This is a genomic window from Corynebacterium nasorum (assembly GCF_022345765.1).
Classification (GTDB): Bacteria; Actinomycetota; Actinomycetes; order Mycobacteriales; family Mycobacteriaceae; genus Corynebacterium; species Corynebacterium kefirresidentii.
Genome location: NZ_JAKRDR010000001.1, coordinates 115,344 through 173,014, shown reverse-complemented (window position 1 = coordinate 173,014; position 57,671 = coordinate 115,344). Strand labels below are relative to the sequence as shown.

At 57.4% G+C, this 57,671-nt stretch carries 52 protein-coding genes (2 of these 52 cut by a window edge); 8 read left to right on the top strand and 44 right to left on the bottom strand.

Annotated elements, in window-relative coordinates; genetic code table 11:
- Nucleotides 1-55, top strand: partial view of a hypothetical protein gene (locus tag MHK04_RS00810; RefSeq protein WP_239207576.1) — the end only. Its footprint begins 344 nt before the window's first position; the window shows 55 of its 399 coding nt (coding positions 345-399); its start codon lies beyond the left edge, outside the window; it ends in the stop codon at nt 53-55.
- Nucleotides 56-246: 191 nt separating this feature from the next.
- Here the strand turns inward: MHK04_RS00810 and map are convergent, their stop codons facing one another.
- The 5 genes from map to dxr form a co-directional block, all read right to left on the bottom strand.
- Nucleotides 247-1,116, bottom strand: a complete 870-nt coding sequence (map, locus tag MHK04_RS00805) for a type I methionyl aminopeptidase (protein ID WP_239207575.1) — start codon at nt 1,114-1,116, stop codon at nt 247-249.
- 79 nt (nt 1,117-1,195) lie between these two features.
- Entirely contained in the window at nt 1,196-3,049 is a 1,854-nt protein-coding gene (locus tag MHK04_RS00800) for a penicillin-binding transpeptidase domain-containing protein (RefSeq protein ID WP_239207574.1), read from the bottom strand.
- 81 nt (nt 3,050-3,130) lie between these two features.
- The gene (gene ispG / locus MHK04_RS00795) at nt 3,131-4,294 is read right to left on the bottom strand and encodes a flavodoxin-dependent (E)-4-hydroxy-3-methylbut-2-enyl-diphosphate synthase (protein WP_023021310.1); all 1,164 of its coding nucleotides are present in this window, start codon (nt 4,292-4,294) and stop codon (nt 3,131-3,133) included.
- A gap of 106 nt (nt 4,295-4,400) precedes the next feature.
- Nucleotides 4,401-5,609: a M50 family metallopeptidase gene (locus MHK04_RS00790; protein WP_239207573.1), complete on the bottom strand. Its 1,209-nt coding sequence runs from the start codon at nt 5,607-5,609 to the stop codon at nt 4,401-4,403.
- A 15-nt stretch (nt 5,610-5,624) separates the two neighbouring features.
- Nucleotides 5,625-6,785: a 1-deoxy-D-xylulose-5-phosphate reductoisomerase gene (dxr, locus tag MHK04_RS00785; RefSeq protein ID WP_239207572.1), complete on the bottom strand. Its 1,161-nt coding sequence runs from the start codon at nt 6,783-6,785 to the stop codon at nt 5,625-5,627.
- A gap of 177 nt (nt 6,786-6,962) precedes the next feature.
- Here dxr and MHK04_RS00780 point away from each other — a divergent pair, with 177 nt between their 5' ends.
- Nucleotides 6,963-7,424 carry a DUF2631 domain-containing protein gene (locus MHK04_RS00780; RefSeq protein ID WP_023021307.1) on the top strand — a complete coding sequence of 154 codons (462 nt, stop codon included), beginning with the start codon at nt 6,963-6,965 and terminating at the stop codon, nt 7,422-7,424.
- Nucleotides 7,425-7,604: 180 nt separating this feature from the next.
- On the opposite strand, the gene MHK04_RS00775 is transcribed toward MHK04_RS00780, so the two are convergent.
- From MHK04_RS00775 to rlmN, 3 genes are read right to left on the bottom strand one after another with little or no spacing between them, the layout of a single operon-like run.
- Complete coding sequence (locus tag MHK04_RS00775) at nt 7,605-9,197, bottom strand: hypothetical protein (protein ID WP_200288926.1); 1,593 nt, start codon at nt 9,195-9,197, stop codon at nt 7,605-7,607.
- 5 nt (nt 9,198-9,202) lie between these two features.
- On the bottom strand, nt 9,203-10,033 hold the full coding sequence (locus MHK04_RS00770) for an ABC transporter ATP-binding protein (protein WP_239207571.1): 831 nt from the start codon (nt 10,031-10,033) through the stop codon (nt 9,203-9,205).
- Nucleotides 10,034-10,051: 18 nt separating this feature from the next.
- Nucleotides 10,052-11,164 carry a dual-specificity RNA methyltransferase RlmN gene (gene rlmN / locus MHK04_RS00765; RefSeq protein WP_023021304.1) on the bottom strand — a complete coding sequence of 371 codons (1,113 nt, stop codon included), beginning with the start codon at nt 11,162-11,164 and terminating at the stop codon, nt 10,052-10,054.
- A gap of 94 nt (nt 11,165-11,258) precedes the next feature.
- Here rlmN and MHK04_RS00760 point away from each other — a divergent pair, with 94 nt between their 5' ends.
- Nucleotides 11,259-11,666, top strand: coding sequence for a LapA family protein (locus tag MHK04_RS00760; protein ID WP_200288924.1), 408 nt, complete (start codon nt 11,259-11,261; stop codon nt 11,664-11,666).
- Between the two features lie 87 nt (nt 11,667-11,753).
- Here MHK04_RS00760 and MHK04_RS00755 read toward each other — a convergent pair whose 3' ends face one another.
- The 5 genes from MHK04_RS00755 to rpsB form a co-directional block, all read right to left on the bottom strand.
- Complete coding sequence (locus MHK04_RS00755; protein WP_023021302.1) at nt 11,754-12,632, bottom strand: phosphatidate cytidylyltransferase; 879 nt, start codon at nt 12,630-12,632, stop codon at nt 11,754-11,756.
- A 151-nt stretch (nt 12,633-12,783) separates the two neighbouring features.
- Nucleotides 12,784-13,341: a ribosome recycling factor gene (gene frr / locus MHK04_RS00750; protein WP_023021301.1), complete on the bottom strand. Its 558-nt coding sequence runs from the start codon at nt 13,339-13,341 to the stop codon at nt 12,784-12,786.
- 71 nt (nt 13,342-13,412) lie between these two features.
- Nucleotides 13,413-14,099, bottom strand: a complete 687-nt coding sequence (gene pyrH, locus MHK04_RS00745) for a UMP kinase (protein ID WP_023027755.1) — start codon at nt 14,097-14,099, stop codon at nt 13,413-13,415.
- A gap of 268 nt (nt 14,100-14,367) precedes the next feature.
- On the bottom strand, nt 14,368-15,180 hold the full coding sequence (gene tsf / locus MHK04_RS00740) for a translation elongation factor Ts (RefSeq protein ID WP_023021300.1): 813 nt from the start codon (nt 15,178-15,180) through the stop codon (nt 14,368-14,370).
- Between the two features lie 300 nt (nt 15,181-15,480).
- The gene (gene rpsB, locus MHK04_RS00735; RefSeq protein WP_239207570.1) at nt 15,481-16,314 is read right to left on the bottom strand and encodes a 30S ribosomal protein S2; all 834 of its coding nucleotides are present in this window, start codon (nt 16,312-16,314) and stop codon (nt 15,481-15,483) included.
- A gap of 378 nt (nt 16,315-16,692) precedes the next feature.
- On the opposite strand from rpsB, the gene MHK04_RS00730 reads away from it, so the two are divergent.
- Nucleotides 16,693-17,214, top strand: a complete 522-nt coding sequence (locus MHK04_RS00730) for a M23 family metallopeptidase (protein WP_023021299.1) — start codon at nt 16,693-16,695, stop codon at nt 17,212-17,214.
- Here the strand turns inward: MHK04_RS00730 and MHK04_RS00725 are convergent.
- From MHK04_RS00725 to rimM, 14 genes are all read right to left on the bottom strand, one after another.
- Nucleotides 17,211-18,128 (bottom strand): tyrosine recombinase XerC, encoded by a 918-nt coding sequence (locus tag MHK04_RS00725; protein WP_239207569.1) that lies wholly within the window; start codon nt 18,126-18,128, stop codon nt 17,211-17,213. The genes MHK04_RS00730 and MHK04_RS00725 overlap by 4 nt on opposite strands.
- Before the next feature lie 35 nt (nt 18,129-18,163).
- Complete coding sequence (gene dprA, locus MHK04_RS00720; protein ID WP_239207568.1) at nt 18,164-19,345, bottom strand: DNA-processing protein DprA; 1,182 nt, start codon at nt 19,343-19,345, stop codon at nt 18,164-18,166.
- Entirely contained in the window at nt 19,342-20,904 is a 1,563-nt protein-coding gene (locus MHK04_RS00715; protein ID WP_239207567.1) for a YifB family Mg chelatase-like AAA ATPase, read from the bottom strand. Before MHK04_RS00715 ends, dprA begins: the two co-directional genes overlap by 4 nt.
- Nucleotides 20,891-21,289: a YraN family protein gene (locus tag MHK04_RS00710; RefSeq protein ID WP_086587468.1), complete on the bottom strand. Its 399-nt coding sequence runs from the start codon at nt 21,287-21,289 to the stop codon at nt 20,891-20,893. Before MHK04_RS00710 ends, MHK04_RS00715 begins: the two co-directional genes overlap by 14 nt.
- 172 nt (nt 21,290-21,461) lie before the next feature.
- Nucleotides 21,462-21,767 (bottom strand): DUF2469 domain-containing protein, encoded by a 306-nt coding sequence (locus MHK04_RS00705; RefSeq protein ID WP_005325239.1) that lies wholly within the window; start codon nt 21,765-21,767, stop codon nt 21,462-21,464.
- 62 nt (nt 21,768-21,829) lie between these two features.
- Nucleotides 21,830-22,471 carry a ribonuclease HII gene (locus MHK04_RS00700; protein WP_239207566.1) on the bottom strand — a complete coding sequence of 214 codons (642 nt, stop codon included), beginning with the start codon at nt 22,469-22,471 and terminating at the stop codon, nt 21,830-21,832.
- Nucleotides 22,458-23,195: a signal peptidase I gene (lepB, locus tag MHK04_RS00695; protein WP_200288918.1), complete on the bottom strand. Its 738-nt coding sequence runs from the start codon at nt 23,193-23,195 to the stop codon at nt 22,458-22,460. Before lepB (MHK04_RS00695) ends, MHK04_RS00700 begins: the two co-directional genes overlap by 14 nt.
- Entirely contained in the window at nt 23,173-23,976 is an 804-nt protein-coding gene (gene lepB, locus MHK04_RS00690) for a signal peptidase I (protein ID WP_023021292.1), read from the bottom strand. Before lepB (MHK04_RS00690) ends, lepB (MHK04_RS00695) begins: the two co-directional genes overlap by 23 nt.
- Before the next feature lie 185 nt (nt 23,977-24,161).
- Nucleotides 24,162-24,506 carry a 50S ribosomal protein L19 gene (gene rplS, locus MHK04_RS00685; RefSeq protein ID WP_005325245.1) on the bottom strand — a complete coding sequence of 115 codons (345 nt, stop codon included), beginning with the start codon at nt 24,504-24,506 and terminating at the stop codon, nt 24,162-24,164.
- 152 nt (nt 24,507-24,658) lie between these two features.
- Nucleotides 24,659-26,773, bottom strand: a complete 2,115-nt coding sequence (locus MHK04_RS00680; RefSeq protein ID WP_239207565.1) for a YhgE/Pip domain-containing protein — start codon at nt 26,771-26,773, stop codon at nt 24,659-24,661.
- 195 nt (nt 26,774-26,968) lie between these two features.
- Nucleotides 26,969-29,302, bottom strand: coding sequence for a Tex family protein (locus tag MHK04_RS00675; RefSeq protein ID WP_239207564.1), 2,334 nt, complete (start codon nt 29,300-29,302; stop codon nt 26,969-26,971).
- A gap of 144 nt (nt 29,303-29,446) precedes the next feature.
- A complete protein-coding gene (locus MHK04_RS00670) occupies nt 29,447-30,076 on the bottom strand; it encodes a hypothetical protein (RefSeq protein ID WP_239204258.1) in 630 nt (209 codons plus the stop codon).
- 495 nt (nt 30,077-30,571) lie between these two features.
- Nucleotides 30,572-31,444 (bottom strand): tRNA (guanosine(37)-N1)-methyltransferase TrmD, encoded by an 873-nt coding sequence (gene trmD / locus MHK04_RS00665; RefSeq protein WP_239207563.1) that lies wholly within the window; start codon nt 31,442-31,444, stop codon nt 30,572-30,574.
- Nucleotides 31,441-31,938 (bottom strand): ribosome maturation factor RimM, encoded by a 498-nt coding sequence (rimM, locus tag MHK04_RS00660; RefSeq protein WP_239207562.1) that lies wholly within the window; start codon nt 31,936-31,938, stop codon nt 31,441-31,443. Before rimM ends, trmD begins: the two co-directional genes overlap by 4 nt.
- A gap of 104 nt (nt 31,939-32,042) precedes the next feature.
- On the opposite strand from rimM, the gene MHK04_RS00655 reads away from it, so the two are divergent.
- Both MHK04_RS00655 and MHK04_RS00650 read left to right on the top strand, forming a co-directional pair.
- Nucleotides 32,043-32,447, top strand: coding sequence for a cupin domain-containing protein (locus tag MHK04_RS00655; protein WP_239207561.1), 405 nt, complete (start codon nt 32,043-32,045; stop codon nt 32,445-32,447).
- Nucleotides 32,448-32,485: 38 nt separating this feature from the next.
- Complete coding sequence (locus MHK04_RS00650; protein WP_232212596.1) at nt 32,486-33,172, top strand: TetR/AcrR family transcriptional regulator; 687 nt, start codon at nt 32,486-32,488, stop codon at nt 33,170-33,172.
- A 226-nt stretch (nt 33,173-33,398) separates the two neighbouring features.
- On the opposite strand, the gene rpsP is transcribed toward MHK04_RS00650, so the two are convergent.
- Nucleotides 33,399-33,914: a 30S ribosomal protein S16 gene (gene rpsP / locus MHK04_RS00645; protein ID WP_005325261.1), complete on the bottom strand. Its 516-nt coding sequence runs from the start codon at nt 33,912-33,914 to the stop codon at nt 33,399-33,401.
- A 352-nt stretch (nt 33,915-34,266) separates the two neighbouring features.
- Here rpsP and MHK04_RS00640 point away from each other — a divergent pair, with 352 nt between their 5' ends.
- A complete protein-coding gene (locus MHK04_RS00640) occupies nt 34,267-36,534 on the top strand; it encodes an acyltransferase family protein (RefSeq protein ID WP_239204266.1) in 2,268 nt (755 codons plus the stop codon).
- 137 nt (nt 36,535-36,671) lie between these two features.
- On the opposite strand, the gene ffh is transcribed toward MHK04_RS00640, so the two are convergent.
- From ffh to MHK04_RS00560, 16 genes are all read right to left on the bottom strand, one after another.
- Nucleotides 36,672-38,321, bottom strand: coding sequence for a signal recognition particle protein (ffh, locus tag MHK04_RS00635; RefSeq protein ID WP_239207560.1), 1,650 nt, complete (start codon nt 38,319-38,321; stop codon nt 36,672-36,674).
- 51 nt (nt 38,322-38,372) lie between these two features.
- On the bottom strand, nt 38,373-40,496 hold the full coding sequence (locus MHK04_RS00630) for a [protein-PII] uridylyltransferase (RefSeq protein ID WP_239207559.1): 2,124 nt from the start codon (nt 40,494-40,496) through the stop codon (nt 38,373-38,375).
- A gap of 7 nt (nt 40,497-40,503) precedes the next feature.
- Complete coding sequence (locus tag MHK04_RS00625; RefSeq protein WP_086587453.1) at nt 40,504-40,842, bottom strand: P-II family nitrogen regulator; 339 nt, start codon at nt 40,840-40,842, stop codon at nt 40,504-40,506.
- Between the two features lie 222 nt (nt 40,843-41,064).
- Nucleotides 41,065-41,433: a Na+/H+ antiporter subunit G gene (locus MHK04_RS00620; protein ID WP_023021279.1), complete on the bottom strand. Its 369-nt coding sequence runs from the start codon at nt 41,431-41,433 to the stop codon at nt 41,065-41,067.
- A gap of 1 nt (nt 41,434) precedes the next feature.
- Complete coding sequence (locus tag MHK04_RS00615; protein WP_023021278.1) at nt 41,435-41,725, bottom strand: hypothetical protein; 291 nt, start codon at nt 41,723-41,725, stop codon at nt 41,435-41,437.
- On the bottom strand, nt 41,722-42,255 hold the full coding sequence (locus MHK04_RS00610; RefSeq protein WP_023021277.1) for a monovalent cation/H+ antiporter subunit E: 534 nt from the start codon (nt 42,253-42,255) through the stop codon (nt 41,722-41,724). The genes MHK04_RS00615 and MHK04_RS00610 overlap by 4 nt, the downstream gene beginning before the upstream one ends.
- On the bottom strand, nt 42,256-43,797 hold the full coding sequence (locus MHK04_RS00605) for a monovalent cation/H+ antiporter subunit D family protein (protein WP_023021276.1): 1,542 nt from the start codon (nt 43,795-43,797) through the stop codon (nt 42,256-42,258). It abuts the gene before it with no gap.
- Nucleotides 43,797-44,273, bottom strand: coding sequence for a sodium:proton antiporter (locus MHK04_RS00600; protein ID WP_023021275.1), 477 nt, complete (start codon nt 44,271-44,273; stop codon nt 43,797-43,799). The genes MHK04_RS00605 and MHK04_RS00600 overlap by 1 nt, the downstream gene beginning before the upstream one ends.
- Nucleotides 44,273-47,251, bottom strand: coding sequence for a DUF4040 family protein (locus tag MHK04_RS00595; RefSeq protein WP_239207558.1), 2,979 nt, complete (start codon nt 47,249-47,251; stop codon nt 44,273-44,275). Before MHK04_RS00595 ends, MHK04_RS00600 begins: the two co-directional genes overlap by 1 nt.
- Before the next feature lie 371 nt (nt 47,252-47,622).
- Entirely contained in the window at nt 47,623-49,587 is a 1,965-nt protein-coding gene (ftsY, locus tag MHK04_RS00590) for a signal recognition particle-docking protein FtsY (protein ID WP_239207557.1), read from the bottom strand.
- 102 nt (nt 49,588-49,689) lie between these two features.
- Complete coding sequence (smc, locus tag MHK04_RS00585) at nt 49,690-53,199, bottom strand: chromosome segregation protein SMC (RefSeq protein ID WP_239207556.1); 3,510 nt, start codon at nt 53,197-53,199, stop codon at nt 49,690-49,692.
- Between the two features lie 78 nt (nt 53,200-53,277).
- Nucleotides 53,278-53,556 carry an acylphosphatase gene (locus MHK04_RS00580; RefSeq protein ID WP_023021271.1) on the bottom strand — a complete coding sequence of 93 codons (279 nt, stop codon included), beginning with the start codon at nt 53,554-53,556 and terminating at the stop codon, nt 53,278-53,280.
- 22 nt (nt 53,557-53,578) lie between these two features.
- Nucleotides 53,579-55,078 (bottom strand): alanine/glycine:cation symporter family protein, encoded by a 1,500-nt coding sequence (locus MHK04_RS00575; protein ID WP_239207555.1) that lies wholly within the window; start codon nt 55,076-55,078, stop codon nt 53,579-53,581.
- 53 nt (nt 55,079-55,131) lie between these two features.
- On the bottom strand, nt 55,132-55,947 hold the full coding sequence (gene mutM / locus MHK04_RS00570) for a bifunctional DNA-formamidopyrimidine glycosylase/DNA-(apurinic or apyrimidinic site) lyase (RefSeq protein WP_239207554.1): 816 nt from the start codon (nt 55,945-55,947) through the stop codon (nt 55,132-55,134).
- Between the two features lie 2 nt (nt 55,948-55,949).
- A complete protein-coding gene (gene rnc / locus MHK04_RS00565) occupies nt 55,950-56,720 on the bottom strand; it encodes a ribonuclease III (RefSeq protein WP_023021268.1) in 771 nt (256 codons plus the stop codon).
- The gene (locus MHK04_RS00560) at nt 56,717-57,262 is read right to left on the bottom strand and encodes a YceD family protein (protein WP_239207553.1); all 546 of its coding nucleotides are present in this window, start codon (nt 57,260-57,262) and stop codon (nt 56,717-56,719) included. The genes rnc and MHK04_RS00560 overlap by 4 nt, the downstream gene beginning before the upstream one ends.
- A gap of 150 nt (nt 57,263-57,412) precedes the next feature.
- Here MHK04_RS00560 and MHK04_RS00555 point away from each other — a divergent pair, with 150 nt between their 5' ends.
- Nucleotides 57,413-57,671 carry the 5' end (the start) of a hypothetical protein gene (locus MHK04_RS00555; protein ID WP_239207552.1) on the top strand. The gene runs 389 nt beyond the window's last position, so the window shows 259 of its 648 coding nt (coding positions 1-259); it begins with the start codon at nt 57,413-57,415; the stop codon falls past the right edge of the window.

Below are 57,671 nucleotides of genomic sequence, written 5' to 3'. Positions count from 1 at the left end.
CGTTTACACCGGCATCGTCCCGCAGCACATCTTGGACCCAATCTTCCGCCGCTAATTATTAGCCGCAGATTGGCTCTAGATAGCTAGGGCTTGCAGGGGCCCCGTTTTAAGAACGGGGCCCCTTTGCTATGTGCAGCTACGTGCTGAGTGCTGATGCCCTGCGCGGGACGTCGGCAAGCAAAGTACGCAAAAGGCCGCCTCCACTTCCCCGCTTGGGGTCGTGGTGGCGGCCTTCGTTAGCGAAGCTTAGTCCTCATCGGGGATGGTAAGGATTTCGTTGCCGTCCTCAGTAATGACGAGGGTGTGCTCAAACTGGGCGGTGAACTTGCCGTCCGTGTTTTGGACAGTCCAGTCATCATCCCAGATCTCGTAATCCAGCGAGCCAAGATTAATCATCGGCTCGACGGTAAGCGTCATACCCGGCTCGAGGATATCGCGGTAGACGGTCGAGTCATGATGCAAGACAACTAGGCCGTTGTGGAAAGTCGGGCCGACGCCGTGGCCGGTAAAGTCGCGCACGACGTTATAACCAAAACGCTTGGCATAAGACTCGATAACTCGACCGATGACGTTAATCTCACGGCCAGGCTTGGCAGCCTTAATGCCGCGCATCGTGGCCTCTTTCGTGCGCTCTACCAGCAGGCGGTGCTCCTCGGAGACATTACCGGCAAGGAAGGTCGCGTTATTATCACCATGCACCCCGTTCTTATACGCGGTGGTATCAATATTGACGATGTCGCCATCTTCAATCACGGTGGTGTCTGGGATGCCGTGGCAGACAATCTCATTAAGGGATACGCAGCTGGACTTAGGGAAGCCACGGTACCCCAGCGTAGAAGGGTAAGCGCCGTGGTCACACATGTATTCGTGTGCCACGCGGTCTACATAATCAGTAGTTACCCCCGGCTTAACGGCCTTTCCAGCCTCCTTGAGGGCGTTGGCCGCAATCTTGCAGGCCTCGCGCATCTTCTCAATGACCTCTGGGGACTGGACATAGGGCTCGCCAATGCCCTCTTGTACCTCGTCCTTCCACACGTACTCTGGGCGCTCAATGCTTTCCGGAACGGTGAGGATCGGAGTGGGCTTGCCTGGCTTTAGCTTTCCTCGATTGCTCATAGTTTCCCATGGTAGTCCTCTCCACCGCAAAGGCGAGAGCCGGGGTCGGGAGCGCGACCATAGGGGTAGCGTGGCCGCGCTACCCCTCGGCCGGCGGCGCTGCCCCTTCGTGCGGACCGGAGCGGTAGGCATCGACCTTCTGCAAGAAATTGCTGGTGATATTGACCGAGGCATCGGAGCCGCCACCCAAAACCACGAGGGTGGCAAAGGCAATATCATCTTCTTCCCGGTAGCCGGTAAACCAGGCGTGCGAGCCTTCATTGATTTCCGCCTCACCGGTCTTGCCATAAATGGTGCCGCCAGCAGCCATGCTGCGCGCGGTACCGCTGGTGACCACTTGGCGCATCATGGCACGGACATTGTCCAACACGGGCTTGGGAATCTGCTGCGGTTTATCGGATGCTTTGGTCTTGTGCCCCTCGATAAGCGTCGGTGTAGGCGTCTTGCCGTTGGCAACCGTGGCAGAAACAAGGGCCATGCCAAAAGGACTTGCCAAGTCGTAGCCCTGACCATATCCGGATTCAGTGCGCTCCAATGGATCCTTTCCGTCTGGAATAGAGCCAGTGATGGTCGTCAACCCGGGGATGTCATACTCAACGCCGAAGCCGAATTTCTTGCCCATGTCCTTCAACTCACCAGGCTTGAGCTTGGTGGAGATATCCGCAAAGGTGGTGTTACAGGACTGCGCGAAGGCTTGGCTAAGCGGAACACTGCCCAAAGAAAAGGAATTGTAGTTGGTCACTACGCGGCCATAGATATCCATAGTGCCCGGGCACGGAACGATGGTATCGGTATTTAGGCCCTGTTTGTCCACGCCAGCCGCGGCGGTGAGAATTTTGAAAACAGAACCGGGTGGGTACTGGCCTTGGAGGGCGACGTCGCCGTCCTCATCAGCCTTCTCGGTTTGCGCTACGGCCAAAATATCGCCATTGGAAGGTCGGATGGCTACGAGCATTGCCTGCGAATCGGCACGCTCGTTTACCGCTTCTTGCGCGGCGCGCTGCACATCGTAATCGAGACCAACCTTGATCGATGGCGCAGCATTGGGATCATGCTTTTCGACGTCCGAGAGTGCCGCACCATTTTCATTGACCACGGAAATGGACCAGCCAGTTTGACCATCGACCTCGTCTTGGACCGCAGAACGCACGCGCGACATGAGATCGGGCGCAAGACCGCGGTTGCGGGTAACCAAGGCTGGCTCCTCGTTGAGGCGCACACCGTCCATGCCTTCCACCTTGGGACGCACAGCCTTGGCTTGGTCTTCTGTGAACATAGTTACGGAGAAAGAACCATCCGCATCCTCCAATTTCTTGGCCAAATCCTTGGCATCAATCTCTGCAATTGAATCATCCTGACGATGGGCAGCTGCCAACGCACCGCTAATCTTTGCCGCGGTAGGGCGCACATCCTCCAAGGAACTGGTATCTACCACCAGCCGGTAGTTCAGCCCTGGGCTCATCAATTCCACTCCATTGGAAGAGACCACGCTGGCACGCTTTGCCTCCAATGCGCGCAGTTCCAAGTGCTGGTTTGCGCCCAAGTCTGGGTGGATAAGGCTCGGCTTCCAGCGCACCGTCCACTCATCCTCGGTCTTAGTAAGCGTCATCTGCGTGTCATAGCTCAAGGTGCGTTCCTTGGGCAGATCCCAGGTGACCTTGTAGTTCGCCGTAGCGAGGTTCTCGTCTTGATCGACACCTTCTAGCTCAATATCGAGCCCCTCGGCCTGCAGGCCGGAGTAGGTGGCGTCCAGGGCGGCGGTGGCGTCAGAGGGGGAATCGGTAAGCGCGGCCAAACCGTCGTTATTGCGAGATTCCATCCCTTCGAGGAATTCCTCCGCAACCGGTTCTGCAGATACCGGCTTCGGGGTACAAGCAACCACGCTGGTGGAAGCGAGCGTGATAGTTGCAACCAGCGCGACCAACTTCTTCATGTCTTGGCACTCTAGCAGCGCAAGAGCTAAAAAAGACTGCCCCACACCGAAGTGCGGGGCAGTCTACTTAATGTGGGTGGATTACTGGGTTACGCGAACCTCAGCCTTAGCGCCTTCCACGGCCTCCATGCCCTGCTCATCGGCAATGCGCATGGCTTCTTCAATGAGGGTTTCTACAATCTTGTCTTCCGGCACGGTGCGAACGACCTCGCCCTTGACAAAGATCTGGCCCTTACCATTGCCGGAAGCAACGCCGAGGTCAGCATCGCGTGCCTCGCCCGGACCGTTGACAACGCAACCCATAACGGCAACGCGCAGCGGGAACTCCATGCCCTCCAAGCCAGCGGTAACTTCCTCTGCCAGCTTGTAGACGTCCACCTGAGCGCGGCCGCAGGAAGGGCAGGACACGATCTCCAACTTGCGCGGGCGCAAATTGAGCGACTGCAAGATCTGGTCGCCTACCTTGATCTCCTCTACTGGCGGCGCGGACAAGGACACGCGAATGGTATCGCCAATGCCCTCTGCCAGTAGCGCGCCGAAGGCAACCGAGGACTTGATGGTTCCCATGAACTTCGGGCCTGCCTCGGTCACACCCAAGTGCAACGGATAGTCAGTCTTTTCCGCCAGCTGGCGGTACGCCTCCACCATCAGGACAGGGTCGGAGTGCTTGACGGAAATAGCGATATCGCCGTAGCCGTGCTCCTCAAACAGGCCAGCTTCCCAAATGGCGGACTCGACGAGTGCCTCCGGGGTGGCTTTGCCGTACTTTTCCAGCAGGCGCTTATCCAAAGAACCACCATTAACGCCGATGCGGATAGGAATGCCGGCATCGCCTGCAGCCTTTGCAACTTCCTTCACGCGACCGTCGAACTCGCGGATATTGCCCGGGTTAACACGGATGGCGGCACAGCCGGCATCGATGGCTTGGAAGATGTACTTAGGCTGGAAGTGGATATCCGCAATCACCGGGATGGGCGACTTCTTAGCAATGGCCGGAAGTGCTTCCGCATCGATGGGCTTAGGACAAGCCACACGCACGATATCGCAGCCGGAAGCGGTCAGCTGCGCAATCTGCTGCAGTGTGCCATTGATGTCGTGCGTCTTCGTATTGGTCATCGACTGCACCGAAATTGGTGAGTCCGAGCCGACACCGACCGGGCCCACCTGCAACTGCCGAGTCTTACGGCGCGGGTGCAGTACTGGTGGCGGGCCGTCTGGGATTCCTAGACCGATGGGGGTCGACATGAATTCTCCTTGTTGAAGCACAGAAATTTATAAGGTGGGTGATTAACGCCCCCACTCTAGCACTGCTTGCTTTATGCCTGAAGTGCGCGCTGTGAGGACACGGCTGCTAACCAAATAGCCGGATAGGGTTAACTACATCGGCGACGATAACGATGATGCCGACGCCCATCAGCAGTGCGGCCATCACATAGGTCACCGGCATCAACTTGGTGTAATCGGCCGGGCCCAAGGCCGGCTTGCCCGCGAGCTTGCGGATACCATCGCGCAGCTTTTCATAGATGATGACGGCGATATGCCCGCCGTCGAAAGGCGGCAACGGAACTAGGTTAAATAGAGCGAGGAAGAAGTTCAGCGTTGCCAGCATCATAAAGAACATCGACCACAGGGAACGCTCCGCCAATTCGCCGCCCACACGGGAAGCGCCGACAACGGACATCGGGCCGTCAGCTTCGCGTTCGTGGCCAAAGATGGAGGCCACCACGCCCGGCACCTTGCCAGGAAATTGCTTGAGGCCATCTACCGTTGCTTCCAACGAGTAGGTACTAAACCGCCACGTTGCTGGTAGCGCGTCAACAGGGCCGTGCTTTTCGACGACGTCGATAAGCTGATTGCTCAACCCGATAGAACCGGCATCTATAAGTTCTCCGTCCTTATTGAGCCGCTTAACGGTATCCAGGTGGACTGGGATGTCTTTATCTTTTCCATCGCGCTCAACTGTCAGCGTGATGGTGTCACCAGGACGCTGCATTACCTCATCGCGCAGCTGGGTAAAAGAGTCTATCTTCTGGCCCTCGAAGGCGACGATGATATCGCCTTCCCGCACACCGGCCTTTCCGGCGGGGCCTGGACCCGTACACTTTTCCAGCTCTTGGTTCGGCTTCTGATTGGCCGAGCAGGTCACCTCGCCTACGCGGGGGCGCACATCGGCATCCGGGTTGGGCAGGCCAGCCGTCATCGCGACAAAATAGAGAATGACAAAGCCCAAAATCAGGTTGACGACAATACCGCCTGCCATCACAATGATGCGCTGCCACCATGGCTTTTTATACATGGCGTGGGGTTCTTCGTCCTCGGTGAGGAATTCATCCTGGGCAGTCATTCCGGCGATATCGCAAAAGCCGCCCACAGGGAAGGCCGCCAGCCCGTATTCCGTGTGCCCCTTCCGGAAGGAAAATACGCGCGGACCAAAGCCGATAAAGTAGCGGCGCACGCGCATACCAAAGGCACGCGCGCTAAGCATATGGCCTGCTTCATGCAGCGCTACGGTAAGCCCGATGCCAAGGGCGAAAAACACAATGCCCAGCAAATTTGCCATGGTGTGAAAAGCTTTCTAGTCAGCCAGCGAATCAATCAGCGCATTCGCGCGCCTGCGCGCCTCGCCTTCTACTGCGAGGATTTCATCGAGGCTAGAGACTACACCAGCAAACTCAGAAGCGGAATCAAGGACCTTGCCCACTACGTCCACGATTTCTGGGAAGTGGATACGCCCGGATAAAAATGCGGCCGCCGCTTCCTCATTGGCGGCGTTATAAATGACCCCCGTTCCCTCGGCCGCGGCACGGCGGGCGAGATCGACGGCGGGAAAGGCGGCATCGTCAAGCGGCTCAAAGCGCCACTCATGCGCCTGCGCAAAATCTAAGGAAGGCTGCGCACCTGGCACGCGGTGCGGCCAATTCAGCGCCAGCGAAATCGGCAGCTTCATCGACGGCGGCGAAACTTGGGCGATGGTGCAGCCATCTTTGAAAGTAGCCATAGAGTGAATAATGGACTGTGGATGCACGGTGACATCGATACGCTCAGGGTCGATGTCAAAGAGCAGCGTCGCCTCAATTAGCTCTAGACCTTTATTGATGAGCGTTGCTGAATTGAGGGTATTCATCTGGCCCATCGACCAGGTGGGGTGCTGGGCTGCCTGCCCGGGAGTCACATCCCACATCTCTTCGCGCGACCAACCACGGAAGGGACCGCCTGAGGCGGTAAGAACAAGCTTGTCCAGCTCCCCTTCCTCGCCGGCGCGCAGACACTGCGCCATGGCGGAATGTTCCGAATCGACGGGAATGATTTGACCAGGGCGCGCGGCCTGGGTGACGAGCGTGCCACCGGCAACGAGGGATTCCTTATTGGCCAAGGCCAAGTACTCCCCCATCTCCAGCGTCGCTAGAGTGGCTTTAAGGCCGAGGGATCCCACTAGAGCATTGAGCACAGTATCGGCCGGAGTCGAACGCACTAGGTTCTCTGCAGCATCGGCGCCACTTAATACCGAACCGCCTAAGGCAGCGGAAACCTCGGCAGCAGCATCCTCTTTAGCCACTGCAACGTGGTCAAACGAAAGGTTGAGGCGACGAGCCTGTTCAATGATGAGCTGCGGGTTGGAGCCGCCCGCCGCGATTCCCACTACCTCGAATTTATCGGGATTATCCGCAATAACTTCCAGAGCCTGCGTGCCGATTGAACCGGTGGAACCAAGAATGAGTATTCGCTGTGTAGTCACCCTTCCACCCTAGCGCCCATCACCACGGGGCGGGCATGGCAGGTAACCAGTACTGCGGCGGGGGTGTTTAATCGCCATCTAAGGCGCGATGATTTAGAATGTGTAGCAGACAAATGGCATTGGTGTGCCCGCACGCCCATCGCGCAGACGGGCATACGCAGAAGCGAAGGAGAGCAAGTGTCTTCCCACAAGCCGGTACCGCAGGTATATGACGGTGTTTCTACTGAGGACGTCCCATCCGCAGGATTCGGTTGGTCCCGCATCAGCCGCTCGGGCGTGCAGATCGCCGGTTGGATTTCCGTTCTCTTCTTGATCGCCTACCACTTTGGTAATCACAAGGGCCACGTTGAGACTGTCTGGCTCGTCGTACTGACTGTCCTGCTGGTAATCGGCCTGCTCATTCATGCTTTCCAGCCTAAGCTGCACCAGGTGCGCACCGTGACCGCCCGCAACCAGCCGGTGGGCCACCAGGAGCCAGACTGGGTCTACGATCAAAAGACCAACACCGGTGTGTACGCCGAGCTGAGCGATTCCCAGCTGCGCGCGCTGAATATCGAGCCTTCCCGCGTTTCTCACCTGCGCGTTGAGCCAGGCACTAACAACGCCACCCCGGTTTCCTCCAGCAAGCACGCGCTCTAAGCTTTCAGCACACTTTAGCTACCGCCGCCCTTCCCCGCGAAGGTCGGCGGTTTCTTTTTGCCTCCGCTTGCCGACGCCTCTCCCCTTACTCAGCGCTCACTCTGCTGGGTGCCGCCCTGCCCACACCCACCCTTAGCAAGAGCGCGGTGTGGGCGATACTTGCTAAGAAGCGCCCGAGTTTTAAGACACCCAGTGGCCCACCTTGGCGTAGATCTCGGGCAGGGTGTTATCGACGCGCTTGCCACTGACCCGCAGTGCGAGGACATAACACGCAACAGGCACGGCTATGACGAGTACAAACCCCAGCGCGACCAGCACCATGTTCGAGCCGTAGCCGATAGCCATTGGGATGACGCCTGGGATGATGGGCGTCCAGCCAATAAACAAACTCAAAATAGCGCTTAAGAAGGCGCTAGCCGAGTAGCCGGATTTATCCGCCCACATATTCCCGCCAGGCCGCGCGGTGGCAAAGGGATTAAAGGTGGTGAGCAGCAATGACAATCCGGCGGAAGAAATGAAGATTCCCAGGGCAGCAACCACCAAACAGGCAGTGAGAGCTTTATCCGCGCTTAGCGCAAAAAGCAGCATCGCCGTGAGCACAACAATTATGGCTGAAAGCACCACGTGCGCCCAGTGCCGCGCGTAGAGCAGCGTGCGCGGACGAACTGGGGCGGCCATCTTTACCCACAGGCTTGGACCGTCATAACCAAAATCATTGGTGGCGACGATTCCGCCTATCAGCCCGAGGAATAACAAACCTACTGAAGATAAATCGGAGTCAGTAGCAAAGCCCTGGATAATCAAGACGACTGCCAGAATTGGCTGCATGATAATGCTGCCAATAAGGCGGGAGTCACGGAAAATATAGCGCAGCGAGCGCGTAAATTCCATGGCAGCAGGGCTGCTATAGGAAAAGGAACCAAGGGAAAAGCGGCTTATCCCCTTGGACTTCTCACGGTGATTGCGTGCCGACGGGGAAACCGTACGGTGCTCGAATTGCCGCCGCAGCAATTGATGCCACGCCCACACAGCTACGCCCAGCGTTACTACGGCGATGAGAAATTGTGCGCAGGCTTCCACCATTTCGCCCTGAGCAAGCGCAAGCGCCCACCCCACCGGTGCTCCAACAGGCGTCCACGCTAATCCTTCACCTACCGTTCCCAAAGGGAAGTCAGAGCCCGCGAGGGAAGAAAGTTTAGTCGAGCCGAAGATAAGCACGAACACCGCCACCGAGCCCAAGGCCTTAAGCTTCGTGGAACTAAGCTCCGCGACAGTTGACCCGACATGAACCGCAAGATCCACCAGCACCAGCGTCAGTACAAGGGCGAAAAGCATTCCTAGACAGAAAGGCAAGATGAACAATGCCTTCCCGTTTGCCGCCAGGATCACGCTTCCGGCCACCGCATAAGCAATGGACAGCAAGACTGAGACCGGGGCACGCAGATTAAGCACCGAGGCGATAGCGAGTGCCGGTGTGATGTCTTTCAGCCGCAGCGGAAACGCGGAAAGCTCGCGGGCAGATAGCTGGTTCTCTCCGCTGGGCATGATGAGGGTGATAACGATGAAAGCCAGCGTGCCAAGACCAGGGGCCACGGTTAAGGCTTGCACGTTCCCAGTTCCGGTGGAAATATCTGCCGCAGCAAGAGCGGCGAGCGATGCTAGCCCGATGAGTCCATAGAGCAAAAGGCAGATCGGGATCATAACCGCTGCAGCATTCGCTTTAAGGCTTCGCACCCATAGTGTGCGGTGCAGCTTGAGAAGCGTCGAAGTCATTGCGTCTACAACTCCCCTTCCCCGCGCTGCGTTGTGCTGCCTTCGCTGCGCAACCACTCGAAAGAGTCCGCATCAAATTCACTTCCGCCGGCGAAGTGGATGAAGGCATCCGTCAGGCTGCCGCCTTGGCGCACTTCTTCCACGTGGCCGGCGGAGAGCACCTGGCCGCCGGCGATGATGGCCACGTGATCGCATAAGCCTTCCACTAATTGCATAACGTGTGAAGACAGGATTACTGTGCCTCCGCGGGCGACATAGGCGCGCAGGATCTCTTGAATAAGCTGCCCCGAAACGGGATCCACTGCCTCTAGGGGCTCATCTAGTATCACGACCTCTGGGTTATGCAGGAGCGCGCCCGCCAGAAGTATCTTTTTAGTCATGCCGGCGGAGTAGTCCGCGATGGGTTTATCGGCGGCGTCGGCAAGCTGCAAGGCATCCAAAAGCTGTGCGCTGCGGTGCTCGACTTCGGCTTGATTCATGCGGCGCAATGCGCCGAGATAGAACAAGTACTCTGGGCCCGATAAACGGTCGAAGACCGGAGCGCCGTCGACAAGCAGGCCCATGGCCGCCTTGGCTGGCAGTGGCTCCTGCCAGGTATTGTGCCCGGCGATAAAGGCCTCGCCGCTATTTGGGCGCAGGAGGCCACACGCCATAGTCAACATGGTGGTTTTGCCCGCGCCATTGGGGCCAACGATGCCATAAATAGAGCCCCGCGGGATGTCGAGGCTCAAATTCGACACCACGGGGCGTCCAGCGAAAATTTTGTTCAGACCGCGCACGGCAAAGGCCTGCGTGGTCGGATCATCTGCAAGTGGCGGATAATTCGGAACAATCATGTCCGCCAATCTTATCAGTTAGGCTGACTTATCTTCCCGCTCATCCGCTGCAAGCTGACCACAAGCCGCCGCAATCTCATCGCCCTTTGTATCGCGCACCGTGCAGGGAACGCCTTGGGCTTGCACGCGACGCACGAACTCGTCCTGGCGGTCTTGCGGGGCCGCATCCCACTCTGAGCCCGGCGTGGGGTTCAGCGGAATAACATTAACGTGGACCTTGGAGCCCAACTTCTGGTGCAGCTTGCGCCCCAGCATATCGGCGCGGAAATCCTGGTCATTCTTATCGCGAATCAGGGCGTACTCAATGGACACGCGGCGGGCGGACTTATCCGCATAGTAGCGCGCGGCATCCAGCACCTCATCAACAGACCACCGGTTGTTGACCGGCACTAGACCGTCACGCAGCTCATCGTCCGGAGTGTGCAAGGAAACGGCCAGAGTGCAGGCCAAGTCTTCGTCCGCAAGCTTGCGAATTGCCGGAGCCAAGCCCACGGTGGAGACGGTCACGTTGCGCTGGGAAAGGCCAAAACCCGTACCATCCTGGCCAGTAATCTGACGTACGGCCTGGACCACGCGCTTATAGTTGGCCAGCGGCTCACCCATGCCCATAAAGACAACGTTGGACAAACGCCCACCTTCTGCAGCCATGGCGGACGCAGCGTGGCGGAATTGCTCGACAATCTCGCCCGTGGACAAGTTACGATCAAGGCCGCCCTGGCCAGTAGCGCAGAACGGGCAGGCCATGCCGCACCCTGCCTGGGAAGAAATACACAAAGTAGCGCGACCTGGGTAGCGCATCAGCACTGATTCCAGTAGCGTGCCGTCGTGCAACCGCCACAGGGACTTAGTGGTCTCGCCGTCGTCCGTGGAGGTGGTCCGGATGGGTTTCATCAGCTCAGGGAAGAAGGCTTCCTTGACTGCTTCGCGCTTGCCGGCGGGGATATCGGTCATATCCTCGACGTTGTCGGTGTAGTGCTCGTAATAGTGCTTAGCCAGCTGCTTCGCACGGAATTTAGGTAGGCCAATTTCTGCGAGCTTGTCAATGCGCTCGTCTTCGGTCAGGTCCGCAAAATGCTTAGGAGGCAATCCGCGGCGCGGGGCGGAAAAGTTAAGTTTCACTGGTTGAGCCATAATATTGCCCATCTTTCCACGGTCTGCGTGGGATTTTCCAATTGGAGGCCGTGCCAAGTGGCATAATCGACAGGATTAAAGAAATAATGGATACATGACAAATCCAAATTATCCTGCAGATGATTTTTCTTCTTCCGACGCAGACCTCTCCTCGGCGGAGCTGAACGCTTCTGAACCGGAGACTAGTTCTGACCTAGAACCAGCCGTTTCTGACTCTACTTCTCACTCCACCCAGCCCTCTGGCAAGGCGAAGGGATCTTTCGCGGCCAGCACGTGGATGGCGCTTATCGTAGGATTCCTGCTGCTGATTGTCCTCATTGTGTTCATCATGCAAAACCAGCACGAGGTTCCTATGAACTTCCTGGGCTGGTCTGGCGAGTTCCCCGCCGGAATTGCTTTCCTCATTTTTGCTATCGGCGGCGCACTCATCATGGCGCTAGTCGGTGGCTGGCGCATGTTTGAGTTGCGTCGCCAGCTACGCAAGCAAGCGCAGCAGGTATAAATCTATATAAAAGCCGCCTCTCCCCTGTTCTGCCGTCTTTTTCGGGCAGTTTATACGGGAGAGGCGGCTTTTGTTTGTCTGATGTTCCTATGGTGTAAACGTAGACAGGAAGCTAATCGCTACCCAGGTGACCATGGCAGAAGGTAGCATGCCATCCAAACGGTCCATGAGGCCGCCGTGGCCGGGCAATAATGCCGACATGTCTTTAATACCCAGCTCGCGCTTAAATTGGGATTCCACCAAGTCTCCCAAGGTGGCACAGATAACTAGACCGAGCCCCATCAGGCCACCCACCCAGGCATCGTGATGGAGCAGAAATTTCACCGTGAGCGCACCGGTCACCACGCCGAAGATGATGGACCCACAAAACCCCTCCCACGATTTTTTAGGGCTCACCGCAGGTGCCATGGGGTGCGAACCAAACATCACGCCCGCAACATATCCGCCGGTATCGGAAGCCACAACGCACAGCATAAAGACGACGATGGAGGCAGCCCCACTGGAAAATGGAGTCGACACCAGCGACAACATGGCTGCGAAGGTGGCAAAAAGCGGAATCCACGTCAGCACAAAAATACCGACGGACATATCGCGCAAGTAGTTGATAGGCGGACGATGACGACCGTTATGGAAAAGGCGGCCAAACATAAGTGCCAGCACCGCGGTGACATAGACTGCTACCAAGCCCGGCGCCCCCAGGGGCCATGAGATCCACACCATAGCTTGGCCCAGAATGATAAGCAGCGTACGCGGAACATAGTAGGAATGCTCCCGCAGGCGGCTGAGGACCTCCCACATGGCAACGCCTACTGCAAGCGCTACGACCGCATACCAAGCCAGCGGACCAGCCCACACGGCAAGCACCACAAGAGCGCCGAGCCCCACGCCAACACCGATAGCGGCCGGCAAGTCGCGGCCTGCACCATTCTTTGGCTGTGGCAATCGGCGGTTTATGGCGTCACTCACCGTGACCGGCTCCTTTCGCTGTCTTGTATGATTCCCCGGCTAACTTGCTCAGTTCCGCCGGCTCTGCCCCGTTTGTGGGAGCGGCGGGCCTTGGAACAGAAAAAGCGCCGCCGGCCGGGGAGACAGGCACGGCGGCAACAAAGCGGAGGTCCTAGACCTCCATCAGCTCGTTTTCCTTATTCTCTACCAAGCTGTCTACCTGCTCGATGTAGCCGGAGGTAATCTTTTCCATTTCCTTTTCTGCTGCGATGACTTCGTCCTCGCCGGCATCGCCGTCCTTTTGCAGCTTCTTCAACTGCTCCATGGCCTTGCGGCGAATATTACGGATAGCGATCTTGCCATCCTCACCCTTGCTCTTAGCCAGCTTCACCATTTCTTTACGGCGTTCCTCCGTCAACTGCGGGACAGTCACGCGAAGAACCTGACCATCGTTGGTGGGATTGACGCCCAAATCCGAGTTGCGGATGGAATTTTCAATCTCATGGATCATGGACTGCTCATAAGGCTTGATGAGCAGCATGCGCGGCTCTGGTACGGAGATGGTAGCCATTTGGGTAATCGGGGTGGGAACACCGTAGTATTCGGCTACCAAGCCGTTGAACATGGCGGGGTTCGCGCGGCCGGTACGAATGGTCACCAGCTGCTCGCGGGTGTGCTCGACGGAAGCGGTCATGTGCTCTTCTGCTTCGAGCTGAATCTCATCGATCATGAGGCTAAATCATCCTTAAACGAATAGGGGTGGCTGTATAAAAAGGTAGCAGGTTCGCAGCCGCTACAGTATTAGGACTGCACCAGCGTGCCGATAACTTCACCGCCAGCTGCGCGGGCAATATTGCCCTCCTCCAGCAGGTTAAAGACCAAAATCGGCATATCATTGTCCATGCACAGGCTAAAGGCCGTTGCATCTGCCACCTTTAGGCCTTTTTCAATGACCTCACGCGGGGTAATTTCGGAGTACAACTCCGCATCCGGATTGGTGCGCGGGTCATCCGAATAGACTCCGTCGACTGCCTTGGCTAGGAAGAGAACCTCGGCGCCAATTTCCAAGGCGCGCTGCGCGGCGGTGGTATCCGTGGAGAAGTACGGCATACCCATGCCAGCGCCGAAGATAACTACGCGGCCCTTTTCCAAATGGCGGTCAGCACGCAGCGGCAGGTACGGCTCAGCAATCTGCGCCATGTTGATGGAGGTCTGTACGCGGCAATCAACACCTTGCTGCTTGAGGAAATCCTGCAGTGCGAGGGAATTCATTACCGTGCCGAGCATGCCCATGTAATCCGAGCGTGCCCGGTCCATACCGCGCTGGGATAGCTCCGCGCCGCGGAAGAAGTTTCCGCCGCCAATCACCACTGCAATCTCGATTCCTTGGCGGGAGACCTCGGCGATTTGGCGGGCAACGTTTTCAACCACATCCGGATCGATACCGACCTTACCGCCGCCGAACATCTCACCGCCCAGCTTCAGCATTACTCGCTTATATCCGGTTCGCTTAATATCTGCAGCAGTCACGCCTACTTCGTCTCCTTAACGCGGGGCAGTTTCAATCTCCGCCCCATCTTACCCATATATCTTTCGCATCCTCACACCACCTGCCGATGCAGCCCAGTGGGTTTAAGCTAGGCATCAAAAAGGCACCTAGAGAAGAGAGAACCTCGCGCCGGTCACCCCATTAGCGCACAACAAAGCCCACAAAGGACGGTCCTTTGTGGGCTAGGTTTTAAAAGCGAGAGCGTGCTTAAGCGCCAACCTCGTAGCGAACGAAGCCAGTGATGGTGGTACCAGCCTCTTCCGCAACCTGCTTTACGGTCTTCTTGTTATCAGACAAGGAAGCCTGCTCCAGCAGAACGATGGACTTGAAGAAGCCGTTCAGGCGGCCTTCCACGATCTTCGGCAGGGCTGCCTCCGGCTTGCCCTCCTCACGAGTAGTGGCCTCAGCGATCTCGCGCTCCTTTTCGACGATCTCTGCAGGAACGTCTTCGCGGGTGAGGTACTCAGCGTTCATTGCAGCAATCTGCAGGGCGGCAGCGTGAGCGCCTTCCTCGTTGCCCTCGTAGGAAACCAGAACGCCCACTGCCGGCGGCAGATCAGCGGAACGCTGGTGCAGGTAAACAGCAATGTTGTCACCCTCTACGGTAACTGCACGGCGTGCCTGCAGCTTCTCACCGGTCTTAGCGGACTCCTCGTCCACTACCTCGGAAACCTTCTTGCCGTCGATCTCAATGTTGTTGAGTTCGTCTGCGGAGTTTGCCTTGGCCTCAGCGGCAGCGTCAGCAATCTTGGCTGCGAAGGTCTTGAAAGCCTCGTTCTTAGCAACGAAGTCGGTCTCACAGTTGATCTCGACCATAGTGTTGCCAGAAACAGCAATCAGGCCTTCGGTTGCCTCGCGGTCAGCGCGCTTGGAGACGTTCTTAGCGCCCTTGATGCGCAGGTACTCAACGGCCTTATCGTAGTCGCCGTTGGACTCTTCCAGGGCCTTCTTGCAATCGAGCATGCCGGAGCCGGTAGCTTCGCGCAGTGCCTTGACGTCTGCAGCAGTGTAGTTCGCCATAGTTGGGGCGATCCTCCTTGAAAATCAAACAGTGTTCGTTCAAACAGCGTAGTCGACGCGGTGAAATCGCGCCGCTTTAGGGTGGCAGAAACCACCCCTTTTCTCACCTATGCATGAAGGTGGAGCTGGCTTCAGCAGCACCCAGCATAGATAAAACCAACCCCCGCCGCCGTTTGAGCACGGTGGCGGGGGTTGGTAAACAGCCTTGGGCAGGTATTACTCCCTTGCTGCCCCACACCAAAAGTGCGTGGGGTATTCAGTTAAACGCAGGTAAGGGAGGTTCCTACCAAGAAAGTACGATTACTTCTCGGCCTTGACTGCGGATGCTTCCTCAGACTTTTCTGCGGAAGCCGGATCGGAAGCTGCGGCAGCCGCCTCAGCGTCACGCTTTTCCTTTTCAGCAGAGTCGCCGGCAGCTTCCTTGGCTGCAGCCAGCTGACGCTCCTCACGAGCCTTCTTGCCTTCCTCTACAGCGGAAGCAACGATACCAGAAAGCAGCTTGGTGGAACGGATGGCGTCGTCGTTGCCCGGAATCGGGAAGTCAACGTCGTCCGGGTCGCAGTTGGTGTCCAAGATGGCAACAACTGGGATGTTCAGCTTGTGAGCTTCCTTGACCGCGATGTGCTCCTTGTTGGTATCAACAATCCACAGAGCGGACGGGGTCTTAGCCATATCGGAGATGCCGCCCAGAACGCGCTCGAGCTTGGCGCGCTCACGGTTGAGCATGAGAACTTCCTTCTTGGTGCGGCCCTTGTAGCCGTCCTCACGCTCGTCCATTGCCTGAAGCTCCTTCATGCGCTTCAGACGCTTGGACACGGTCTGGAAGTTGGTGAGCATGCCGCCCAACCAGCGGTGGTTTACGTAAGGCATACCGACGCGGGTTGCTTCCTCAGCAACTGCTTCCTGAGCCTGCTTCTTGGTACCAACGAACAGGATGGTGCCGCCGTGTGCAACGGTTTCCTTGACGAACTCATAAGCCTCGTCAATGTAGGTCAGCGTCTGCTGCAGGTCGATGATGTAGATGCCGTTACGGTCAGTGAAGATGAAACGACGCATCTTCGGATTCCAGCGACGGGTCTGGTGGCCAAAGTGCACACCAGCGTCGAGGAGCTCGCGCATGGTTACAACTGCCATGATTCGCTCGCTTTCTTTTATCTTGTCTTTCGGTTTTCCAATTGTGCGGTGTTTTATTCCGCACCCTAGCAACGAAGGCCCCGCTGACACCTTGTTTCCAAGGACCACGTCAGCCGCCAGGCTGTCTCTTCCTTCCAGCAGGAAGCGACAACTTCGCCGCGCGTAGTCAATGCCTCCACACGGTGGACACACTGCTGCCTCAAAGAATAATCCCTCTACGCTGGTTTTTCCAAACCGAATACAACTTATTCACACTAGGGTCGAAGCTGCTAAGCATCATGCGCCACATTCACCCCAATTGGACCATCCGCTACTCGTAATCCACAGCCCCACAGGCAAGGGCTTTCTGACAGCTCACCTCTGGTTAATGCTTTTCCCATGAGCCATTTTTCTGTGTCTTTTTCAAAGCCCGCTTTCCGACGCCCCACCTTCACCACCACTGCCTTCCTCGTCGTTTCTTCCCTCCTACTACTGTGCTGCCCGCCGGCCACGGCCTACGTTGATCCTGCCTCGGGTAAGCCAAACCCGGCGCGGGTTTTGCGCGGGTTTGAAGCTCCCGAACAAAAGTGGAGTCCCGGCCACCGCGGTGTAGACATGGCCCTTGCCGTGGGTTCTCCGGTGGTAGCCGCTGAAGATGGCGTTGTCGCGTTTGTCGGCACGGTGGCAGGAAAACCGGTCGTTTCCATCACCCATGCAGACGGGGTAAGGACGACTTATCAGCCCGTACACGGCACCGTAAAACAAGGCCAAGAAGTTCGCGAAGGACAAGTCATTGGCCGCTTGGGCAATCCCGTCGATGGCTATCCCGGCCTGCACTGGGGCGCCCTCATTGCAAAAGATACCTATATCGATCCTTTAACCTTGCTGGATATGCCAGTGATACGCCTCAAGCCACTTTAAGCTCGAGGATGCGCCTGGTTATATACGCGTTGCAATCTTTGCGCAGATACGTGGGTATAGATCTGCGTGGTATTAAGCGAGGAATGCCCCAATAGTTCTTGCACAACCCGCAAATCTGCCCCGCCTTCTAGGAGGTGGGTGGCAGCCGAGTGCCGCACTCCGTGCGGGGTAAGCCCTTGTGCACCGCTAACTTTGGCGGCCCTATCCACAATGCGCCGCACCTGGCGCTGGTCAATGCGCCCTCCCCTGCTGCCTACGAATACGGCTTTAGTTCCTTCCTCAGCGAGTTGTCCACGGCCCTTTTCTATCCACTGCCGCAAGGCGTCGTCCGCCGCATGACCAAAAGGCACCACGCGCTGCTTATCTCCCTTACCGGTTACGTGCAAGGTGCCGCGATGAAAATCAATATCGCTCAGGTCTAGGCGCACCAGCTCCGCCACGCGCATCCCGGAGGCATACAGCAACTCCAAGATGGCACTATCGCGCAGGAAGTGAGCTTCGTCTGCAGAAACCGCATTGCCCATGAGCTCACCGGCCCGCTCGGGGGATAGAACCGTCGGTAGGTGACGGCCCACCTTGGGCGTGACCAGCCGTGCGGCTACATCTCGCTCGAGGTGCCCTTCGCGCACTGCCCAAGTGGAAAATCCTTTGACCGCTGCGGTGCGCCGCGCCAAGGTGGAGCGCGACTTTCCTTCCGCCACGGCCTCTGCCAGCCATTGGCGCAGGTTGTTGAGGTTAAATTCCGCAAAGGTAGGAACGCTGCGAGCAAGGTCGCGCAGATCTGAGCGATACCCACGTACCGTTGCCTCCGCACGGCCTTTCACGTGCAGTTGGAAATCCACGAAATCCTCGATAGCCTCAGCCATCTGCCCTTGAATATCCGGCGCTTTCGCGGAAACTCCATCTTCACTCATGTCACAGCAGTGTACTCGCCTTTCACTGGGGTTATCTATTCCGTTTCCCTGCGCGCCCAGGTATTGCCGTGGCGGACAACGACACACATCTTCTCTAACGCCAATAAAAGGTGAACTGTCAACGGCAGACGAAATCCCGCGTCGCGGGCAATGTCCTCTGCCGTAGCTTTTTCTTGGCCTGGCGGCGGTGTTGCATCAAAGACTCGCAACTCATTGCGGGAGAGACGTTGTGTCATTGTTGCCGCAAAATTGATTTCATATTGTGCACCTGGATCTACTTCCCCGGCGCGGCTGACTAAGGCGCGAATTTCATCGGCGCTGGTGACCAACTGTGCACGGCCTTCCTGAATGCGCTGGTGACAGCCCAGCGAGCCGCTAGTGGTTATCGGCCCCGGTACAGCCATGGCCACACGTCCTAGCGCTTCTGCCCAGTTGAGAGTATTAAGTGCGCCGGATCGAAAAGCCGCCTCCATAACTACGGTGCCGTGACTGAGTGCTGCTACTAAACGATTGCGCGTTAGGAACCGGTGTCGCTTCGGTGCGGTTTCCGGTGCGAATTCAGAAATAACGCACCCGTTATCCGCGATCTTGGCAAATAGGTTGGCATTGCGAGCCGGATAGTCCCTATCGATGCCGCACGCTGCTATAGCTACCGTGTGCCCGTTGTTGTGCAAAGCAGTTTCATGCGCCACGGTATCAACGCCTAGGGCGCCGCCAGATATAGGAGTCCATTCGTGTTGAACCAATCCGGACACTACGTTTTGGGTTACCTGCCAGCCATAGCGAGAAATGGCGCGAGTGCCAACAATCGCTACAGCCTGAGCAACCTCCTGTTTCACAGGGGCGCCACGCACCCAGAGGCTGTGCGGCGGCAGTGCTTGGTCATCAAAGGTAGCTGGGGCTTCCCCGCTGTTTTGATAAAAGCCGAATGCGGAATCAAACTCCTCCGTTGGCCATTCTGGGCTTTCTGCCGTGATGAGCCGAGCCCCAACGCGTTCTGCTGCTGCCATATCCTCCGCTTGACGCAGCCAATCATAACGGGAGGCCGTGCGCGCAAGCAGCGGTCCTATCCATTCGGCACGATGGTAGATTCCATGGGCGATTTCCTCGGCCGGATACTGCGTAAGCAGGGCCTGCAAGGCAGCGGAAGGGCCTTCTACCACGCGGTTGAGGTATACCCAGGTGGCATAAGGGGTGGAGAGATCTAATTCGCTCATGCCGCGAGCCTTCCCACGTTGATGGAGCCACGCAGGTCGAGTGCGCGTCCCACCTCATCCAAGTCCGGCTGCATCTTTCCTGCTAAATCAGCTAAGGTCCACGAAAGCCTGAGCACACGGTCCACCCCGCGCTGGGAAATTTCGCCTTCCGCCAGGTAGGCGGACAACATGACCATTGCAGCATCTGCAGCCGGCCGCTTTCGGCGCAAGTAGGACGAAGGGACCTCGCCATTGGTCCGCGCGGAAATGCCATCCGCCCACCACCGCGCAGCGGCACGCTCGCGGGCAGCGGCAACTCGCTCGGCAATGACTGCGGAGTTTTCTTCGCCCTGCGCGTTAATCGTCGCCGCCTGCCCACTTAAGGTGACCACCATATCTAGACGGTCCCGGAGCGGACCGGAGAGGTTGGACAGATAGTTCATGCGCTCGTGCGGTTTACAACTGCACTGCGAAGGATCTTCTGCCGAGCACCTACACGGGTTTGCTGCCATGACCAATTGGAAGCGAGCGGGATAGATAACTTCTCGGCGCGAGCGCGCTAGCCGTACTTGTCCTTCTTCCAACGGGGCACGCAGGCCATCGAGTACCGGTGCGGCAACCTCGCTGACCTCGTCGAGGAAGAGCACACCATTGTGAGCCAGGCTTACCGCTCCTGGGCGCGGATACCCGGATCCGCCACCCAGCAGCGCGGCCCGAGTAACCGAGGCATGCGGGGCGATAAACGGAGCATGCTCAATGACCTCACCTGGCGTTCCGGTAAGCGAATGAATCGCGGTGGTCTCTACCTGCTGATCCGGGGTAAGTGTAGGCAGGATGGTGGGCAGACGGGAGGCAATCATGGACTTTCCCGCCCCGGGAGGGCCAATCATCATAAGGTGGTGTCCACCGGCCGCAGCAACCTCGGCGGCCCATTTTGCATTCGCTTGGCCCGCGATATCGCAAAAGTCCGGGCGCGCTGCAGCTGCAGGCGCGGGGTCGGGCGATCCGGGAAAACTCGCCGCCTGCGGTAACCCGCGGTTTCCGCACGCCCAGCTAAAAGCCTCTTTCAAAGATGCTGCGACGAGTACGTCCAAATCCGGCACCAAGGTTGCCTCGGCTGCGTTACCCGGCGGCACGATAAGAGTTGATATTCCCTGCTCCCTTGCGGCTAGGAGGGCCGGAATAATACCTGCGACGGGCCGAACGGATCCGTCGAGACCGAGCTCTCCCAAAACCAAGGTGCGCTGCAGCCGCCTCGCGGGCGAAGGCGAATTGCCAAAGCGCGGAAAGTCACCTTCTGCCTGCGCCGCCAGGATCGCGAGCGCTATGGGTAAGTCAAAGTGGGAACCGGATTTGGGAAGCGACGCTGGAGACATCGAGACGACCACCTTGGTCTTGGGCCAAGGAAGGTGGGAGTTAAAGGCTGCAGTCTTGATCCTATCCCGCGATTCAGAGATCGCGGTATCCGTCTGCCCCACAACATGTATCCCTGGCAGGCCGTGGCCAACGTTCGCTTCTACATCGACTAGCTGTGCTAGAACTCCGTTGAGGGACATCGTTAAGCAATTACCTAGAGCCATCTTCAACCCCCTTGAAGTGTTCTAGCGCAAATCCCTGCCCGCGCTCCAACAACGTTATAACGTCGAATCGCACCGAAGACAGTGGCTTTCCATCGAGCCACTGCGCTGCAGCCTTGCGAAGGCGCGCTAGCTTCTGCGGGGTTACGGCTTCTGCTACCCCGAAGCTGGGAGTAGCGCGCGTTTTAACCTCAACAAAGACGATGGTTCCGTCCGCCTCGCGCGCGATGAGGTCAATTTCTCCTACCCTATAAGAGACATTAGCGGCAATAATTTCGGCCCCGCGTTCACGGAGGTAGCGCGCGGCGAAGGCTTCTCCCCTTTTCCCTAAGACTTGCTTATGGCGAGGCTTCTTCGTGGCTAGGTGGTGTTCTGAACTAAATTGCATTGCAGTTTATCCTTGTGCGTCGTGAAATTCATCGGCCTGCACAGAACACCGCAGCTAGCATGGGGTGCACAAGGTGTACAAAACGGAAAGTGCCCAGGCTGTGGATAACTATGCTTCGAGGCACTGTTATCCACAGCCAAGGCACAACGCTTGTAGTGCCGAGTTGACAAAATTACTCCGGCATCATGAATTCAGGCTTATCCAGCTCTTCGATATTGACGTCCTTGTAGGTAATGACGCGAACATAGCGCACAAAGCGGGCGGAGCGGTACATATCCCATACCCAAGCATCGGACATGCGCACCTCGTAGTACACATCAGGTCCAGAGGTATGCGGAATGAGCTCTACCGCATTAGCCAGGTAAAAGCGCCGCTCAGTTTCAACGACATAGGAAAACTGACTGACAACGTCTCGGTACTCGCGGTAGAGGGACAGCTCTACCTCAGCCTCGTAGTTATCGAGTTCCTCTGCACTCACGATGGACCTCCAGGTTGTGGGTTAGCTCGCTTAAGCTTAGCGCGCAGGAGGCTAGATTCTAGCTAGGCACGCGCGGCGAACTCCGCATGAGCGCGACGGACATTGTCATAGCTCATCCGGTGTTCCGGGCACGCTCCCAGCGCCGAAATTGCGGCCTCGTGTGCCTTAGTCCCATAGCCTTTGTGCTTGGCTAATTCATAGCCGGGGTAGCGCGCATCAAGGTCGCGCATCAGGTGGTCGCGACTCACTTTTGCCAAGACACTTGCCGCGGCGATACACCGCGCGGCTGCATCGCCGCCGATGATGGGCAGCTGGGGTTGGGTAAGGCCGGGGATAAAGAGGGCGTCGCTAAGCACATAGCCTGGGCGGATATCCAGGCGTGCTACCGCCCTGCGCATCCCGGAAATATTAGCGTGCTGGATGCCGCGCTTATCGATGTCCCCCGCGCTAATGTGCACCACAGACCAGTCCACAGCCTTGTCCTTAATGAGTGGAAAGAGCCGCTCGCGCTGCCGGGGAGTCAGCTTTTTGGAATCGCTAAGCTCCGCCAGCTCCTTGATCGGGCGATCCGGCATAATGCAGGCCGCGATGGTGATCGGCCCGCAACACGCGCCACGCCCGGCCTCATCCACTCCAGCCACCGGCCCGAGCCCAGCCTTGCTCAAGGCCAGCTCATAGGTGCGTCGTTGCTTAAGCCGCCGCATGCGAAATCTCTGGGTGTTCCACCCCACCCCACCGCGATAGAGGCAAGATGACAGCCTCAACTCGGCCGCGAATATTATCCACTGGCACGGTGCCTTGTAGGTTATCGCCCAAGTGCGCACGCGAATCGAGGGAGTTGGTGCGATTGTCTCCCATTACCCAGAGATGCCCCTCCGGGACGGTGACGGGGCCGAAGTACTCGCCGCCACACTCCTGGGAGCCAACGCCGGGGTCTACGGGAATCTCCGGTGGATCAAGCACGAATGATTGATCAATCGGCTGACCATCCACCATCACCGAAGGATCACCAGCCTCACAGCTCACCGTTTGTCCGCCGGTAGCAATTACCCGCTTGACGAGGATATTTTCCCCGTTGGGCAAAAGCCCTACTGCCGCCAAAGCATTCTGCGCACCTCGCACAATAATATTGCGCGAGCGTGTGACCTGAAACTCGTTATTCCACGACTCCGGCCCTTCGAAGACAACCACCTCCCCAGGTTGTGGGTCTGTGAAGTAATAGCTGACCTTCTGCACTGCGATGCGATCATTTTCACAGCCGGGACAACCATGCAGGGTAGGTTCCATCGACGCAGAAGGAATGACATACATCCGTCCCACCAATGCTTGTAACAGCACCAGCAGGACAAAACCTGCCACCACGGGGAAGAAAAAATCCCGGGTGCGCAGGCGTTGGGAAGAAGGTTTATTCCTGGATGTCCGGGTCATCGATGCCACCGATGCGGGTAAACGGCCAGAAGACGAACTTCACCTTGCCGCGGACATTTTCCACCGGTACTGTGCCGTGGAATTTATCGGTCATGTGATAGCGAGAATCTGCCGAGGCCGTGCGATTATCACCCATGACCCAGATATTGCCCTCCGGTACTTCCACGGGACCAAAGTACGGGCCTCCACAAGCTTCCGAGCCTGTCGACTTATCTACCGGGTACGTTGGCGGGTCTTGCACGTAGTCTTGCTCGATGGGCTTGCCATCAACCATGACTGCAGGATCGCCCTCCTGGCAAGACACTGTCTGCCCACCGGTGGCAATCACGCGCTTAACCAGGGTATTTTCATCGGGCGGCGCCAAGGATACAAAGCTCAATGCATCCTGCACCCCGTGGATTACCGGGTTGGACGAGCGCGGCGAGACATAGCTGGAATTCCAGTCCTCGGTGCCTTTGAAGACGACAACATCGCCTGGTTCTGGCTCTCCATCGCCGTAATAGGAGATCTTTTCCGTAAAGATACGGTCATTCGTACAGCCCTCGCAGCCATGCAGTGTCGGCTCCATCGAGCCGGAAGGGATCACATACTGCCGTCCGATAAAGTTCTGGAAAAGGCCCACGATAACAAGGACCGTTGCCACGACCAGAAGGGTTTCCAGCAGCCACGGCATGTCTTTTTTCTTGGTTGCCCCTTCGCCTTGCGGGGAAGCGTTCCCCTCTACGGGGTTGGCCCCCTCACCTTCAGGCGACTGTTCCTGCGAGATGCTGTCTTTATTCACGCGCTAAATCCTAGCAACCCCACGTCCCGGTTCCCGCCTTATCCCCCTCGCGGCTGGAGAATTCACAGGCAACTATCCGGTTAAAGCCTGCCGGCTGACACCAGGAAATAGCTGGCAATAGGCACAAAAATCCCCCTTGCACCCACAAGGGTGCAAGGGGGATGGTGGCGCGCAGCGCACTAATACTAGCGACGCTCCTTGATGCGAGCCTTCTTACCGCGCAGATCGCGCAGGTAGTACAGCTTCGCACGGCGAACGCGGCCGCGGCGGGAGACCTTGATGGACTCCAGGTTCGGGGAGTGAACCGGGAAGGTACGCTCAACGCCGATACCGAAGGAGACCTTACGGACGGTGAAGGTCTCACGGATGCCGGAACCCTGACGACGGATGCAGATGCCCTTGAACAGCTGTGCACGCTCGTTGTTACCCTCGATAACCTTTACGTTAACGTCGAGGGTATCGCCTGGGCGAAAGGACGGGATATCGTCGCGCAGCTGTGCTGCATCGACCTTGTCAATAATGTTGGACATGCCAATATTCCTTTTCAGTTTGGGACAGAGGACCCTAGCGGCGTGAAGCCTAACCGGTTCGTGCCCGTTACATAGAACGGTGCACTATTTTTCCACATGCACTGGCAGGAACCAAATTTCCTTCCCGGCACTACTTTTCTTCCCTGCCTAAGTTACGCCGCCACAGCAGCCGGGGAGCGGACAAGGTGCTCATCGAGGATTTTCGCCGTACCCAAGTGACGCGCGCGGAAGACCATATATGAGGCGAAAAGCGCGATCAGGGTAAATCCGAGCAACGCTGCCATTCCAGTCCAGAAGGTCGCGTCATGAATCCCATCAGTGGCACGCGTGAAAGCATCTTTTGCGTAGGTCATCGGATGGAAAGAGTGCATAATGCTCAACGGGCGGGGAATCGCGGCCACCGGCCACACGCCGCCAAAGACCATCACGCCGAGGGCAAAGAGTCCCGCGGCGAAGATGCCACCAATCTTTCGGCCAAAAGTCACGTGGAAAAACTGGTAAGTCGCCGCGCCCACCGCCGCGATGGCCGCTACTACCCCGAGAATCATCGGCCAGCTAGCCGGTGACCACCCCAAAGTCGCTGACATCAGCGCCATAAAGGCAAGGACAATGAAGTTGAGCGCAGTCAGCGTGAAGAACGCAAGAAGTATCCTGCGCGCAGGATGCGTGACTGGAATTCCCTTACGTCCGAGGTAATAGGGGAACACCATAGCCACCAGCAGCATGACAAGGAAGCCGAAGACAAGCACTAAGAGCAAAGAGGCGCCGCCGGTGATGTCTTTGCGGGTAGGGTCCGCGGAGCTTATTACAGTTTGGACTGGGTGCACATTGGAAGCGGTGAAGTTGATGGGAACGGCCATGTTTTGAGCCGAGTCTTCCGGTTTGGAGATAGATGGCGCTTTGTCTGCACCATCTGCCAGCTTCTGCGAGAGCTCACCAGAACCAGCCTTTAGCTTATCCATGCCTCCCTTGAGCTCGGCACCGCCGGCCGCCAAGCGGTCTGTTCCTGCCTTCAGGGTGCCGGTTCCATCGTGGAGGCGGCTCGTTCCACCGTGCAGCTGAGCAGCGCCGTTGCTGAGTTCTCCAACGCCGCTGTGCAGCTCTTTGGTGCCATCAGCGAGACGGTGCGCCCCGCCATTGAGTTTGTTCATACCGCCCAGATATTCCGAGTTGGGATCTGAAAGGTTGTAGTACAGCTGGCCGGTACCATGAGAAAGCTGTTCTAGTTTCTCCACCATGTTTCCACTCGTCGCCGGATCTAGCTTGGATACGAGCGAGTGGAGCTGTTCAGCCTGTTGCCCCATACCCAAGTTACGCAGTACCTCTACCAGTTGCGAAAGGGCAGGAACCACGACTTGGGCCTGTTTGAGCACTGGGATGAGCATTCCCGTGAGCTGATTAACCCCACCATCGATCTGGCCTGCACCATCGGCGAGACGGCCAGTGCCAGCGAGCAGCTTATCGGAGCCTTCGGCAAGTTGCGTTGCACCATCATCCAGGCGAGCGGCACCATCATCGAGTCGCCCGACTCCCTCATTGAGGCGGGTTGTGCCACCAAGGAGCGCACCAGTTCCATCATGCAGCTTTCCTGCGCCGGCCCCCAGCTCACCTATGCCGGCGACCGCACGACCACCACCTTCTTGCAGCTTTCCGGCACCTTCATCAAGACGCCCAGCGCCATCGGCGGCAGTTCCCAATCCATCGCTTAGCTTATTGAGCCCTTCGATTACCTGGTCAGCATATTTTTTCGAGATTGCATTTTCCACGCTGGTTTGCACCTGCGGGATGAGGCTGGAAGAAATCACGGAGCCGTTCGTGCCGTAATAGTCATTGCTCGCGAAATGAATTTCAGGTTTGACGGGTTTATCGCTGATGATGGTCACCGCCTGTTTGGAAAAGTCCTGAGGGATGGTCACCACCAGCAGATATTTTCCCTTTATCAGCCCTTGGTCCCCGTCCTCCTTATTCACCTCTGCGAAATTTAGGTAATCGGTATCCAGCAGACCTTCTACCACCTGATCTCCGCAATTGGTATATGCGCCTTGCTTGTTGACGCCCGCGTCTTCATTCACCACCGCTAGGTCAATTTTGCGCATGTATTTGGACGGGTCCCACATAGCCCACATCATGGTTCCGGCAACAATAATGGGCGCAACCAGGAAGAACACGATGAGTACTCGTGCCAATGCACTGCGCGGACGCCAATCCAATACGCGGTGCCAACCCAATACTCCCCTGCCATGGCTGGATGTAGCCGCTTTGCTCATTTCCTTCTCCTTGCAATTGACATGGCACCACGCGCCTTTTACTTAGTTTTGCCAAACTTACCATTGTGAGACAATATGGGCACGCAATGGACTCCACGGCGTGGAGGAAATCTCTCTCCCCCAGGCATGCAAAAGCTCCCACCGTAGGCAACGATGGGAGCAAAAGCAGCAGTTAAAAAGGCTAGCCCACAGCGGCTAAAAGCCTGCTTTCTTCAGGGCATCGGCCATGGCACCACCACCGCCGGAGCCACCTCGTCCGCCAGTGCGGCCGCGCGAGCCGCCCCGGGAACCGCGCCCGGATTTGTGTCCGGAGCGCTTCCCTTCTCCCCTGGCGGCAGAGTTTGCGGCATGTTGCGCATCGCCACGGCGCTTGGGAGCCTGCTGCCCCGGTTCATCATCGAGGCGCAAAGACAAGCCGATGCGCTGCCGCTCGACGTCGACCTCCATGACTTTTACCTTGACCACTTGGCCAGAGCGCACGACCTCGTGCGGATCAGAGACGAACTTGTGGCTCATGGCAGAAACATGGACGAGGCCGTCCTGATGTACTCCAACGTCCACAAAAGCGCCAAAGGCCGCCACGTTGGTAACTGTGCCCTCAAGGATCATTCCCGGGGTGAGATCGGAGACCTTATGTACCCCCTCTTTGAAGGTTGCGGTCTTAAATTCCGGACGCGGGTCGCGGCCGGGTTTATCCAGCTCAGCGATGATATCGGTCACCGTAGGGATACCAAAGGTCTCATCTGCAAAATCTGCTGGCGCAAGCTTGGAAAGTACGCGGGTATTGCCAATAAGCTCGGAAATGCCCAGACCGGTCTTTTCCGCAATGCGGGAGACAACTGGATAAGCCTCAGGGTGCACGGCGGAGGCATCCAATGGATCGGTGCCGCCATTGATGCGAAGGAAGCCGGCTGACTGCTCAAACGCCTTAGGTCCGAGACGCGGCACCTTCTTCAGTTCCTTACGGGAAGCAAAGGAGCCGTTTTCATTGCGGTAAGCCACGATATTGGCAGCGATGGTGGAATTAACTCCAGCCACCCGCTCCAGCAGCGGGACGGAAGCAGTGTTGAGATCTACGCCCACGCCGTTCACGGCACTTTCCACCACACCATCAAGGGTGCGAGCGAGCGCGGTCTGGTTAACATCGTGCTGATACTGCCCCACCCCAATAGCCTTCGGATCGATCTTTACCAGCTCCGCCAGAGGATCCTGCAAACGACGAGCGATGGAGACTGCACCACGCAGCGAGACATCCATATCGGGGAATTCCGCCGCCGCCAGCTGCGAGGCAGAATACACCGAAGCGCCGGACTCTGAGACTACGACGGGCGTGGGACGCTGGCCTCCGGCCTGCTTGATGAGGTCCGCAATCTCCTGGGCGAGCTTCTCGGTCTCACGGGAGGCAGTACCATTTCCGATGGCCAAAAGGTCCACCGAATGCTTGGCGCACAAGGTAGACAAGGTCTGTAACGCCTGGCTCCACTGATTCTGCGGCTGGTGCGGGTAGACAATAGTGGTATCGAGCACTTTGCCGGTTTTGTCTACAACCGCACACTTGACGCCATTGCGGTATCCCGGATCCAGGCCAATGGTGGCACGCTGACCTGCCGGCGCAGCAAGTAGCACATCCCGCAAATTGGTGGCAAAAATCTTGAGCGCACCTTCCTCTGCCACTTCTTTCAGGCGCATACGTACATCCAGGCTGGAGGAAATATAAAGCTTGGTGCGCCAGCCCCAATGGACTGCGTCAGCAAGCCACTTGGAGGAGCGATCCAGTTCGAAACGGGAGGCAATAACGTCCTCATAGTCCGCGTCATCGCCAGCATCAAGCTGCAATTGCAATACGCCTTCATTCTCGCCCCGCAGGAGCGCCAAAATGCGGTGCGAGGGCAATGTGTGGAAAGGCTCGTTGAAGGAGAAGTAATCCTTAAACTTCGCCCCTTCTGCTTCCTTGCCCTCAATGACGTGCGCGCCCATAACACCCTTAGTAAACATGCGCTCTCGCGCCTCACCCACCAGGTCAGCGTCCAGTGCGAAGCGATCCACCAGGATGGCGCGGGCGCCGTCGAGGGCTTTCTTTGTATCTTCAAAGCCCTCGCAAAGGAAGGCCTGCGCTAGGTCTTCTGGGGTGGCGTGAGGATCCGCGATGAGCTTATCGGTCAGCTCTTCTAGGCCGGCCTCGCGGGCAATATCCGCCTTAGTTTTGCGGCGCTTCTTATACGGCAGGTACAGGTCCTCCAGGCGCGCCTTGGTTTCGCAGGCAAGGATTTGTTTCTTCAGGGCGTCGCTAAGCTTGCCCTGCTCCTCAATCGCCGCAAGGATGGTCTCCTTACGCTCCTGCAATTCCTTCAGGTAGTTCGCGCGCTCCTCAATAGTGCGCAGCTGGGAGTCATCCAGCCCGCCGGTGGCCTCCTTGCGGTAGCGGGCAATAAAAGGCACAGTATTGCCCTCCGCAAGCAGCTGCAACGCGGTGGAAATCTGCGTTTCCTTTACGTTGAGCTCGGCGGCGATGGTTGCCGCAATATTCACGTGGTCTCCTCACTCTTTTCTCGAGGTTTGGGATTAGACCCACCCAATTTACCGCACTGCCCCTTCACCGCCTTCGCTTGCCGACGCCCCCCTCAACGCAAAACCTCCTTTCCAGCAAGGAAAGGAGGAAGGTGCGGCGCGTGCCTAGTGGATAACCACGCGGGCGTTCTTGCCGCCGGTGCAAGTAACCCGGGCGGAGCTGCCGGAGCAGTACATGGTGTAGGTACGACCGGTGCTCGGCGAATAGACACTCAAGGTGACGTTGGTGCCGCCACCCGCAACCCAGTTATTCATAAAAGCGGTGTAGACGTTGCGAGCAAAAGGACTGGAAGTCGGGCCAGTCGCATAATAGTTAGGGTAATCACCCCAGGAATGTCCATTGCTGGAGCCAGCGGAACCAGCCTGTGCCGGTGCTGGTGCCGGGGCTTCCTTGGTCTCGGTCACCGTGACCGGGCTGGAGTCCTCATCCTCTGCAGAATCCTTGGAGGAACCGGACTTCTTGCCGGACCCCGACCCAGTTCCGGATCCGCTATTCGCATCCGCCTGCTGGAATTGGCTATCCCCTGCAGCGCTATCCGTAGAATCGCTCTGGTTATTGGTCACGAACATAATGACCATGGCAGCCACCGCGATTACCGCCACAATGGCTGCGATAATCGCAGCGATCGTGGCACCGCTGACGCCGCCATTGTTCTGCTGGGGATAATACTGTTGGTTGTACTGGGGCGGCTGCTGGTTAAATCCACCGTAATTATTGCCATTGGGAGCCGTCATGGTTTAGGGACCACCTTGGGAATAGAAAATTGGAGGGAATGTCCCCCTAACTATAACCCCAGACGGCCTAAGCGCTGCAGATTTAGCGTGAAAATGCGGCAATTAATTTCCTCGTCGGCGCCTATTACGCAGCTTCCGCTCGCCATACCGCTGGGGTACCAAGCCCCATCTCTGTAAAACCGATTTCCGCGCTCCCCAACCACAGCGCTTCCGGGGGCAAACATTCCGCCACAGTGGGGGCCACGGTGGCTAAGGGGTGTGCGGTCTCACCGTTAACTATAAGCCGCCACACCGGAATTCCCTGCGGTCGCTGACCAAACCTGAAACGGTATTCCTGCGCTAACGGGCTGCTCTCCGGGCATGATTCCGCTACCTGAATGACGAAAATGCTAGCTGGATGAAAGCCCTGAGCACGTAGCCTGTCAGGCAGTCCTGCGAGGCAATCCTCATTCTCTCGAGTTCCTAGAAGCAAGGAAAGATCAGCACTAACCTCCATTAGCCTTCACCCTTAGCCTTAGCTTCCTGCTCCAACTGCGCAATGAAAGCCCTATCATCCTTGTCTAGCTCTGCTACTTCCAGCAGCTCGGGACGGCGCTGCCAGGTGCGCAATAATGCTTGTTCGCGCCGCCACTTATCCACCAAGGCGTGGTTTCCCGAGGTCAAAACGTCCGGTACGGCCAGACCCCGCCACTCTCGCGGCTTGGTATAGCTCGGGCCCTCCAAGAGACCATCAGAAAAGGAATCCTCTTCATGGGAGCGCTTATTGCCCAGCACGCCTGGAATGAGTCGCACGACGGCCTCTGCAATTACCAACGTCGCTACTTCCCCACCGATCAACACATAATCACCGATGGATACCTCGCGGACGCGGTAGCGACGCGCGGCATCATCCACCACACGCTGATCGATTCCCTCATAACGCCCGCAAGCAAAGACGATATGCTCCTCAGTCGACCACGCACGCGCATCCGCTTGACTAAACGGCTGTCCCGTTGGGGTAGGCACAATGAGCAGTGGGAGGTCACTATCCTCCTCGGGCTGGGCGTCAACCGCATAGGCGTGCGCCTCTACTCCTTCAAGCTCATCGTGGCGGGGACGGTTCAAGTGCGGAAGGGCCGATTCTAGGTTCGGTGCACTTTCCTGAGCAGCAACACTATCGAGTGCCGGCCCCCATACTTCCGGCTTCATAACCATGCCAGGGCCACCGCCGACCGGCGAATCATCGACAGACTTATGCGCATCAGTCGCCCACTGCCGCAGATCATGTACGCCTACTTCAAGGCGACCTTGTTCAATGGCTTTTCCTAAAAGTGCATGCCGCAACGGCTCCAAGTACTCCGGAAAGATGGTGACAACATCAAGCCTCATAGGTCCAGCAATCCTTCCGGCGGGTCAATGGTGCACGTCCCTGCTGCAAGGTCCACGTCAGGAACAATGGCATGCACGAAAGGAATGAGTGCTTTCTTGCCAGTGTCGAGATTTACCTCTAGCAAATCTTGGCTTCCACCGTGGATGACCGACGTAACCTCACCAATGTTCTTGCCCGCCAGAAGTACGCGTAGTCCTTCCAGCTCATGGTCATAAAAACCGCCATCATCGTTATCGAGCGGCGCGGCGAAAAACTTCGTGCCGCGCAGGCTATCCGCCACATTGCGGTCTTTTACTTCTTCGAAGGTAACGAGCAGCCTTCCCTTGTGAGTGCGGACTGCCTTGATAGTTAGCGTGTGCTCTTTTTTGCCCTGCGTGCCATGGAGCGCTTCCCCCACCGCAAAGCGCACCTCCGGTTCGTCAGTAGTGGCCTCGATTACTACTTCACCCTTCACGCCGTGCGATTTAATCACGCGACCAATCATCAATTCCATAGCGGAAATTCTACAGCACGAGCCTTTTCCCTTGTCAGTGATGGGTTTTCAGCTACTTCGAAAAAGTTCCAGTTTCTGGGGCTCATTGTCGTTAAAGTAGGCACATGAGCGATTCACCTACCAATTCCCCGGATACTTTTGGCACGGCTTCCCATCTGGGCACTGCTTCCGCTATGACTACACTTAATTTGCTCGATATCGCACCGGATACGGATCCGCAGCGGCCCCGCCCAGGAGTACAGCGCGTCTTGAGCACCGATGGCGCTAATCTCATTCTCTTTAGCTTTGCACCAGGACAGTCCCTACCGGACCACAAGGCCGCTCATCCCATTATCGTGCAGACGCTCCGCGGGCAGCTCAACTTCACTTATGGTGAAGAAACCGTCACCCTTACGCCGGACACGATCGTGCATCTTCCTGCATATGAGGTGCATAAAGTCGAGGCTGCAGCTGCGGATTCCGGTACCTCTACCCCCGCAATTTTGTTGCTCACTATGCTGACAAAATAGTTTATAGGAACATAAGTTTCGGTGATAAAATGACTCTCATGGAATCGCATAATAAGCCTTACCATCATGGAAACCTCCACGATGAGCTGCTCCGCATCGCAGTCCAGCTAGGCAAGCGAAGCGGCCCCAATGCCATCACGGTCCGTGCCGTTACCCGCGAAGCCGGAGTATCCCCTACCTCCGCCTACCGCCACTTCAAGGATCAAGAAGAACTACACGATAAGGTAGCAGAGCTTGCCACCGACGAACTGGTCCGGCGCCTGCATGAGACTACTGAGGCTGCCGGGCACTTGGATTTTCCAGAGCACTTGGTGCAAATCGGTTACACTTACCTCGAGTTTGCCTTGGATGAGACCAATTTCTTCCGTTGCATGTTGGAATGGAAGGCGCTGCGCTTCATGCTCGGTGTGGATCCACACACCGAAGATGATCCGAAGATGGATCACCTTCAGCAGATTCGCGATTTCTTCGCCCTTCTCGCCCGCCACGCGCAAGCTTTGGACAATACTACTGACCCCACATATTTCATGCAGAACGCCCTTTTGGCATGGTCTACCATCCATGGCTTTACCGTTCTTGCCGTCAACGGCCCCATGTCACAGCTACCACGCGAGCAAATCCTAGAACTTTTTGCTCCGGTTGTTGCCGGCGGCCTGCGTGGCATGGACTTTAAAGATCCGTCTAATGTCTACAGTCGCTATGCCGACTACAAGCCACAGAGCTAAGGGAAACATTCACCCTCCCCCACCCGTTGTAGCTTGCAGGGTTTCAACGTACCTTTTCTAAAAATGACCGCGCACGCACCTCCACCAAGGAGATGCGTGCGCGGTCATCTCTTTGGGCCGGTTGATTTCATCCACACAACACAAAGGCCCCGCCTACACAACTTGCACAGTGGTGTAGGCAGGGCCCGAAGTTAGAAGCGCTGCGCGCTTAGCAAAGGAAGGAAGATTACTCTGCAGACTCCTCGGAAGCTTCCTCAGCCTTCTCCTCGGCCTCGGCATCAGCTTCGCCGGCAGCAGCAGCGGCAGCCTCTGCAGCAGCAGCTTCCTCAGCGGCCTTCTTCTCAGCCTCTTCCTTGGCCTTCTTCTTCTTTTCGGTGATGGCCTCGATGGTCGGGCCGTTGTTAGCCTCAGCCAGTGCCTCGTTGAAGATCTCCAGCTTGGACTTCTTCTCCTCAGCAACCTTCAGGGTGCCTTCTGCACCAGGCAGACCCTTGTGCTTCTGCCAGTCACCGGTGACCTTCAACAGAGCAAGAACCGGCTCGGTTGGCTGCGCGCCGACGGACAGCCAGTGCTGCGCACGCTCAGAATCGATCTGGATGAGGGAAGGCTCTTCCTTCGGGTGGTAAATACCAATGTTCTCGATTACCTTGCCGTTACGACGGGTGCGGGCATCAGCAATAACAACGCGGTACTCAGCAGCGCGGACCTTGCCCAAACGCTGCAGCTTAATCTTGACAGCCATGACGGCTCCTTTTCTAGTCACTGGGCAGTACAGACGCGCACCAGGTAGTGCGCCGGTTCAACCCTTGGATTTAATCTGCGCGTGACATACCGGCCGACCGTAGACGGGAACGGTGCTACGCAGAATATTACGTTCTGTGGATTACCTAGCCCGGAGTATCCGAGTAGATAACCTGAAGTATTTTAGCGCGAGTATCTGCAATTTTAAAATCACGACGCCACTCACGCAGGTTCGTTATGCCATCGATGCTAAAGCAGAGTAGCCTTAAGGGCCGAATATAGACATTTGGTTCCATATGTATGGCGCGCTTTCTGCCTCACTGTAAAGGCGTTGACGCACGAAAAGACAGTTTATGACTAAAGAATCACCGCGAAATTTCCGGTACCGCTATGACCTTGATGGTCTACGCGGTATTGCCATCGGCCTAGTAGTTATCTACCACGTCTTCGTTGGACGCGTTTCCGGCGGCGTGGACGTATTCTTGCTGCTATCCGGCTACTTCTTCTTGGGCTCCCAGCTGCGCTACGCCAGCAAGCCCAACGCTTCTTTAAACCCTTGGTGGCCCATCTGGCGCACCCTGCGACGTTTGGTACCCAGCTTAGTTTTGGTCATTGGCGTGACCTACATTCTGGTGCGCATTTTCACCCCGCAGCTCATGCGCACCGAGCTCACCCAGCAGATCACCGCCACCATGCTGTACTACCAAAACTGGGAGTTAGCGGAACAAAACGCCGACTACACGGCGGCCGCAGCGGATACCTCCCCGCTGCAGCACATGTGGTCCATGGCCGTACAGGGCCAGTTCTACATCATGGGCATTGCCTTTGCGATCATCTTGGCAGCCATCATGAAGTTCCGGCCGAAGCACCAACCACTGGGTAAGCGCAGCTTCCCCACAGTCAACCAGATTGCGGGCCCGATCCTCATTGTGGCCACCATTGCCTCCTTCGCCTATGCTTCACGCCACGGCCTCTACGGCACCCCGGAGAACTACTACTCCACCTGGTCACGCGCTTGGGAGTTGACCTTGGGTGCTGTCCTAGCCATCTACGGTTCCGCCTGGAAGATTCCGCCCCGCCTTTATGACCTCTTTACGGGTTTGGGCCTTGTGATGCTCATCTTTACCGGTGCCATCATCGCCGATACCACCGCGTATCCTGGCCCGCTTTCGCTCTTGCCGCTGGGCGGCGCCGTGCTCATCATCTTGGGTGGCGGTGGCAAGATTTCCAAGGCCATGGCCTCCAAACAGGCCCGCTGGCTGGGCGATGTAGCCTATCCGCTCTACCTATGGCACTGGCCTCTGCTTATCCTGTCCACCTCTTATTTGGGTCAAGAAACCCCATCGTGGTGGCTGGGCGTTATCATTATCGCCATTTCACTGGTGCTGGCGGACCTCACGCACCGCTTTTTGGAGCGGCCACTGCGCCAGCATCGCAAGCGCCCCACCGCCGAGGATCTGCCGGTACGCAAGGGCCTATCGACATTGCGGAAGCCGGCAGGCGCTGCTCGCGGCGTCGGTGGTGTCGTGGTTGCTGCGGCCGTTGTCGGCCTTCTGGCCATTCAGCCGCTGTGGATGCGCACGCTTGATGATGCCGACGCAGAACTTCTGAATCCTTCCCTCTACCCCGGTGCGACGACGTTCATCAATCACCTCACCCCACCGGATAATGTAGAGATTAAGCCTGACCCAATTCTGGCCGGCGGCATCCAGCCACCAGTGGCTGCTAATTGGTGCTTTGTTCCGGATAGCCAGCCCGCTGATTTCTTCTTCGAAACCCGCAAAGACGGCAAAACTCCGTGCATTTTCGGTGACACAAACGCAGAAAAGGAAGTCTATTTGGTAGGCGGCTCCCACGCGGAACAGTATTCTTCCGCGCTTGACCGCTTGGGCAAGGAAATGGGCTTTAAATTGGTTCCGCTGCTACGCCAAGGTTGCCCCATCGAGCTGGGTGACGATGTCACCGTGACCCCTGAGTGCGCCGAATGGGGCAAACTGGTGATGGATCGCATCGAAGAAGCAAACCCAGCCTTGGTGATTTCAAATACCACGCGCCCGCAAAATGAGTACGGCACGGGCCCCGATGCTGTTCCCGCTGGCTACCAGGCATTTTGGGATGAATTAGCCGAGCGCGATATCCCCTTCTTGGGCTTCCGCGATAACCCGTGGGGCTTCGATGAGGAAGGCCGTCCGCGCGAGTTCGATGAGTGCTATGTAGCCACCGAAGATGCCTATGGTTGCGGCATGCGCTTTGAGCAGGTCTACCAGCCCTATGACCCCGGTGCAGTAGTGCTCTCGAAGTACCAGAATATGCTCTCGGTAGATACCGCCCCGTGGTTCTGCGATGACAATGGTGACTGCCCAGTCATCATCGGCAATACGATGGTCTACCGCGACATGCACCACATCACCAATGCCTTCGCGGAATCGGCTATGCCCATGATTCGAGAGGCCCTGAAGCCATTCCTCAACGGGGAAAAGGTCCAACAGCAAGCCCCTGATATCCCCCCGGAGCAGGCCGCAGCAGCTGTGGAGCCGGCACCCGCCGCACCTACCGACGCCGGCAAGCCACATGCCAACCCAGTCCCCTACCCCAACACTGTGCACGACGACGCCGTCTAGGCCATAGCGCGCGAACACGCGCCAACGCCTACGAGCACGGGCGCTGGGGATAAGGCACCCAACTGCCTGCATAGAACGAAGGAGGCTCCCACAATAACGTGGGAGCCTCCTTTGCTATGCCTTAAGACTGGGGCACGCTACTTTTTGCCCTTGCCAAAGTCCAAGTTGTTGAGATCAATATTTTCCATTCCCTTCGGCATCTTTGGCATGCCCGGCATCCCCGGCATGCCGCCGCCGCCCATTTGCTGCTGGAGTTTTTGCAGTTCTTCCATGGACGGCATGCCGCCACCACCGGGCATACCTGGCATTCCGCCCATGCCCGGCATTCCGCCCGGCATCTTCGGGCCGCGGTTTCCGCCGCCGCCCTTGCCCTTCTTGCGCTTGCCGTTTTTACCCTTGCGGCCCTTCGGCTTCTTCTTGGTAGCAGAGCGGCCACCCATACCACCCATGCCGAATTGGCCAGCCATCTTAGACATCATCTTCTTAGCTTGGTTGAAGCGCTCGATGAGCTGGTTGACCTCAGAAACGCTCACGCCAGAGCCATTAGCAATACGCTTGCGGCGCGAAGCATTGAGGATCTTCGGATCCTCACGCTCCTGCGGAGTCATACCACGGATGATGGCCTGGATGCGGTCCAGCTGCTTTTCATCCACCATGGCGGCCATCTCATTCATCTGCTTGCCGCCGGGCATCATCTTCAGCAGGTTGCCGATGGGCCCCATCTTGCGGATCATCAGCATCTGCTCAAGGAAGTCATTCAGCGTCAGCTCGCCAGAACCAAGCTTGGAGGCGGCCTCCTCGGCTTTCTGATGATCCAAGGTGGCCTCGGCCTGCTCGATGAGGGAAAGCAAGTCACCCATGCCCAAAATGCGGCTGGACATGCGCTCGGGGTGGAAGACATCGAAATCATCGAGCTTCTCACCGGTAGAGGCATACATAATAGGCTTGCCGGTGACCTCACGAATAGACAGGGCCGCGCCACCGCGGGCATCACCGTCCAACTTGGTGAGAACCACACCGGTAAAGTCCACGCCATCGCGGAAAGCCTCGGCAGTCTGAACGGCATCTTGGCCGATCATGGAGTCGATGACAAAGAGGACTTCGTCTGGGTTCACGGCATCGCGGATATTGCGCGCCTGCGTCATCAGTGTCTCATCAATGCCCAAGCGGCCGGCGGTATCGATGATGACCACATCGTGCTGTTTCTGTTTGGCTTCAGCAATACCGCGCTTGGCGACGTCCACCGGATCACCGTGGGAGGTACCCATTTCATGCTCATTGGAGTCCAGGGAGGTACCCGGATCTGGCGCGAAGGTCGGCACCTCGGCGCGCTCGCCGACGATCTGTAGCTGCTGCACCGCACCTGGGCGCTGCAAGTCACAGGCCACCAGCATCGGGGTATGCCCTTGCTTGGCCAGGTGCTTGGCCAGCTTGCCGGCCAACGTGGTCTTACCGGCACCCTGCAAACCGGCGAGCATGATCACTGTCGGCGGGTTCTTCGCTAGGTTCAGGCGGCGAGTTTCGCCGCCGAGGATCTCAATGAGCTCTTCATTGACGATCTTAACTACCTGTTGGGCTGGGTTGAGCGCCTCAGAGACTTCCGCGCCACGGGCACGTTCCTTGATGCGCTTGATAAAGCCACGGACGACGGTCAAAGACACGTCAGCTTCCAGCAGCGCGAGGCGGATCTCGCGGGCGGTGGCATTAATGTCAGCCTCGGTCAGTTTGCCCTTACCGCGCAGGCCCGCCAGGGCTGACTGTAGGCGGTCTGATAGTGAGTCAAACACTACGGATGCGCTCCCTTAATTTAGATCGATCTAAAGTTCAACTATTTAATCTTAGTCCCTTGCCAGGGCCCTGGTCACATTCCCCACCACCGTAGCGCGGGAAGCCTCCCCGGCAAGGAAGACATTGACGATCATTGTCGCGCCCATAATCTCATGGCGCAGCCACACAAAGTCTGGCAATGCCTCTATCAAGTGCCCCAAAGCACCAATGCGCTCGACGGTACGGATCACCAAGATGCCGCCCACATCAAAAGCCGCGGTGGTTACTTCTCCCTCGATATCTGGCAGCTCCGTATAGGTACGGGAGTTATAAGACTGGATAAACCTTATCTCCTGGGCCGCTTCCTTGAGGGTCTGTTGTACGGTGCGGATGAAAAACTCCGCCTTATAAGTACCGTCATCCTCTTTGACGATATTGGCCCGCACGATGGTCCACCCCAAAGCGGACAGCAAGGCAAAAATGCGCTTGAGCTCCCCTTTGGAGGAGCCACACCAGGACACAGTAACTTCTTGGTCTTCCCAATCCACCGTAAGCGCAACGCCCTCAGTAGATAGCGGCACGTGCACCGCGGGGCGCTGAAGGACGCCTGGTTTGAGTGCTTCCAGAGCGCGCGAGACGATAAGCTTCTGCGCTTGCTCTACCCGCGGTGTCCAGACGCTAGGCCCTGTCGATTGTGCATCAGCCTTAGCCAATACCGCCAGCAGCGAAATAATCAGCGGATCGTAATGCGCTGCGGCCAACAATGCGTCGCGAGCGGCATCGGAGAACGGGTCCATTGTCGCAGCTAGCCGCGCTAAGGTGGTATGCTCTGCCACCAGAATTTGAGCACGCGACCTATCGGCCACGCTCAACCGCATGCGGGCTGCCTGGCGAGCTATCATTTCCGCGCCTACCTGAGCGTGGGGGCGCTCGTAGCCCTTACCAATGTCATGGTAAAGCGCGGCCAGCAATAATAGATCAGGGCGAGCTACCGAGGTGCGCACCTCCGCGCACCGAGTAACCGTCGCAATGAGATGATGGTCCACCGCTCTGACGTGGCTGCGCTCGCGCGGCAACAAACCGCGCACATGCCCCCATTCCGGCACTAGACGTTCCCACAAGCCATAGCGGTCCAAATCCTGAATAACCCGCGGCGTATATTGCGGGGACGACAAAATGGCGAAGAAATCATCCACCGCTGCTCGCGGCCAGCGTGGCGGCAGATTCGGCAATTTTTGGAGCTGGTGCCAGGTGGTCTCGGCGATGGTATATCCCGTGCGCGCCGCGGCAGCTGCCACGCGCGTAAGCAACCACGGATCCTCCACATTCGGTTTGCGCGAAAGGTAGATAACGCCGCCCTCTGCCACCACGTCCACATCGAGTGGACGGCGCTGCCCGCGGCCCGCCGCCAGCGCATTTCTCCCCAGCACCCCTCGGGCGGTGGCCAGGCCGCGTTCTACGGCCTTATTAACAGTGGCTGCAGCGCCTACCAAAGCGGCGGTTAAGGCATATCGGTTTTCAAAGCCCAAATCCGCAGCCACGTCCGCGGCGAACTCGGGGTCTAAGATATCGCGGTGGCGTCGGGCTTTGACATGCAGGAGTGTGCGGACGTCGAGAAGCAGCTGCTTTTCGACGTCTAGATCAGGAAAGTCGCACAGGTTACCCAAAGCCATCGCGCGCAGAAGCTGAATATCGCGCAGTCCCCCACGGCCATTTTTCAAGTCTGGATTCGTCATTGCTGCTACCGCGCCCGAGCGCTTCCAGCGAATAATCGCGGTATCCACAAAGTCATCAAAGCCGCGCTGCAGCTGGCGCCGCCACGCTGCGAGCAGCTGTGCCCGCGCCTCATCCACTAATATCTTGCGCCCTGCGACAAAGGCCAAGTCCAACTGTGCAAAGCCAGCAGAAGCATCCTCTGCAGCTATTGCCGCACACTCCCGCGGGGTGCGCAAAGCATAATCTAGGCGATACTTGGCATCCCATACGGGCAACCACAACTTCTCCACCAGCGCTGGGTCTGGATCGTGGCCTTCCGGATAGATAAGGATGACGTCAATATCCGATTGCGGGGTCATCTCATTGCGGGCGAAGGACCCGGTGGCAGCGAGCGCAGTCCCCACTGGGAGCTCGAGGCTGCGCAATACACGAAGCGCCGAGGCATGGGCCTCGGCGCGAATCTGTGCGGCGGTAAGCATACTGGTTTTACAATGCCGCCTCGCCGCGCTCCCCGGTGCGTACACGAATGGCATCTTCTACTGGGGTTACCCACAGCTTGCCATCGCCGATTTTGCCAGTGTAGGCAGCATCCACAATGGCATTGATGATGTCTTCAGCGTGGTCATCCGCCGCTACTACTTCCAGCTTGACCTTAGGCACAAAATCGGTGGCGTATTCTGCTCCGCGATATACCTCGCTATGCCCTCGCTGCTGCCCAAAGCCCTGGCTTTCAGTAACAGTGAGACCGCGTACTTCCTGCTGCTCTAGCGCCTGACGGATTTCCGGCAGGGTAAAGGGCTTAACGATGGCCGTGATGAGTTTCATTGTTACTCCTTGTTTTCTCTTCGGGGCGGGCTAGAAGCACCGAATAGTGTGCATCCATTCTAGCCCGAGCACGGCAGTTGCTGTGCACTATTTTCGCGTCATGAATCTAGGGTCCGGTGAATGCCACAATCCAGTAAAACCAAAAGGCGGCGAGCTCGTCTGCATTTCCGCCATTGAGCGCTATTGCAGATAAGACTCGCCGCCAGAAGGCGCTGAGGGTGACTAGATATCGTCTTCCTTGGCTTGCACGGTTTGGACTTTTTTGTGGTTATGCTTGGCGTGTTTGACGTCAGTAACTGTTACGCCGTAGATGGAACGTCCCAGGTAGAAGGAACCTACTGAACTGATAATCCACACGCCGAAGCAGGCGATCAGTGCTTGAATGAGTAGCCACAGGGAAAAGCCATCGCGGCCAAAATCTACAACTAGTTTGGCCACGATAATCAGCGGTACCGCAAGACCCACGGTGGGCCCCAGCAGGTTAGCGCGCGTCAATGCGTCGGGCGCCCGCCACAGGGATATAACCGTCGCGACCACCAAAATGGTGGCGATAATAAGTAGCACCGAGGCGATAATCTCAGAAATAGCCATTTTATCGCCTGCCCTTCGAGATAATGCGGGCCATAGATAGCGTGGGCAGCACGCCTGCGGCAATGGCGCCGAGGAGTGCAATGTAGTAGGCCATCGGGGCGTTATTGGTCATCGACCATGCCAAGTACATGCAGATCATGCCGTAGAACACGATGTCAGACGTAATTGCGCGAGTGAGCTCATCGCGTGTGCGCAGTGCAAGCAGCACGCCGCACCATGTGGCGATGCCAATGATGAATACGCATACAAATACGACCCAGCCGAACGGGGACAGTGTGGCAAAATCAATCATCGCTCGGTCTCCTTCCTGCGTTTTATGTTCCGGGCATGACGCTTCGGCTTTTCGACGTCCGCTTCGCTTTCTGAAAGCGGAGTGTCCTCCGCCCGCGCCAAGTCAGGCGAGCGCATAAAGCGACCGACAGATTCGAGGGGATACTCGTAGAAAGCCTCATCCAATTCCGTCGTCTCTCCTTGGCCTGGGACGCCGTAGTCGATGTCTTTCACCCGTGGGGCAAGGCGCTGCTCCATATCAGCCAAGTCAGCCACGATTGCCGCCGGGTCAGATCCCTGAACGGCCTGCACCAGCACGATGCGCGGCAGCCCCTTGCGGGGTGGCTCGCGCAAACCCAACGAAAGCGTTCCCGGCGTTGCGGTAATAGAAGAAGTAAACCAGAAGATCTCCCATGCGCCAGTCACACGCAGTGGATAACGAATGATAACCGGGTGGTATTCGTTATCTGGCTTAAAGGCCGCCATCGCCAGGCTAATGCCGGCCACAAAGATTTCCTTAATGAGCCACAATGCATACACCACTGCGTTCATTTAACGGCCCTCCTGAATTTCATCGATATTGGGAACGGCAATCGGCTCGTCTCCCAAGACGGTTTCAGTATAAGCGGTGGTATCAAGCAGCTGCTCCGAGGCGCTATCCACAACGTCCAGAACGATTCCAGAGAAAATGAACATGCACAGCGAACCAAGGATGAGTGCGGCAGAGGGGGCCATGAGCTTTTTGCGGATGATCAGTTCATCCGGAACCTTATCTTCCGGCAAGCCCTTGCCCCAGAAAACCTTGCGCCATACGCGCAGCATGGCCAAGAAGGCGGCAAAGGAGGCAATGATGATAGCCGCGATAGCGATCCACGCCCACGCGCCTCCTACCCGGGCAATCTCGAAGACGATCATCAGCTTGCCCCACATGCCGGAGAACGGCGGGAAGCCTACGACGGAGAATGCACCGGCAGCGAAAATCCACGCGATAATGGGGTCCCGACGAGCGAGACCGGACAGCTTGGTTAGCAGGCCCGTGCCGTAGGTTTCCTCAATGGCGCCAGAAGCCAAGATCAGCGAACCAACAGTCAACATGTGGTGAATCGTGTACATAATGCCGGCTGCTAGTGCGCGGCGTGGGTCATCAGAGGTAAAAGCAAGCATTACCAAGATGAAAGGCATGCCGTTGAGCATCTGATAGCCGAGCACGCGGCGAATGGAGTTCTCCGCTAGGCCGCCAAAGGCACCGATCATCATGGAGATGATCATGATCACGATGATCAACACATTCCAGCGCTGATCCAGACCGAATAGCTGCACGTAGAGGCGATAGAGCATGTACACGGCCACCTTGGTGTGCAGGCCGGAAAACAGGCCCATCACCGCAGCTGAGGTCCCCGGGTAAGTGCGAGGCAACCACGACTGCACAGGGAATACGCCGGCCTTGGCGGTGATTGCAATGAGAATCAAACCCGCGGCGACGGTGACGGGCCCGTTACCTGCTGCCGCACCCTTCAATGCGCCAAGGTTAACCGCGCCGGTAACCGAATACATATAACCCACGCCAACGACCAGCAAGGTGGAGGCGAAAAGGTTCACCAAGACGAAGGCACGTCCGGCTGCCAGACGCGACCAAGTACCAGACATGGTGATAAGGCCATAAGACGGCAGAAGCATAACCTCAATAAAGACGAAGAAGTTAAAGAGGTCAGCAGTAAGCAACGCACCGCAGACACCGGTAATCAAAATCAAGGTGAGCGATGGATAAAAGCGAGACTTGGTCTCCCCGCCCGCAATGGCAAACCAGTTGGCACCAAAAGCGACAATCATCGTGGTGATGATCATCAACGCGGAGAAAGCATCCGCAGCAAACGGGATACCCACATTGCCTTGGTATAGGCCCACTGTGTGGGCAACTACCCCGTTATTCATGGTGTACATCAGCAGCCCCAGGCCAGCGAAGATTCCCATGCCCGGGATGATCAACATGATGGAATCGCGCACCGCACGCCACGGTGCTAGCAGTGCAAAGGCTGCTGCAATCAGCGGGACCGCTGGGAATAGCGGAAGGAGTTGAGCTACAGCGTCAGTCATTATTTATCATCCTCCTTCTGTTCAGCTGCCCCGCGCTCTGCTACGGGAGTGTCGTGGTCCACCTGACCGATACGGTCAAGTTGGTTGGTGGATTCTTCCAGAATCTGGCGATTTTGGGCGTCACGGCCCAAGGTTGAAAAGGCATGGTCGATGGTGTTGTCATCAACCGGCTCCACCACATCGGTGTCGTCGTTCTTGCCCATTGCCGCCATCGTCAACAGGATGGTCGAGGTTGCCATGGAAATAACCACCGCGGTCAACACGAAGGCCTGCGGCAGCGGATCTGCCATCTGGTCGTGTGGAACCTGGGAGGGGAAGGACTCGCCGCGGTAGGAGTACACGCCCGTCGCCAGCAGCATTAGGTTTGCTCCGTGTCCGAAGGCCATCATGCCCAACACGATGCGCACCAAACCGCGCTGCTGGATGAGGTAGACGGCACTGCCTATGAGCAAAGCAATAGTCAATGCAAGGATCATTACTTCTCTCCTCCCCGTTTAGGCATGGACCGTTTATTTTTCCTCTTCGTCCTTGCTTCCGATGGCGTCAGCAAAGCCAGAGGATCGGTCGAGGGGTTAATCGGGTCCGGATACGGATCGTCGACATCCTCAAGCGAAATGCGCGGCGTGGTTGGCAGCGCGGAATTATCATCATGAATCCACGGTAGGAAGTCACGCTCCGTGCCAGGGCGCAGGTAACCGCCCAGGGCATTAATCGCCATGGTCAACATGCCCAACACCGCGAGGTAGATGCCCAAATCGAAGATGAGCGAGGTAGTCCAGTGCTGACCAAAGGCCTCGGCGTGGATGGCCGCGAGGAAGCCACCGTTGCCAAGGCCGTGGTGCAAGTAGCCCACGAAGCCTGCAGCCAAGGCTGTGATAATACCGATACCAGTCAAGTGAATCGGAGTCATGCGGCCAAAGACGATTTCATCAGATCCTCGGGACAGGTAGATAAGCCCGATTGCTGCGCCCATAATCAATGCTGCCGGGAAGCCACCACCAGTGGCATTATGGCCGCGGAAGAAAACGATGACAGACATGATTACTAGCAACGGGATCACCGCGTTTACGCCCTTGCGCAATGGCACAGAGTTCAGCTGTGACTGGCCAAATGGCGCGGGACGTGTACCTGACTTGAATGGGAACCGCGGCAACGTTGTAGTAATGGCTGCGATAACCACTGCAGCCATGCCCAGCACGGAAAGCTCGCCCAATGTATCGAGCGCACGGAATTCCACGATGATGGTAGCCACGACGTTATCGCCGCCGGTAATATCCGGCGCATTATCGAGATACCACATGGCCAGATCCGAACGCTCGTGTCGGCCCATGAGGCCCCACACGCCCAAGAATGCAGCAACACCGGCCAAAACTGCGATGATAATAGAGCCGGTCTTGCGGGATTTATTCTTCACCGGTTGGAAGGTTTCCGGCAGGTAGCGCAGCACCATCATCATAACGATGACGGATAGGGCTTCCACCATAAACTGGGTCAAAGCTACGTCCGGCGCCCCGAGCAGGAACATCTGCAGGGTTACACCAGTGCCGGCAATGCCGATCATGATGGCACCGGTCAAGCGGTTCTGAGTTCGCACCAAACCAAACATGGCCAGCGCGATGATTCCCAATGGCAGCAGATCCCATGGGTTATCCAGACCATCTACCCTCGGCTGCAGCGCTACCCCATCGACGCCATCGCGGATGAGGGTGGTCGCGGCCAACACGATAATCAAAATGACAATGGGCACCATGTGGCGGGACGGATTATGCGAATCGGACATCTTGCCCAGGACGCGCCCCAACTGGGAGCAACCCTTCATCAGGGAATACAGCAAATCATTGCCGCTGCGCGGCATAAACTCCCTGTCCTCAAAGCTTGCCCACATCTTCTTGCGGGCAAAGATACCGGCGATACCGGCGATAAGGACCACGAGCGAGATAAGGAAAGGAACATTAAGCCCGTGCCAGAGGGCAAGGTGCGAATGGTGCTCTAGACCAACAGCAGCCACTGCATGGTCAATCGGGTTATTAAAGATTCCGAGTACAAATACCAGCGGCAGGGACATAAAGCCCGGTAGTGCGGCAGGCAGCCACAGGGAAACCGGAGCCTCATGGACATGTCCCATATCGCGAGGTCCATCAAAGAAGGCGCCGAAAACGATCTTGGCGGAGTAGGTAAAGGTAAAGAAGGCGCCGATGGCGGCAACGATGAGCAAGATGACCTGACCAGTGCCACCAATCGGGGCGTCTTCAAACGCAGTGAGCATGCCTTCCTTGGATACAAAGCCCAAAAGCGGTGGTACTGCGGCCATAGAGGCCGCGCCGATGACTACCGAGCCAAATGTCCACGGCATCTTATTCCACAGTGGTCCGAGGCGGCGAATATCGCGCGAACCGGCCTCGTGGTCGATGACGCCAATAAGCATAAACAGCGAGGACTTAAATAGCGCGTGCGCCAACGTGTGTACCAACGCTGCGGCGATAGCGAATGGGGTTCCCACACCAATGGTGGCGACAATCCAGCCCAAATGGGAGACGGTCGAATAAGCCGTGAGCTTCTTCAAATCCGTCTTTTGCACTGCAAAGACCGCGGACATTACCGCGGTACCCATTCCAACCACGATGAGCAGCCAATTCCATACCGCCACATCGTGGAAGATCGTGGAAAAGCGAATCAGCAGGTACACGCCAGCCTTGACCACTGCGGCTGCGTGAAGGAAAGCCGAAACCGGAGTGGCGGCGGCCATAGCCTCAGGAAGCCAAAAGTGGAATGGGAATTGCGCCGATTTGGTAAATGCAGACGCCGCGATCAACACGGCTACGGCCGCTGTTACACTGGGGCGCTGTGTCCATACCGGCGACGCCAGAATCTCAGATACCGCAGTCGATCCGGTCACTGTCGCAGCAATACCCAACCCGGTCAGCAGGGTCAATCCACCAACGAAGGTCAGGATCAAGGTGCGCTGCGAACCAGCTTCGCCGCCCGAACCGGAGCGCGCAATCAGCATAAAGGAAGCCAAGGAGACTAGCTCCCAGGCAAGGAACAAAACCACAACGTCATTGGCCAAAACCAGCAATAAAATGGACAGCGTAAACGCTGTCATCAAGGTGTAGAAGCTGGTATTACCCTCATTCTTAGGCAGATAAGCCGCCGAATACGTAAAGACGACGGCACCAATGACCAGCGCCAACATAGCAAAGAAAATACTCAACGCATCCCCGCGGAGAGCAAAACTTACGTCGGCGCCCGGTGCGATAAAATCGCGCACCCAAGTGGCGTGGAAACTCAATTCCTCCCCGGCTGCAATGGCAGGAAATTCCTTGGCAATAAGGACCGCTGCAATAACAAAAAGGCCAGCTAGTAGATAGCCTGCCTTTCGGTCGATAACCTTTACGGTTACCGGTGCCAAGATCACTGCCAGCGCCGCGAGGAGGACTGCATAAAGTAGCGTCACGAAATACTTGCCTCACGAACCTTGGTCTAGGTTTAATGCGAATTTCGCATTAAATACAGCCCCTTCAGGCTACCATTCCCACCAAGGCCAAACCACATTGCAGCATTCCCTGGCGACTGATAAAAGGCGAGCACAACCGCCCCAATTACGCTTATAGTCAGAAAAACCACAGGCACTTAGCAGGACATTCTTCCATAGCAATTGAATTGCCCATTCCGCATAGTTTGCGAAGTGGTGATCCCAAATCGACGAAAAGAATTCGCGAGCAAGGTACACGCTGGAACTCAGCCAGGAAAACGAAGAACTCCCCCAGCACACCGTGGCGCACGCTCGCGCTTCCCGATATGCAGGGGGAGCTTTGAAGTTAGGCGTTATTTCTCGCCCAAGAGAGCGTCGACAAAGCCTTCGACCTCAAACGGTGCGAGATCATCGGCGCCTTCGCCCAAGCCCACAAGCTTGACCGGAACGCCCAATTCCTCTTGCACCTGGAAGACGATTCCGCCCTTGGCAGTACCATCCAGCTTGGTTAGGACGACGCCGGTGATATCTACTACCTCGCGGAATATGCGGGCCTGAGTCAGACCATTTTGTCCCACGGTAGCGTCCAGTACCAGCAGAACCTCGTCCACATCGGTCTTCTTTTCCACCACGCGCTTGACCTTGCCCAACTGGTCCATCAAGTCTGTGGAGGTATGCAGGCGGCCTGCGGTATCTACCAAGACCACATCTACTTGCTGTTCTACACCGCGAGCTACCGCGTCGAAGGCGACCGATGCTGGGTCAGCGCCCTCCTTGCCGCGCACGGTATCGGCGCCAACGCGGCGACCCCATGTCTCGAGCTGATCAGCGGCCGCAGCACGGAAAGTATCCGCCGCGCCCAGAAGTACCTTATGACCCATGGCTACAAGCACACGGGCAAGCTTGCCCGTCGTGGTGGTTTTGCCGGTGCCGTTAACGCCGACAACCATAACGATGGCTGGCTTACCCTCATTCGGCATGGCCTTAATGGAACGGTCCATCTCTGGGTGGCCTGCCTCGATGAGGCATTCACGCAGCATGGCACGGGCCTCGTCCTCGCTGGAGACGCCGCGCTCAGCAATCTTCTCGCGCAGGGAGTCAGTCACTTTCATAGTGGACTTGGTGCCTAGGTCCGCCATGATGAGAGTATCTTCTACTTCCTCCCAGGCATCTTCATCCAGATCGCCTGCGGAAAGAATTCCCATAAGTCCCTGGCCGATGGCATTTTGCGAACGGGACAGGCGTCCACGCAAACGCCCAAGGCGCCCACCTGCGGGGGCGATGTCTTCCTGTGGTGCTGGCGCTGGGGCCGGCTCTCCCTCTGGAACTTCGGTCTGCTCCTTGGCTGCTTCGGCCGCGCCGGTTTGTGCCTCGGCTGCAGCCGCAGCCTCTTCGGCCTCCTCGCGGTCATCGACGCGCTCTTCAATGTCTTCCGCGTTCTTGTCTTCAACGACCTCGTCAAAGACTGGGGATTCCTCTGCTGCTGCGGCGTCTTTCACATCGACGGTATCTTCAGGAGCTTCTGCCTTTTCAGCAGCTGGCGAAGCCTCCTCCGCTGACTTATCTGCCTGCGGCGTCGCTGGCTCCTTCGGCTCGGATGTTGCTTCTGGCTGCTCGACCGACTCTGCGACATTATCCGCAGGCGTTTCTTTACTTTCTGCAGCCGCAGCTGCCGTACCCGCTATCCCTGCTGCACCGGCAGCGGTTGCCGCCGTGGCTCCAGCGCCCGTGGACGGGTTCTTTTCGGACTTATCTGGGAGAGAGTCAGTCGGCTGCTCTTTGACATCTGCCGGCTTATTGGTCTCAGTAGCTTTATTGGTTTCTGCCGGCTTTGCCTGCTGTTGTGGTGCCGGCTTATTTTCCTTTGGCTGCTCTACCGCGGGCTTGTCGGCCGCAGCATCGGTCTTAGCCTGAGCAGGCTGTGGCTTGTCCGCAGGTGCTTGCGGCTTGGCCTGTGGTTGTGGGGTCTTGCCGCTAAGCTGCTCGTTGGCAATGTCGGTAGCATTAGGCTCTGCCTTTGCCTCCTGATGTGCCGGAGCTGACTTATCCGCAGCTGGCTGGTTCTTCACGGGCTTTTCCGCTTGCACCGGGCTTTTCTGCTTTTCCTTGGCACTACCGGCAGGAGCGAAGTTAAAGCCGGACTTAGCTTGATAATTGCCGGACTTTTGCTCCTGAGTAAGCTGCTTCGGTTCTTCCTCAGTGGGCTTGTCAAAGGACACCTTCTTGGCGTCGCCGCGTTTTTTGCCGATTACTACGAGAAGAATAATCAGCACAATGACGACGATCGCAATGCCGATCCATAACCATAAAGAATTCATGTCTCTATAGTGCCAGTCTTGCGGGCTCGCGGCACGCCAAACCCCCTCCTATCCCGGATAGAGGGGCCTACCGGCAGGCGACGCCCGCGGCTACCACCCTGGCTAGTCGCCCCGTGGAGCATCAACGCCCAGGCGGGTAGCGTCCTCGCTGGCTTGCTCTGTTCCAGGGGCACTACCTGCGGGATTCATGCGCTGCGAAATAACACGGGTGATACCGTCGCCGCGCATGGTCACGCCATACAGCACGTTAGCTACATCCATCGTCGGCTTTTGGTGCGTAATGACGATAAGCTGCGAATCCTTGCGCAACTCTTCAAAAAGGGCGATGAGGCGGCGCAGGTTGACATCATCAAGCGCTGCCTCAACCTCATCCATGACGTAGAACGGGCTGGGGCGGGCGCGGAAGATTGCTACCAGCATTGCCAGCGCGGTGAGCGACTTCTCACCACCAGAAAGCAAGGACAGGCGCTTGACCTTCTTGCCCGGTGGGCGCGCTTCCACCTCGATACCGGTGGTAAGCATGTCCTCCGGCTCCGTGAGGATGAGGCGGCCCTCGCCACCAGGGAAAAGGGTCTGGAAGACCTTGGGGAATTCCGCTTCCACGTCATGCCAGGCATCGGTGAAAAGCTGTAAAATCTGCGCATCCACGTCCTCGATCACCCCGGCAAGATCCTTGCGGGCTTGGATGACATCTTCCAACTGGGTGGACAGGAAGGAATAACGTTCCTCCAAAGCCTTATATTCTTCCAACGCAAGCGGATTAACCTTGCCCAAAGAATTCAAGTCCTTTTCTGCTTGCTTCAGGCGCGCATTTTCCGCCCCGCGATCGAAATCCTCGCCCGGGGTGTAGTCCTGCAAAAGGTCCGAAATCGCAATGCCGAGTTGCTCTACGATCTTGGATTCTGCTTCATCGACGCGCACCTGTGCTTGTGAGCGAGCAATTTCTGAGTCATGAGCGCGGTTGGTTAGCCGGTCCAGCTGCTGTCGCGCGGCCGAGACCTGTTGTTTTACTTGCTGCAGCTGCGCGTTCAAGGAGGTGCGCTGCGCAAAGTAGTCATCGCGCTCAGCGGTGGCGCGCTCTAGCAATTGCGTGGCGCGCGCGGCCAAATCACGCGAATGCCTTGCCACTACACCGGCCAATTCTCCTTGGGCTTTGCGCCGGGCCATGGCCTGCTCATGGCGAGCCTTGGCTTGGCGTTCATGCTGCGCTTGGCGACGCAATGCCTCGCCCTTCCCCGCTACCTGACCCACCTGGTCTTGAGCAGAGCGGGCTGCAACCTGCGCCTCCATCTCCATCGACTTAACCTGTTCTAATGCGGCCGAAGCCTCATCACGTTCCGCCGAAGAAGGCTCATCTGGCTGCTCGTCCGCATCGACGCGGGCGAGCCTATCGCGGGCGTCGGCAAGCTGCTTGCGGGCTTCTGCGATCTTTACCTCAATCTCGGTCGCCCGCGCAGCGGCCTTTTCGTGTTCCGATTTATTGGCCTCGTATTGCTTAAGCAGGCGCTGATGATCACGCTTCCACGCGTCAACCTCGGTATCGTGTTCGCGCAAAGCAGCCTTCGCCGAAGCGGCGGTCACGCGGGCATCTTCTGCTGCAATCTTTGCACCTTCAAGCGTGCCGAATAGCTCTTCTAGCTCCTGCGTCGCAGATTCCAGCTGTTCCTCTGCCTCTGCGATGCGAGCGGTGACCTCTACGGTAGACGAGGCACCGGTGCCTACTTCTACCCAACCTTCGCCCAGCACCACGCCCGATTCGGTAACGGCGCGCAGGCGAGGATCCTCTGCCACCAATTTTTTCGCCGCCGCGAAATCGGGAACGAGCACGACATCCGCAAGGAGGCGGTGCAGCGCGGCGGATACCTCCGGAACCACAGCAATGTGGTCGAGCAACCACGAGGTTCCGGTGGGCAAAGTTGCATCCACGCGCCAGGAAGTGGCGGGGGCGGCCACAGAGACATCGATAAGCGCGGAGCGCGTACCCTTTTCCAGGTCCGCAATGAGCTGAACGGAAATCTCGCCGGCCTGAGCCTCAGCGAAGGCGCCCAATGCGGCAGCAACCGCCGTCTCATATGAGGTGCTGATGAATGTGGCCAGCGGCTGGAACTGCTCACCTACATCGATTTTTTCTGGTGCAGTCTGGGCCAGGGTATCGATGCGGGAGCGCAGCGTGTACACGGCTCGCTCGCGTTCGCGCTGCTCATCGCGCAGCTGTTCCAAGCGTTTGTCGGCCGCACCCGATTCACTGGCTGCGCGCACATGTGCCTCCTCGAGCGGCTCGCGCTCGCCAGCCAAAGATTGCAGTTTATCCGCCACCTCATCGGCCTCTGCCTGGGCAGACTGGGTGCGCTGGCTGGTAGAAGCAAGGGTTTCTTCTTGCCGCGCTAGCTCCTCTTCCGCCGAAGTAACCTGGCCTGCCGCCTTTTCCTCCGCCGCGATAAGGCGGACTACGCCCTCGCGCCTATCAGCAATGGCGCGTAGCTGGGCCATGTGTTCGCGCTCGGCCGCCTCGAAGGCTTCGCGGCGCTCTGCTACCTCTTCGCGGATCGCTTCCAGGCGTTCTGCAGCTTCTTCCGCCGCGGCGAGAAGCTCCGCATGCTCCTCATCTGCACGGGTGGCCCGTGCCTCTAGGTCCTCCGGATCTTGGCCAGAATAAGCCACCTGCGCACCAGCATTGGCCGCTCGCTCTTCCGCGATGCGCTGCGTGGCGGAAATGCGCTCAGAAAGCGTAGACAGATCGAACCATAGTTTTTGGGCGGCATCTGCCTTGGGGCTTATTTCTTCTAGTTGGGCTTCTACCTCTAGCTGGGAGCCTGTCGCTTCTTCCAGCTGCGCCGTAACTTCTTCAACCTGCTCGGCGAGAACTTCGGCCGTGCGCTCGGCCTCCTGAAACTTGCTGCGCAGCCGCACTACCCTATCGCCGGCAAGGCGCAGGCGGGCATCGCGCAGATCAGCTTGCACCGTGGCCGCACGCTGCGCGGCCTCGGCCTGGCGGGCCAAAGGCTTAAGCTGCTTTCCTAGCTCATCCGTAAGGTCCTGCAGGCGATCCAAATTGGCCTGCATGCCGGTGAGCTTTCGCTGCGCCTTTTCCTTGCGGCGGCGGTGTTTGAGCACACCCGCTGCCTCTTCGATATAGGAGCGCCGATCTTCGGGCCGCGATTCGAGGATTTCAGAAAGCTTGCCCTGGCCGACGATAATATGCATCTCGCGGCCAATACCCGAATCAGAGAGCAGCTCCTGGATATCCATGAGGCGCGCTTTGGCACCATTGATTTCGTATTCGCTGGCACCGTCACGGAACATTCGGCGGGTGACCGAAACTTCCGAATACTCGATCGGCAGCGCGCCGTCCGCATTATCGATGGTGAGGGTTACCTCGGCGCGCCCCAAAGCCTTGCGGTCGCCAGCGCCGGCAAAGATGACGTCTTGCATCTTTCCGCCACGCAGCGTCTTGGCGCTTCCCTCGCCCATGACCCAAGCTAGCGCATCGACCACATTGGACTTGCCGGAACCATTCGGTCCGACAACAGCGCAAATGCCCGGCTCAAATTTCAGAGACGTCGCCGACGCAAATGATTTAAAGCCTTTGAGCGTCAGCGATTTCAGGTGCATTTGGGTTAGTTTAGCAAGCTTAGAGCACGCCTGCCCAGCCGAGCCTCAAGGCTCGAAACTGCGGGCATGTGCTATGCATTAGCGTTCAATGAAGCCAGACTCACCCTTGGGGGCAGCCCACTGCTCGACTACTAGGTCCACCGTTCCTGGCCGGCGAGTCATACTGGGCTGTTCTTTGAGGAGTCCTAGCAATTCTTCACATTTCTCCCGCGGTCCCTCGGCTACAACCTGAACCCGACCGTCGGCCAAATTAGTAGCATGCCCCTTCAAGCCGAGCTCGAGGGCACGGGAGCGCGTCCACCATCGAAAGCCCACGCCTTGGACGTGCCCGTGGACAAAAGCGGTCATTCTTTCCATGGTCAAGCGGCCTCCCTAGCTCCTAGTAGTGATCTTGTTGACCCTTATCGCGCAGGACGCGGCGGTCCTCTTCGCTGCGACGAGTGACGGGGTCGGAGCCGTCCCAGCACTCCACGCCTTTAAGCTCCGGCAGCATATCGCGGTGGAATACCGGGTCTATGCCATGGCTGCGCTGCTCGTTGTAGTTCTTGAGCAGTTTGATGGCCACCCCGGATAGCGGCACGATGGCGAGGATATTGAGGATAACCATGGTTGCCGCGCCGGTATCGGCCAAGGCAAAGACCAGCGGCAAGGAGCCCACCGCACCGAACCAGACAAAGAAAAGTACGACGAGGCGGAAAATCATCAGCGCAGGCTTGCTCTGGGTGAGGTACTCCAGGTTAGACTCCGCCAAGTAGTAATTGCCCAGGATGGAAGAGAAGGCCAGGAAGAAGAGGATAAAGCTGACGAAGTGGATTCCCCACTCGCCCACCTCAGAAGATAGGGCTGCCTGGGTCAAGGACACGCCTTCTGCTTCTGCACCATAGGCAATCTCTGGTCCCAGCAAGATAATGAAAGCGGTGATGGTACATACCACCAAGGTGTCAAAGTACACGCCGAGGGTCTGCACCAAGCCTTGCTTGACTGGGTGAGATACGGCCGCAGTTGCCGCCGCGTTAGGGGCAGAGCCTTCGCCGGCCTCATTTGAAAACAGACCGCGCTGAATACCCTTCATCATGGCCGCGCGAAGACCGGCTCCCGCAATTTCCTTGATTCCTAGGGCGTGACCGACGATATCGCCAATCATTCCCGGTACCTTGTCAAAATTGGTAATGACGACAAAACCACCGATGAGCAGGTAAGCCACCGCCATAAATGGCACGATGACCTGGGTGATATTGGCAATGCGGTTCACACCGCCAAAGATGATAAGACCCGCAACCACGGCGATAACAATGCCGATAATGGAGCGGAACATCGTGTCATCGCGGTCAAAGGAAAAGGACACCGCATCCGCAATGGCGTTGGTCTGGAAGGCGTTATATACCAAGCCAAAGGTAAAGGCGATGGCGATGGAGAAAAGCACGCCGAGCGGTCCCCACCCCAAACCGCGCTTCATATAATACGCCGGACCACCGCGGTACCCATTGCCATCGCGGACCTTCCACAGCTGGGCCAAGGTTGACTCGATGAACGCAGTAGCGCCACCCAGGATGGCAATCAGCCACATCCAGAAGACGGCACCTGGGCCGCCAACGGAAATGGCCACTGCCACGCCGGCAACGTTACCGGTGCCAACGCGGGAAGCAGCTGAAATGGTGAAGGCCTTAAACGCGGAGATTCCGCCATAGTCTTCGTCCTCATCGCGGCCCTCCCCCTTGGGGCGCTCGACGACGGCGCGGAACATATCCGGCACCATGCGCACTTGCACCAAAGCAGTACGGATGCCGAAGAATAGGCCCGCAGCAATCAGCAGCCACGGCAAAATCCACGACCACACGCCGTCATTAAATGTCGTTACGACATTTTCAAGAAAATCCATGCAGAATAATTTACTGCCTTAAGGTTCACAACGTGAACCCCATGCGCCATAAATTATTGACAATGGGGGCAAAAATGGGTGGACCGCCCTGAAATTATGCAGCGCTCCAAGGGCGTTCCACACCGCAGACAGGGCTGGCCAGCACGCCCATACGCGGCCAAGGAACGCGAAAAATACCCCGATTCGCCGTTCACATTTACGTACAGGGAATCAAAACTCGTGCCACCCACTTTTAGGGCCGCTGTCATGACCTCCTGAGCTGCTGCAAGCAGAGCAACAGCATCTTTTTGCCGCAAGGTCGAAGCTTTCTTGCGGGGTGAGATTTGCGCGGCCCACAGGGATTCATCAGCGTAAATATTGCCGATTCCAGAGGTCAGCGTTTGATCCAAAAGCGCGGTCTTCACTGCGGTCCTCTTCGCACGCAGGCGCCGTGCTGTAGCCGCACTATCGAAATCCGGTTCCAGCGGGTCAATGCCAATGTGCGCAATCTTGTCCCACGGCGCATACAACCAATACCCAAAGGTGCGCTGGTCAACAAAGCACACCTCTACCCCACCGCTCAGCTGGGCGGTAATGCGAAGGTGCGAAGATTCGGTGGCACCTATTCGGATCTGACCCGACATACCTAGGTGGATAAAGAGGACGTCACGGTGGGGGTCCATGGCATCTTCGCCCACAAATTCCAGCCACATAAACTTCCCGCGCCTGGCCACCGCAGAGATCTCTTTGCCCTCAAGGAGACCGGAAAGCGGCTCATCTTGGCCACGATTGGAACGCGGGTGTAACACCTCTACAGACTCAAAAGTCCGTCCCACCACGTGTGGTGCAAGGCCACGGCGGACGGACTCGACTTCCGGCAATTCCGGCATGCTCAGCCCTCTTTATGTGCAGTGCCTTGCACCAAAAGCGGAGTTTCGCGCAGGGTCTGGCAGGCCTCCTGAGCTGCCTGCTGCTCGGCCAACTTTTTATTGTGGCCCACACCATTTCCTACGGTCAGACCAGCCACAGTAGCTACTGCATTAAAGGTCTGGTCATGCTCTGGTCCGGTGGAAGTAGCCGAATAAACCGGCATCGGCGCCTTTAGCTCCGCGCACAGCTCCTGCAAAGTGGTCTTCCAATCCAAGTGGCGCCCGCTCACAGTCGCATTTTCGATCTTTTCCGCAAATAAGCGCAAGATGACGTCACGCGCCGTTTCAAAACCATGCTCGCGGTAAATGGCACCAAAGATTGCCTCAGTGGTATCCGCAAGAATGGAATCTTTATCGCGGCCACCGGTGGACTGCTCGCCCTTACCCAACAAAATGTGCGGTCCTAGGTTTATTTCCCGGGCGATATCAGACAGGCCGTAGCGCGAGACAATCGATGCGCGCATCTTGGAAATATCCGATTCCGGACGGGACGGGTAGGTGATGTAGAGCTGAGAGGCTACCGAAAGGCCCAGCACCGCATCGCCCAAGAACTCCAAGCGCTCGTTGTTTGGCAAGTGCCCATTTTCATTAGCAAATGAACGGTGGGTCAATGCTAGGCACAGGTGCTCTGGTTGCAATTCCACACCGAGCGATTCCAACAACGGGGAATGGTCTACTGCAGCGAACTCGGCAGCCAGTGCCTCTTCCCCAGTTAGCTTCTTCTTGCGGCTCATAGGAACTTCTCCAAACCAGCCCAACGGGGATCGACCTTTTCTTCGTCCTCTTCGCCAGAGATACCCGTGGTCACGCCCTCAGGCGTGTCAATCTCGCAGCCATTTTCGCATACCGGGGCAAAGGGAAGATTAAGGCCTGCCTCATCGATCACGGCCTGCAAAAGATCCAGCTCATCATCTTCAATCTCTGGAATCTCATCTCCGGATCCTTCGTCACCGTCTGAAGGGGTATCTCCCGAGACAAAGGATTCGTCGGCTGCAAAGACCTGTGTGACGTGCAAGTCCAACTGTGGGTGCAATTCCTTCAAGCAGCGAGCGCATTCCCCGGTCAGCTGTCCGGATACGTTGGCATCCACTAAGACACCTGCACCAAGAGGGGTCAAGGTAGCGTCTACGGTGAGCTCTTCGCCCTGCGGGATGGCGATCATCTCCACGCCGATCCTCTCAGGTGAGGGGCCGGTTTGGGTGCGTTGTTCCGGCAGTGCGTCAGCGCCTTGGGCGTTCAACAATTCGCCCACATCGAACTTCAATGGTGATGTCATAACACTAGGTAGTCTACCTTGCCCCGCAAACTCCGCCTAGCGGACCGCGCGAGGAAAGTTTCTGTCAAGAATCTGGCGTTTAATGTAAAAGGACATATGCCTTTGCGGATTAGCCTTTTCCCGAGCGAAAGCCGTCCTTAGTCTGGAAGCATGACCTACCACTTGGCACTAGCCTCCACGGATCTACGCAGCATAGCGCTCGGTTTCACCGTGTTTAGCTGTCTTCCCGCTGCGGTGTTAGCTACTGCCGGTATGCTCGTTCACGCCACTCCACGCCCGGACCGTTCAGGCATGTACGGCACGCGTGGCATTCGCCTCTTTACCGCACTCATCTGTAGCGTCGTTGCCGGTTTGGTAGCCGGTGCCATTTTAGTATTGCCCACCGGCATGGACCTTTCGGTCCTTACCG

What these genes read in the sequence shown, in the direction of transcription:
- map (WP_239207575.1), bottom strand. Translation starts at nt 1,116, where the DNA reads ATGAGCAATCGAGGAAAGCTAAAGCCAGGCAAGCCCACTCCGATCCTC.
- MHK04_RS00800 (WP_239207574.1), bottom strand. Translation starts at nt 3,049, where the DNA reads ATGAAGAAGTTGGTCGCGCTGGTTGCAACTATCACGCTCGCTTCCACC.
- ispG (WP_023021310.1), bottom strand. Translation starts at nt 4,294, where the DNA reads ATGTCGACCCCCATCGGTCTAGGAATCCCAGACGGCCCGCCACCAGTA.
- MHK04_RS00790 (WP_239207573.1), bottom strand. Translation starts at nt 5,609, where the DNA reads ATGGCAAATTTGCTGGGCATTGTGTTTTTCGCCCTTGGCATCGGGCTT.
- MHK04_RS00775 (WP_200288926.1), bottom strand. Translation starts at nt 9,197, where the DNA reads ATGACTTCGACGCTTCTCAAGCTGCACCGCACACTATGGGTGCGAAGC.
- MHK04_RS00770 (WP_239207571.1), bottom strand. Translation starts at nt 10,033, where the DNA reads ATGATTGTTCCGAATTATCCGCCACTTGCAGATGATCCGACCACGCAG.
- rlmN (WP_023021304.1), bottom strand. Translation starts at nt 11,164, where the DNA reads ATGGCTCAACCAGTGAAACTTAACTTTTCCGCCCCGCGCCGCGGATTG.
- MHK04_RS00760 (WP_200288924.1), top strand. Translation starts at nt 11,259, where the DNA reads ATGACAAATCCAAATTATCCTGCAGATGATTTTTCTTCTTCCGACGCA.
- frr (WP_023021301.1), bottom strand. Translation starts at nt 13,341, where the DNA reads ATGATCGATGAGATTCAGCTCGAAGCAGAAGAGCACATGACCGCTTCC.
- pyrH (WP_023027755.1), bottom strand. Translation starts at nt 14,099, where the DNA reads ATGCTGAAGCTGGGCGGTGAGATGTTCGGCGGCGGTAAGGTCGGTATC.
- tsf (WP_023021300.1), bottom strand. Translation starts at nt 15,180, where the DNA reads ATGGCGAACTACACTGCTGCAGACGTCAAGGCACTGCGCGAAGCTACC.
- rpsB (WP_239207570.1), bottom strand. Translation starts at nt 16,314, where the DNA reads ATGGCAGTTGTAACCATGCGCGAGCTCCTCGACGCTGGTGTGCACTTT.
- MHK04_RS00730 (WP_023021299.1), top strand. Translation starts at nt 16,693, where the DNA reads ATGAGCCATTTTTCTGTGTCTTTTTCAAAGCCCGCTTTCCGACGCCCC.
- MHK04_RS00725 (WP_239207569.1), bottom strand. Translation starts at nt 18,128, where the DNA reads ATGAGTGAAGATGGAGTTTCCGCGAAAGCGCCGGATATTCAAGGGCAG.
- dprA (WP_239207568.1), bottom strand. Translation starts at nt 19,345, where the DNA reads ATGAGCGAATTAGATCTCTCCACCCCTTATGCCACCTGGGTATACCTC.
- MHK04_RS00715 (WP_239207567.1), bottom strand. Translation starts at nt 20,904, where the DNA reads ATGGCTCTAGGTAATTGCTTAACGATGTCCCTCAACGGAGTTCTAGCA.
- MHK04_RS00710 (WP_086587468.1), bottom strand. Translation starts at nt 21,289, where the DNA reads ATGCAATTTAGTTCAGAACACCACCTAGCCACGAAGAAGCCTCGCCAT.
- MHK04_RS00700 (WP_239207566.1), bottom strand. Translation starts at nt 22,471, where the DNA reads ATGCGGCGGCTTAAGCAACGACGCACCTATGAGCTGGCCTTGAGCAAG.
- lepB (WP_200288918.1), bottom strand. Translation starts at nt 23,195, where the DNA reads ATGACCCGGACATCCAGGAATAAACCTTCTTCCCAACGCCTGCGCACC.
- rplS (WP_005325245.1), bottom strand. Translation starts at nt 24,506, where the DNA reads ATGTCCAACATTATTGACAAGGTCGATGCAGCACAGCTGCGCGACGAT.
- MHK04_RS00680 (WP_239207565.1), bottom strand. Translation starts at nt 26,773, where the DNA reads ATGAGCAAAGCGGCTACATCCAGCCATGGCAGGGGAGTATTGGGTTGG.
- MHK04_RS00670 (WP_239204258.1), bottom strand. Translation starts at nt 30,076, where the DNA reads ATGACGGCTCCCAATGGCAATAATTACGGTGGATTTAACCAGCAGCCG.
- trmD (WP_239207563.1), bottom strand. Translation starts at nt 31,444, where the DNA reads ATGAGGCTTGATGTTGTCACCATCTTTCCGGAGTACTTGGAGCCGTTG.
- rimM (WP_239207562.1), bottom strand. Translation starts at nt 31,938, where the DNA reads ATGGAATTGATGATTGGTCGCGTGATTAAATCGCACGGCGTGAAGGGT.
- MHK04_RS00655 (WP_239207561.1), top strand. Translation starts at nt 32,043, where the DNA reads ATGAGCGATTCACCTACCAATTCCCCGGATACTTTTGGCACGGCTTCC.
- MHK04_RS00650 (WP_232212596.1), top strand. Translation starts at nt 32,486, where the DNA reads ATGGAATCGCATAATAAGCCTTACCATCATGGAAACCTCCACGATGAG.
- rpsP (WP_005325261.1), bottom strand. Translation starts at nt 33,914, where the DNA reads ATGGCTGTCAAGATTAAGCTGCAGCGTTTGGGCAAGGTCCGCGCTGCT.
- MHK04_RS00640 (WP_239204266.1), top strand. Translation starts at nt 34,267, where the DNA reads ATGACTAAAGAATCACCGCGAAATTTCCGGTACCGCTATGACCTTGAT.
- MHK04_RS00630 (WP_239207559.1), bottom strand. Translation starts at nt 40,496, where the DNA reads ATGCTTACCGCCGCACAGATTCGCGCCGAGGCCCATGCCTCGGCGCTT.
- MHK04_RS00625 (WP_086587453.1), bottom strand. Translation starts at nt 40,842, where the DNA reads ATGAAACTCATCACGGCCATCGTTAAGCCCTTTACCCTGCCGGAAATC.
- MHK04_RS00620 (WP_023021279.1), bottom strand. Translation starts at nt 41,433, where the DNA reads ATGGCTATTTCTGAGATTATCGCCTCGGTGCTACTTATTATCGCCACC.
- MHK04_RS00615 (WP_023021278.1), bottom strand. Translation starts at nt 41,725, where the DNA reads ATGATTGATTTTGCCACACTGTCCCCGTTCGGCTGGGTCGTATTTGTA.
- MHK04_RS00610 (WP_023021277.1), bottom strand. Translation starts at nt 42,255, where the DNA reads ATGAACGCAGTGGTGTATGCATTGTGGCTCATTAAGGAAATCTTTGTG.
- MHK04_RS00605 (WP_023021276.1), bottom strand. Translation starts at nt 43,797, where the DNA reads ATGACTGACGCTGTAGCTCAACTCCTTCCGCTATTCCCAGCGGTCCCG.
- MHK04_RS00600 (WP_023021275.1), bottom strand. Translation starts at nt 44,273, where the DNA reads ATGATCCTTGCATTGACTATTGCTTTGCTCATAGGCAGTGCCGTCTAC.
- ftsY (WP_239207557.1), bottom strand. Translation starts at nt 49,587, where the DNA reads ATGAATTCTTTATGGTTATGGATCGGCATTGCGATCGTCGTCATTGTG.
- smc (WP_239207556.1), bottom strand. Translation starts at nt 53,199, where the DNA reads ATGCACCTGAAATCGCTGACGCTCAAAGGCTTTAAATCATTTGCGTCG.
- MHK04_RS00580 (WP_023021271.1), bottom strand. Translation starts at nt 53,556, where the DNA reads ATGGAAAGAATGACCGCTTTTGTCCACGGGCACGTCCAAGGCGTGGGC.
- MHK04_RS00575 (WP_239207555.1), bottom strand. Translation starts at nt 55,078, where the DNA reads ATGGATTTTCTTGAAAATGTCGTAACGACATTTAATGACGGCGTGTGG.
- mutM (WP_239207554.1), bottom strand. Translation starts at nt 55,947, where the DNA reads ATGCCGGAATTGCCGGAAGTCGAGTCCGTCCGCCGTGGCCTTGCACCA.
- rnc (WP_023021268.1), bottom strand. Translation starts at nt 56,720, where the DNA reads ATGAGCCGCAAGAAGAAGCTAACTGGGGAAGAGGCACTGGCTGCCGAG.
- MHK04_RS00560 (WP_239207553.1), bottom strand. Translation starts at nt 57,262, where the DNA reads ATGACATCACCATTGAAGTTCGATGTGGGCGAATTGTTGAACGCCCAA.